37 protein-coding genes and 1 tRNA gene are annotated in these 41,689 nt (G+C 36.2%); 28 read left to right on the top strand and 10 right to left on the bottom strand.

What is annotated here, in order from left to right; genetic code table 11:
* From ACYVTD_RS01745 to ACYVTD_RS01670, 16 genes are all read left to right on the top strand, one after another.
* Positions 1 to 968 (top strand): glycosyltransferase family 2 protein (locus tag ACYVTD_RS01745; RefSeq protein ID WP_461246057.1); only part of this gene is annotated, 968 nt, incomplete at its 5' end.
* A 66-nt stretch (positions 969 to 1,034) separates the two neighbouring features.
* Positions 1,035 to 2,429: a YidC/Oxa1 family membrane protein insertase gene (locus tag ACYVTD_RS01740; protein WP_461246056.1), complete on the top strand. Its 1,395-nt coding sequence runs from the start codon at positions 1,035 to 1,037 to the stop codon at positions 2,427 to 2,429.
* Between the two features lie 77 nt (positions 2,430 to 2,506).
* Positions 2,507 to 3,709, top strand: coding sequence for a hypothetical protein (locus tag ACYVTD_RS01735; protein ID WP_461246055.1), 1,203 nt, complete (start codon positions 2,507 to 2,509; stop codon positions 3,707 to 3,709).
* Between the two features lie 4 nt (positions 3,710 to 3,713).
* Positions 3,714 to 4,697 (top strand): glycosyltransferase family 2 protein, encoded by a 984-nt coding sequence (locus tag ACYVTD_RS01730; protein WP_461246054.1) that lies wholly within the window; start codon positions 3,714 to 3,716, stop codon positions 4,695 to 4,697.
* Positions 4,690 to 7,182 carry a YidC/Oxa1 family membrane protein insertase gene (locus ACYVTD_RS01725; RefSeq protein WP_461246053.1) on the top strand — a complete coding sequence of 831 codons (2,493 nt, stop codon included), beginning with the start codon at positions 4,690 to 4,692 and terminating at the stop codon, positions 7,180 to 7,182. Before ACYVTD_RS01730 ends, ACYVTD_RS01725 begins: the two co-directional genes overlap by 8 nt.
* A gap of 1 nt (position 7,183) precedes the next feature.
* Positions 7,184 to 8,038, top strand: a complete 855-nt coding sequence (locus ACYVTD_RS01720; RefSeq protein WP_461246052.1) for a glycosyltransferase family A protein — start codon at positions 7,184 to 7,186, stop codon at positions 8,036 to 8,038.
* Positions 8,035 to 9,318: a glycosyltransferase family 4 protein gene (locus tag ACYVTD_RS01715; protein ID WP_461246051.1), complete on the top strand. Its 1,284-nt coding sequence runs from the start codon at positions 8,035 to 8,037 to the stop codon at positions 9,316 to 9,318. Before ACYVTD_RS01720 ends, ACYVTD_RS01715 begins: the two co-directional genes overlap by 4 nt.
* Positions 9,319 to 9,321: 3 nt before the next feature.
* Positions 9,322 to 10,395, top strand: coding sequence for a glycosyltransferase family 4 protein (locus ACYVTD_RS01710; protein ID WP_461246050.1), 1,074 nt, complete (start codon positions 9,322 to 9,324; stop codon positions 10,393 to 10,395).
* Positions 10,392 to 11,696 (top strand): phosphoenolpyruvate mutase, encoded by a 1,305-nt coding sequence (gene aepX / locus ACYVTD_RS01705; RefSeq protein WP_461246049.1) that lies wholly within the window; start codon positions 10,392 to 10,394, stop codon positions 11,694 to 11,696. Before ACYVTD_RS01710 ends, aepX begins: the two co-directional genes overlap by 4 nt.
* A 6-nt stretch (positions 11,697 to 11,702) precedes the next feature.
* The gene (gene aepY / locus ACYVTD_RS01700; RefSeq protein WP_461246048.1) at positions 11,703 to 12,824 is read left to right on the top strand and encodes a phosphonopyruvate decarboxylase; all 1,122 of its coding nucleotides are present in this window, start codon (positions 11,703 to 11,705) and stop codon (positions 12,822 to 12,824) included.
* A complete protein-coding gene (locus ACYVTD_RS01695) occupies positions 12,821 to 14,656 on the top strand; it encodes a 2-aminoethylphosphonate aminotransferase (RefSeq protein ID WP_461246047.1) in 1,836 nt (611 codons plus the stop codon). The genes aepY and ACYVTD_RS01695 overlap by 4 nt, the downstream gene beginning before the upstream one ends.
* 23 nt (positions 14,657 to 14,679) lie before the next feature.
* The gene (locus ACYVTD_RS01690) at positions 14,680 to 15,705 is read left to right on the top strand and encodes a GHMP family kinase ATP-binding protein (RefSeq protein ID WP_461246046.1); all 1,026 of its coding nucleotides are present in this window, start codon (positions 14,680 to 14,682) and stop codon (positions 15,703 to 15,705) included.
* A gap of 123 nt (positions 15,706 to 15,828) precedes the next feature.
* The gene (locus tag ACYVTD_RS01685) at positions 15,829 to 16,467 is read left to right on the top strand and encodes a D-sedoheptulose-7-phosphate isomerase (RefSeq protein ID WP_461246045.1); all 639 of its coding nucleotides are present in this window, start codon (positions 15,829 to 15,831) and stop codon (positions 16,465 to 16,467) included.
* Positions 16,468 to 17,754 carry an HAD-IIIA family hydrolase gene (locus ACYVTD_RS01680; RefSeq protein ID WP_461246044.1) on the top strand — a complete coding sequence of 429 codons (1,287 nt, stop codon included), beginning with the start codon at positions 16,468 to 16,470 and terminating at the stop codon, positions 17,752 to 17,754.
* Positions 17,751 to 18,977, top strand: coding sequence for a CDP-glycerol glycerophosphotransferase family protein (locus ACYVTD_RS01675; protein ID WP_461246043.1), 1,227 nt, complete (start codon positions 17,751 to 17,753; stop codon positions 18,975 to 18,977). Before ACYVTD_RS01680 ends, ACYVTD_RS01675 begins: the two co-directional genes overlap by 4 nt.
* Positions 18,970 to 19,554 (top strand): YidC/Oxa1 family membrane protein insertase, encoded by a 585-nt coding sequence (locus ACYVTD_RS01670; RefSeq protein ID WP_461246042.1) that lies wholly within the window; start codon positions 18,970 to 18,972, stop codon positions 19,552 to 19,554. Before ACYVTD_RS01675 ends, ACYVTD_RS01670 begins: the two co-directional genes overlap by 8 nt.
* 80 nt (positions 19,555 to 19,634) lie before the next feature.
* Here ACYVTD_RS01670 and ACYVTD_RS01665 read toward each other — a convergent pair whose 3' ends face one another.
* Positions 19,635 to 19,853, bottom strand: coding sequence for a hypothetical protein (locus ACYVTD_RS01665; protein WP_461246041.1), 219 nt, complete (start codon positions 19,851 to 19,853; stop codon positions 19,635 to 19,637).
* A 7-nt stretch (positions 19,854 to 19,860) separates the two neighbouring features.
* Between ACYVTD_RS01665 and ACYVTD_RS01660 the strand changes: the two genes are divergently transcribed.
* The 5 genes from ACYVTD_RS01660 to ACYVTD_RS01640 are packed head-to-tail and all read left to right on the top strand — an operon-like array spanning position 19,861 to position 27,290.
* Entirely contained in the window at positions 19,861 to 21,636 is a 1,776-nt protein-coding gene (locus ACYVTD_RS01660) for an LTA synthase family protein (protein ID WP_461246040.1), read from the top strand.
* 46 nt (positions 21,637 to 21,682) lie between these two features.
* Positions 21,683 to 24,355, top strand: coding sequence for a YidC/Oxa1 family membrane protein insertase (locus ACYVTD_RS01655; RefSeq protein ID WP_461246039.1), 2,673 nt, complete (start codon positions 21,683 to 21,685; stop codon positions 24,353 to 24,355).
* Positions 24,352 to 25,419, top strand: coding sequence for a glycosyltransferase family 4 protein (locus tag ACYVTD_RS01650; protein WP_461246038.1), 1,068 nt, complete (start codon positions 24,352 to 24,354; stop codon positions 25,417 to 25,419). Before ACYVTD_RS01655 ends, ACYVTD_RS01650 begins: the two co-directional genes overlap by 4 nt.
* Positions 25,416 to 26,513: a glycosyltransferase gene (locus tag ACYVTD_RS01645; RefSeq protein WP_461246037.1), complete on the top strand. Its 1,098-nt coding sequence runs from the start codon at positions 25,416 to 25,418 to the stop codon at positions 26,511 to 26,513. Before ACYVTD_RS01650 ends, ACYVTD_RS01645 begins: the two co-directional genes overlap by 4 nt.
* Before the next feature lie 3 nt (positions 26,514 to 26,516).
* Positions 26,517 to 27,290, top strand: coding sequence for a phosphatase PAP2 family protein (locus ACYVTD_RS01640; protein ID WP_461246036.1), 774 nt, complete (start codon positions 26,517 to 26,519; stop codon positions 27,288 to 27,290).
* Here ACYVTD_RS01640 and ACYVTD_RS01635 read toward each other — a convergent pair.
* Together ACYVTD_RS01635 and ACYVTD_RS01630 are read right to left on the bottom strand one after the other, a co-directional pair.
* Positions 27,280 to 28,782, bottom strand: coding sequence for a DUF3943 domain-containing protein (locus ACYVTD_RS01635; RefSeq protein WP_461246035.1), 1,503 nt, complete (start codon positions 28,780 to 28,782; stop codon positions 27,280 to 27,282). The genes ACYVTD_RS01640 and ACYVTD_RS01635 overlap by 11 nt on opposite strands.
* A gap of 97 nt (positions 28,783 to 28,879) precedes the next feature.
* Positions 28,880 to 30,736, bottom strand: a complete 1,857-nt coding sequence (locus ACYVTD_RS01630) for a hypothetical protein (RefSeq protein WP_461246034.1) — start codon at positions 30,734 to 30,736, stop codon at positions 28,880 to 28,882.
* 221 nt (positions 30,737 to 30,957) lie between these two features.
* On the opposite strand from ACYVTD_RS01630, the gene wbaP reads away from it, so the two are divergent.
* The 3 genes from wbaP to ACYVTD_RS01615 all read left to right on the top strand — a co-directional run bounded on the left by wbaP (position 30,958) and on the right by ACYVTD_RS01615 (position 33,334).
* The gene (gene wbaP / locus ACYVTD_RS01625; protein ID WP_461246033.1) at positions 30,958 to 32,412 is read left to right on the top strand and encodes an undecaprenyl-phosphate galactose phosphotransferase WbaP; all 1,455 of its coding nucleotides are present in this window, start codon (positions 30,958 to 30,960) and stop codon (positions 32,410 to 32,412) included.
* Positions 32,413 to 33,201, top strand: coding sequence for a DUF6675 family protein (locus ACYVTD_RS01620; protein WP_461246032.1), 789 nt, complete (start codon positions 32,413 to 32,415; stop codon positions 33,199 to 33,201). It begins immediately after the preceding gene.
* A gap of 51 nt (positions 33,202 to 33,252) precedes the next feature.
* Positions 33,253 to 33,334 (top strand) — tRNA-Tyr (locus ACYVTD_RS01615).
* 37 nt (positions 33,335 to 33,371) lie between these two features.
* Here ACYVTD_RS01615 and ACYVTD_RS01610 read toward each other — a convergent pair.
* From ACYVTD_RS01610 to nrdR, 7 genes are all read right to left on the bottom strand, one after another.
* On the bottom strand, positions 33,372 to 33,728 hold the full coding sequence (locus ACYVTD_RS01610) for a helix-turn-helix domain-containing protein (protein ID WP_461246031.1): 357 nt from the start codon (positions 33,726 to 33,728) through the stop codon (positions 33,372 to 33,374).
* Positions 33,725 to 34,507, bottom strand: coding sequence for a hypothetical protein (locus ACYVTD_RS01605; RefSeq protein WP_461246030.1), 783 nt, complete (start codon positions 34,505 to 34,507; stop codon positions 33,725 to 33,727). The genes ACYVTD_RS01610 and ACYVTD_RS01605 overlap by 4 nt, the downstream gene beginning before the upstream one ends.
* A gap of 25 nt (positions 34,508 to 34,532) precedes the next feature.
* Positions 34,533 to 34,796 carry a hypothetical protein gene (locus ACYVTD_RS01600; RefSeq protein WP_461246029.1) on the bottom strand — a complete coding sequence of 88 codons (264 nt, stop codon included), beginning with the start codon at positions 34,794 to 34,796 and terminating at the stop codon, positions 34,533 to 34,535.
* Positions 34,797 to 34,934: 138 nt separating this feature from the next.
* Positions 34,935 to 35,348, bottom strand: coding sequence for a hypothetical protein (locus tag ACYVTD_RS01595; protein ID WP_461246028.1), 414 nt, complete (start codon positions 35,346 to 35,348; stop codon positions 34,935 to 34,937).
* Between the two features lie 91 nt (positions 35,349 to 35,439).
* On the bottom strand, positions 35,440 to 35,628 hold the full coding sequence (locus tag ACYVTD_RS01590) for a hypothetical protein (RefSeq protein ID WP_461246027.1): 189 nt from the start codon (positions 35,626 to 35,628) through the stop codon (positions 35,440 to 35,442).
* A 583-nt stretch (positions 35,629 to 36,211) separates the two neighbouring features.
* On the bottom strand, positions 36,212 to 37,348 hold the full coding sequence (locus ACYVTD_RS01585) for a glycosyltransferase family 4 protein (protein WP_461246026.1): 1,137 nt from the start codon (positions 37,346 to 37,348) through the stop codon (positions 36,212 to 36,214).
* A 176-nt stretch (positions 37,349 to 37,524) separates the two neighbouring features.
* Positions 37,525 to 37,983, bottom strand: coding sequence for a transcriptional regulator NrdR (gene nrdR, locus ACYVTD_RS01580; RefSeq protein ID WP_461246025.1), 459 nt, complete (start codon positions 37,981 to 37,983; stop codon positions 37,525 to 37,527).
* 206 nt (positions 37,984 to 38,189) lie between these two features.
* On the opposite strand from nrdR, the gene ACYVTD_RS01575 reads away from it, so the two are divergent.
* The 4 genes from ACYVTD_RS01575 to ACYVTD_RS01560 form a co-directional block, all read left to right on the top strand.
* Positions 38,190 to 38,888 carry a uracil-DNA glycosylase gene (locus ACYVTD_RS01575; protein ID WP_461246024.1) on the top strand — a complete coding sequence of 233 codons (699 nt, stop codon included), beginning with the start codon at positions 38,190 to 38,192 and terminating at the stop codon, positions 38,886 to 38,888.
* A gap of 15 nt (positions 38,889 to 38,903) precedes the next feature.
* On the top strand, positions 38,904 to 40,901 hold the full coding sequence (gene priA, locus ACYVTD_RS01570) for a replication restart helicase PriA (RefSeq protein ID WP_461246023.1): 1,998 nt from the start codon (positions 38,904 to 38,906) through the stop codon (positions 40,899 to 40,901).
* Positions 40,902 to 40,911: 10 nt separating this feature from the next.
* Entirely contained in the window at positions 40,912 to 41,469 is a 558-nt protein-coding gene (locus tag ACYVTD_RS01565) for an epoxyqueuosine reductase QueH (RefSeq protein ID WP_461246022.1), read from the top strand.
* Positions 41,470 to 41,502: 33 nt separating this feature from the next.
* Positions 41,503 to 41,689: type II toxin-antitoxin system prevent-host-death family antitoxin (locus ACYVTD_RS01560; protein WP_461246021.1), on the top strand; the 187-nt coding region annotated here is incomplete at its 3' end.

The raw sequence follows: 41,689 nt of genomic DNA, 5'->3' as shown, positions 1-41,689 counted from the left end.
CATATAACGTTGAAAAATATATAGAACGGGCAATATTATCTGTTCTTAACCAATCATTTCATAATTTTGAAATAATTATTGTTAATGATGGCTCTATTGATAAAACTAAATATATAATTGATGGATACGCGCAAAAAAATGAAAAAATAAAAGTAGTGACTCATTTTAAAAATGAGTCACAACATATTGCCCGTATGGACGGCGTTGCCGCCTCAAACGGACAATATGTTGTGTTTCTTGATGCGGATGATTTTTTTTTAGATAATGCGCTTAATATCTTGTATAATGAAATACAAAATAATCCTGGAAATGATTTTTATGAATATGGATATATTGAACAGCCATTTGGTAATATTGTATTTTCTTCGTTTACAGAAAAAGACAGATTTACCGCCTACTTTTCAAATGATAAATATCCTGCACATACAATGTGGAATAAGGTTTATGATTCTAGTTTAATAAAGAAAGCATTTGCGTCCCTTGAGCGAGTATATATAAATAATGCTGAAGACGCTTATGAATCTATAGTAATTTCATATTATACGAAAAATATTCATATAATAAAAAAAATAATAATAAATTACTCAATCGGTACGGGAATATCAACAACATATAAGGATTATAAAAAAATATTAGATTTAATGCAATCTATAAAAATAATGTTTACCTTAGTTAATAATTTTATTAATAAAATAAATCAAAATGTTAATATTGATAATCTTTATTATAGGTTCTTTGATTATTTTATTAATAATTATATTACTACGCAAGAGAACGAAAGAGATAAAATTAATTTATTATTAAAATTAAACGATTATTTCAATGATAAAATTATTTTAAAATATTTATATCTCAATAGAGAGAGCTTAAATAATGAATTAATTTCTGTCCGTAATTCCATTGATTATCGTCTTGGTAGGTTATTATTATACCCATTAAGAAAAATAAAATCATTATTTAAATTATAACCTTGTTATTTTAAACTTATTTATTGATTAAATAAAAAAAGTCCAGCAAAATAGGAAGCAATAAAAATGCCTAACATTTTATACACATTAATAATATTCCCCATAGAACAGTTAATAGAGCTCTGTTACGCCCTTATTTTCCGACTGACCAAAAGTCCAGGCTTGTCCATTATAGGGTTAAGCATGGCTGTAAGCACCATTATTCTTCCCATCTACCTTATGGCTGAAGAAAAACAAAAAGCCGAAAGAGAAAGACAAAAACAAATGAAGGGGAAAATAGACAAGATAAAAGCGGTCTTTAAAGGCGACGAAAGATACATGCTCACCTCAACTCTCTACCGCCAGAATAATTACCACCCTATTTACGCACTTAGCAACAGCCTGGACTTATTCATACAGATTCCCTTCTTTATTGCCGCTTATCATTTCCTGCATAACCTTGAACTGTTAAACGGACAAAAATTTAAATTTATCGCTGACTTGGGCGCTCCCGACGGACTGCTTTGGGGCTTAAACCTTTTCCCTATTCTTATGACGCTCATTAACTGCGTTTCTGGCGCGATATACGCTAAGGGACTTCAGTTAAAAGACAAAATACAGCTTTACGGAATTGCTTTAGTGTTCCTTGTTCTGTTATACAATTCGCCCGCGGCGTTGGTTTTATATTGGACGTGCAATAATATTTATAACTTAGTTAAAAACATTGTACTAAAGAACGAAAAACTAAAAAAATTAATATATCCCGCCATTATTCTGCTAATTTATTGTTTCATTGTTTATATACTTTTATTTTCTCACGAGATCGGCAGATACAGACGTTTCATATTAGCGTTTATTACTGGATTCTTAATTTTACTTCAGTATAGGAAACAAATTATTGAACATATCGGTAAAATATTTATTACAAAAAACACCGCTCTTGACAACGCTGATAAAACATTCGCCTTGTCATTAGCGGGAATATTTTTATTAATCGGGCTTGTAATACCGTCAAGCCTTATAGCTTCCAGCGTGGAGGAATTTTCATTTATAAAGCCGTTTTCCTCTCCTCTGCCCTTTATAGGAATTACTCTATTACAGTCCGCGGGAATATTATTATGGCTTGTATGCATATACTATTTATTCAAAAAACAGGTACGCCAAGTTATTGCATTTATTTTAACCGTGGCGCTCGGCGTATTTACGGTTAATGTTTTCTGTTTCAAGATTAATTACGGTTTTATGACGCCGGATTTGAACTTCTCATTTTTCCATCCTGTTCCGGGAAAAGAAAAGATAATAAACATTCTTGTCCTGCTGTTCGCAGCTTCGGCTATAATGCTACTTTTACTTATAAGGAAAAACAAGATTCTTCTTGCCTTGCAAAGTATTCTTGTAATATCGCTTTTATGCTTTGGAATAACAAATATATATAAAATCAACAAGAATTTTGCTATAGTAAGCGCGGGGGGGGGGGGATAACTTTAACTTCAGATAACTTAGGAGACTTTAAAAAATATTATACTTTTTCTAAAAATGGAAAGAATATAATCTTAATCATGCTTGATTATGGTTTATCCAGTTATGTTCCATACCTTTTTGAAGAAAAACCAGAACTTTTTGATTCCTTTAAAGGTTTTACCTATTATCCAAATACGACGTCATTTGGCGCTCATACTATTCATGGTTTCCCCGGAATCTTTGGTGGTTACTACTATACTCCGCTTGAGATACATAAACGTAATAAAGAATCATGGTATAAGGAATATACAAAAGCTTTACAAGTATTACCAATAATTATGGCAGAATCAAACTACAATGTAGCAATATTAAATCAGTTTTGGCCTGATTATTCTTACTTTGATAAATATGATAATATTTCCGCACATGACACAAGATTTGATTTTATTAATAATTATTGTTATCAATTTAAAAATGATTTTATTTTTAAAGATTATAATAAAATATTATCCAATACATTATTGCGATTCTCCTTATTAAAAGTTTCTCCATATATTTTACATAGTATTCTTTATAATGACGGTAAGTATTTGTATTTTAATGAATTTATTGACTCTTCATATTCAAAATATACTATAGACAGTTATGCTATTCTTCATTACCTTCCAAATATCACAACAATATCCGAAAACAATGAAAATAATTTTACAGTGTTTGTAAACGATCTTGTTTGTCAAGCAGATTTTATGGAAGCACCTGATTATAAACCATCAAACAATATAACCAATAAAGGTAATGGCACTTTAGCAGAAGACAAACGTTATCATGCAATGATGTCTTCTTTTCTTCTTCTTGCAAAATGGTTTGATTATTTAAAAGAAAATGAAGTTTATGACAATACACGTATTATTATTGTCTCTGATCATGGATTAAGAGCACAAAATCCATTTCATCATAAAAATAAATTGCCAGATGAGAGAGAATTATTGGAATTCAACTGTTTATTAATGGTAAAGGATTTCAATACTAATTTTAAATTAAAAACAGATAATAAATTTATGACAAATGCCGATGTTCCTCAGATTGCGACGGAAGGTCTTGTTTATCCACTAATAGACCCATTCACCGATAAAGAAATGACTATAGAAAAGAATAATGGCGTAACTATATTTACTAATGATATTTGGGAACCTGTTATTTTCAATCAAACACATATCAAGCCTAATGAATGGCTCTCTGTTAAAGACAATGTTTTTGAACCCTCAAATTGGTCTAGAGTAATTATTAAAGATTTTAAATAATATAATGACATTTTCTATAATCATTCCGGTTTACAAAACAGAAAAATTCATTAATGATTGCGTTAAAAGCGTTTTATCACAGTCATTCTCAGATTATGAATGTATTTTAGTCGATGATGGTTCCCCAGATAATTGTCCGTTACTATGCGATGAGTTTTCAAAAAAAGATAATCGAATAAAAGTAATTCACAAGGAAAACGGCGGTTTAAGTGATGCCAGAAATATTGGAATACAACAATCTAAAGGTAATTATATTATCTTTTTAGATAGTGATGATAAATTACAGAATAATGACACTCTAAATAATTTATATGAAGTAATTCAAAAATATAAAACAGATGTAATTGTCAATGTTAATATTATAGAATTTTCCAATGATGGAAAATCGTCATTTATATATAAATTTTCTAAAGACATTGTACTTGCTTCACCAAATGAAATAATAAATGAATTTAATAAAACTGGTATGTATTTTGCTGGTTGTTTTTTTTTGTTAAAGAAAGATTATTTAGTAAAAAATAATTTGTTTTTTAAAAAAGGTATTACACATGAAGATGAACATTGGATGCCGAGAGTTCTTTTTAAAACAAGAGAAATAGCCGTGAATCATTATCCATTCTATTCATATAGAGTTGCGAGAGATGATTCTATTACATCAAATATTTCAGCAAAGAAATTATTCGATTTACTTGATATTATAAATGATTTATTAGTTTGGTCAAAAGAGGAAGATAACTATACAAAAGAAGGCTGTTTATATATGCAAGGAAAAGCAATAGCGTTATATTATGATGTTTTTAAATTTAGCGAGGCAATAAAACATAAAAACAAAAAAGCTTTTTATAATATTCATAAACAATTAAAAAGCATATCTAAAAGAATACCTAATAACTTTAAGGGGAAATACCTTTTATTTACGAAAATTATTGGATTATATAACACTGAAGTTTTGCGTAGATTTTATATAAGAATAAATAAAAATGCATAATGTTTTTTATACATTAATAATATTCCCAATAGAGCAGTTAATAGAACTCTGTTATGTCTTTGCACTTCGCATAACCAAAAGTCCCGGCTTGTCCATTATAGGGTTAAGCATGGCTGTAAGCACCCTTATTCTTCCCATCTACCTTATGGCTGAAGAAAAACAAAAAGCCGAAAGAGAAAGACAAAAACAAATGAAGGGGAAAATAGACAAGATAAAAGCGGTCTTTAAAGGCGACGAAAGATACATGCTCACCTCAACTCTCTACCGCCAGAATAATTACCACCCTATTTACGCACTTAGCAACAGCCTGGACTTATTCATACAGATTCCCTTCTTTATTGCCGCTTATCATTTCCTGCATAACCTTGAACTGTTAAACGGACAAAAATTTAAATTTATCGCTGACTTGGGCGCTCCCGACGGACTGCTTTGGGGCTTAAACCTTTTCCCTATTCTTATGACGCTCATTAACTGCGTTTCTGGCGCGATATACGCAAAGGGGCTTCAGTTAAAAGACAAAATACAGCTTTACGGAATTGCATTAATATTTCTTATTCTGTTATACAATTCACCCGCGGCGTTAGTTTTATATTGGACGTGCAATAATATTTATAACTTAGTTAAAAACATAGTTTTAAAAAAAATTAAGTTTAAAGAAAAAATTATTATAAAAGACGCTGTAGTTGGCGAAACTAACAAAATTTTCTCCTTGTCCGTTATAGGAATATTTTTATTAATAGGGCTTGTAATACCGTCAAGCCTTATAGCTTCCAGCGTGGAGGAATTTTCATTTATAAAACCGTTTTCCTCCCCTCTGCCTTTTATAGGTATTACTCTCCTACAGTCCGCTGGAATACTGTTATGGCTGGTTTGCATATACAGTCTGTTCACAAAACGCGTGCGCCGTGTCATGACATTTATTTTAACTGCCGCGCTTGGCATATTTATGGTAAATGTTTTTTGCTTTAAAACAAACTATGGTTCTATGACACCGGATTTAGTTTTTTCATATTTTAACTCTATTTCTGCAATATACAAAATAATAAATATCCTTGTTCTTTTATTTACCGCCGCTATTATAATATTACTTTTATTAAAAAAGAAAGAAAAAATACTCCTTGCATTGCAAAGCATTCTTGTAATATCGCTTTTATGCTTTGGAATAACTAATATATTTAAGATCAACAAGAATTTTACTATGGTAAGCGCGAGGGGGTTAACTTCAGACAACTTTGAAGGCTTTAAAAAATATTATACTTTCTCAAAAAACGGAAAAAACTTAGTAGTTATTATGCTTGACAAGGCAGTATCAGGCTATGTCCCATATATTTTTGAAGAAAAGCCTGAACTTCTTGATTCTTTTAAAGGTTTCACTTACTATCCCAATACAATATCGTTTGGTCAAATGACGCTACATGGTTTGTCAGGCATATTCGGCGGTTACTACTACACGCCGCTTAGCAGACAAAATAGAAAGAACGAAGATTTCTATGACAAATTGTATGAGTCATTACAAATTCTTCCAAGAATAATGGCGGAATCAGGTTTTAATGTTTCTGTATACAATCAAGATTATATTGATAATTCAGTTTATAATAGTTTTGAAAATATAACCGCGCAGGATAAACCAGGCGAATATACCGAATATTATTTAAATAATGTTAATCCTATTAAATTAATGGATTTTAACAAAATACTTTATAACAATCTTATACGATTTTCATTCTTTAAAACTTTTCCTATTATATTTAACTCTTTCCTTTACAATGACGGTAAATATCTTTCATTATTTGAAATTAATAATTATCCAAATTCTACTATGGGATATTATTCATCGCTTTATTTTCATTCTGATATAACTGAAATAAAAAATGATAATTCCAATTATGCAACTATGTTGATAAACAGTTTAACGCATTATCCTGCATTTATGCAGTATCCTGATTACATTCCTTCAGACAATATAACCAATAAAGGAAACGGTCAGTATTCACAGGAAGTTTTTTATCATATAAATATGGCATCATACATTCTTCTTGCAAAATGGTTTGATTTTCTAAAAGAAAACGGAGTCTATGATAATACACGCATTATTATTGTTTCTGATCATGGAACCAGAGAAATAGAACCTTTTCCAAAAACCGTTAATATCCCCGATATTAAATATTGGCAGCTTGAAGCTTCCATTGCCCTATTATTGGTAAAAGACTTCAACGCTGACTTTAAACTAAAAACAGATAATACTTTTATGACAAACGCCGATGTTCCTCATATCGCGGCGGAGGGTCTTGTATATCCGTTAATAAACCCATTTACCGGGAAAGAAATGTCTATAGATAAAAACGACGGCGTAACAATAACTACCTGTGATATTTGGGAACCCGATAAATTAATTCGGGAAGGAATCAAACCCGATGAGTGGCTTCATGTTAAAGACAACATATTTGAGCTTGGAAACTGGTCTAAAGTAATTATTAACGATTAAAATGTTAACAATCGGAATACCAACTTACAACAGAAAAAAATTATTGGAATTAATGGCGTCATCGCTGTATGAGTCCGATATTTCAATATCTCATAACATCAGAATATATGATGATTGCAGTACAGAATATGGTCTTGAAGAATTAAAAAAACTATTTCCAACAGCGGCGTCTATAAAAATTAACGAAGTAAATTTAAAAGCTGATAAAAACACATACCAGATGTATCATGATTTTCTATCCACATCAGATGAATTACTTTTTAACGCCGATTCTGACCTAATCTTTAGCAAGGACTGGCTGAATACAGCCCTTAGATTACTAAAAAAAACAAACGGTATTTTATCTGTCTTTAACGCAAACTCACATGAGGCATACAAAATAATTGACGACGAATTATGTCTAAAAAAAACAATAGGCGCTGCCGGGACATTGTTTCATCGGGATAGGGTTGCGGAATTTATGGCAAATATAGTTTCGCCGGACACATTAACAGAAATTGATTGGCGGTTCTCGGAATATTTTTATAGTATCGGATTACCTATTTTTTGCGTTAACAACAGCTTAGTTCAGCATATTGGCTATTTTGGACAACATGCCAAATATTACTTTGACTTTGGAAGAAATTTTAAAATTGAAACATCAAAACAAGGACAAATTATAAATGATATATTTGAGAACTTTATTGATGATATAAGAAAACTAGAAACGGAAAGAACAGAGTTTTATGATAAACGCGACAAAGATTTTATTTATCATTTTAAGCATTGTTTTGTTCTAATATTAAAAAAAATATTACCGGAAAAATCGTTTTATAAATTAAGATCTAAAATATATGGACAAGAAATAGATACATGACAAAAAAACTAAATTTACTTTACGATGCCACCATTTTTGCCAACAGTTACATAAAAGGCTCGTCTTACAGAACGGGAATTTATTTCGCGGCATATAATATACTAAAATATTTTGCTGACGATCAGCATTTTAACATTACCCTTTATGTTCATGATAGTTTACATAACGCTAAATATTTTAAAAAGGACATTTTATTATCTCGATTCCCTGTTTGCCTTAATTCAAAAGAAACGCCTGTTTTTAATATAGGCGTTCATAAAAGAAATATTAAAACGACCAATAATATTATAAAAAAAATAATTTATGGTTTAAAAATATTAAAAAATTATTTATTTATGTTTGTATATAACCGTAATAACAAAGCATTATTAAAATCAATAGATATATTTTTCTCTCCTATGTGTCCTGTTGTTACAGAATTAACTTCTTACCCGAATATAAAACATTTTATTGTTTTACATGATATGATACCCGTAATATTTTATAAAGATTCCGTTAATTTGGATAATGATCGATTCAGCATAATTATTAATTCATTAAATAAGAATACTTATTATCTATGTAATTCTAATCACACAAAAAACGATTTCCTAAAATATTACGGCGATAGATTAGATGAAAAAAAGACTATCGTTATTCATCATGCGACATCTCAAAACTTTTACCCTGATTACGATAAAACAAAACTTGCCACCGCACTTAATAAATATAAAATTAAACATAAAGATTCCAATAAATATATTTTCTCGCTTTGTAATTTAGAGCCTAGAAAAAATTTATTGTTTACAGTTAAATGTTTTATTAAGTTTATTTCAAAGCATAATATTCAAGATTTATATTTCTATCTTGGCGGTTCGCAATGGAATAAATTTATTCTTCAGTTAGAAAATGAGATAGAGCATTTTAACGAATATCGGGATAAAATTGCCGGACTTGGATATGTAAATGACAGCGATGTAAATGTTCTTTACAGTAATTCATTGTTTTTTACTTTTATTTCCAAGTATGAAGGCTTTGGCGTACCCCCATTAGAAGCAATGCAAGCCGGAACTCCCGTTATCACTTCAAACAGTTCTTCCCTGCCGGAAGTTGTAGGAGATGCGGCAATAACGATTGATCCTGACAGCGAAGATCAATGTATTAAGGCTTTTGAAGATTTATATTTTAATGAAGGTTTGCGAAAAACTTACATAGAAAAAGGTCTTGAACGGGCAAAACTTTTTTCATGGGAAAAAACCGCAAATAAAATGAAAGAAGTAATTATTGAAGCTGTAGCGTAAAATATGAGTTTACAAAAGAAGGTTTTAATCAATGGTGATTTTCTTTCCCGCAGGCTTACAGGCATAGAGCGTTATGCGTATGAAATTACCAGACGTTTGGATAATCTTTGCACAAAAGATGAGATTGCCATTGTAATTCCGTCTCATGTAGAAAATATTCCGGTATATAAAAATCTTGAAGTTATCAGACTGGAGAAAAAAAGTAATTCAAACATTCGTTGGCAAATGCTTACATTGCAGTGGTTTTTACTCACGCATAGAAAATATACCATTCTTGAATTCGGCAACACTGCCCTTCCCTTCGCTCCCGGAATTGTTTTTTTGCATGACATTTACTGTGAATTTTTTCCTGAAGACTTTGTAAGCAAAAGAGATAAATTCACAAGACTTTACAGCAGAATTCAATACCGTTTTATCGCATACTTGGCAAAAAAAATAGCGACTGTTTCTGAATACAGTAAAAAAGAAATAAGCGAGACGTTTAATATTGCTCCTTCAAGAATAGATGTAATTTACAGTAGTGCGGATCATATTCGTGATATTGAACCCGATTTTTCTATATTTGAGCAATTTCCAGAGCTTAAAGAAAAACAATTCTTTTTTTCATTGGGAAGTTTATCAAAACGTAAAAATATTAAATGGATTATTGAGTACGCAAAAAGACATCCCGAATCGACTTTCGCTATTTCAGGAACCAGTCTTTCAACAGTAAAAGTAAATGAATTGGACGATGAGATTCCAAAAAATATAATCCTGTTGGGTTATCTTGACGATTCCAAAGTAAAAGCCCTAATGACAAAATGCAATGCTTTTATTTTGCCTTCCTACTACGAAGGTTTTGGACTTACTCCGCTTGAAGCCTTATCCTGCGGCGCGCAAATAATTATCGCAAAAGCGGCAAGTCTACCTGAAATCTACGGAAATACGGCGCATTATATCGATCCATACAGCATCGACATTGATCTTGACATTCTGCTTAACGAACCTGTTGAAAAACCTGACACTATTATTGCCAAATATTCCTATGACATTTCCGCAAAAAAAGTATATAATATTATAAAGGATTTTACGCTATGACCAAGAATTCAAAGACAGTATACCTCGGAATGCGCGGCGATATTATTCACCCCGGCATAATCAACATTATTCGCCAAGGCGCGATACTCGGCGAATTAACAGTAGGACTTTTAACCGATGCCGCTATCGCGTCGCATAAACGCCTGCCATATTTAACCTATGAACAAAGAAAAGACGTTATTGAAAACGTAAAAGGCGTCGCGCGTGTAATCCCTCAGGAAGAATGGAGTTATGCGCCTAACTTACGAAAGTTAAAACCCGATTATATAATTCATGGGGACGATTGGAAAAGCGGTCCTTTGCGGAAAGAACGCGACGAAGTTTTTGCCGTTATGAAAGAACTTGGCGGAGAGGTTATTGAGATTCCCTATACTGCGGGAATTAATTCATCTTCAATTAATGAGGCGATACGTTCCATTGGAACAACGCCGGACATTCGCCTTAAAACGCTTCGCAGACTTCTTGAGACAAAGCAGATTGTAAGAATTATGGAAGCTCATTCCGGTTTGTCCGGTTTAATAATAGAAAATCTTGAAATTGAAAAAGAAGACGGCTTGCACAGTTATGACGGAATGTGGTCTTCAAGTTTAACCGACTCGACAAGCAAAGGTAAGCCCGACATTGAAGCGGTTGATCTTACTACACGCTTACATGATTTAACCAATATTCTTGAATGTACAACAAAGCCGATAATTTTTGACGGCGACACAGGCGGACAACATCTTTCCTTTACGGTAAAAACACTTGAAAGAAACGGAATATCGGCGGTCATCATCGAAGACAAAACAGGGCTTAAAAGAAATTCGCTGTTTGGCACTGACGTTAATCAGGAATTATGCCCCATTCCCGAATTCTGCGATAAGATAAAAGCCGGCAAACAGGCGCAAGTAACAAAAGAATTTATGATTATAGCCCGTCTTGAAAGTTTAATCGCAGGTTTTCCAGTCTCACACGCAATGGAAAGAGCGAGAGCTTTTGTCGAGGCTGGAGCTGACGGCGTTATGATACACAGCAAAGAAAAATCAGGTGATGATATAAAAGAATTTTGCACTCTTTTCCGCGCCGAATATCCCCATGTGCCTATTGTTCTTGTTCCTACAACGTATAACAAATTTACAGAGAAAGAGCTTGCGTCTTGGGGCGCGAATATTATTATCTACGCAAACCATATGCTGCGCTCGGCATATCCTGCAATGGTAAACACTGCGAAAATGATTTTGGAAAACGAACGCTCTCTTGAAGCAGATTCTGTTTGTATGCCAATAAAAGAAATACTTGAATTAATTCCTGGCGGCAAGTAGGAAAAAATGATTTCAGCGGAATATTTTTACAATAAACTCACAGAAAAGGGAGTCGGCTTTTTTTCAGGCGTTCCCGATTCCCTCCTTAAAGATTTTTGCGCATACATTACCGATAATGCGGAAAAGCAAAACCACATTATCGCCGTAAACGAAGGGGCGGCGGTCGGTCTTGCCTGCGGGTATCATCTTGCCACAAATCGCATACCACTTGTATATATGCAAAATTCAGGTATCGGCAACGCTGTTAATCCCCTGCTCTCTCTTGCGGACAACGACGTATACCGCATACCGTTGGTTCTTGTTATCGGTTGGCGCGGAGAACCAGGCGTACATGACGAGCCGCAACATGTCAAACAGGGTAAGGTTACTTGCTCACTTCTTGAAAGCATGGGTATCCCTTACGCTGTGCTTGAAAATACTGTTGACGGCGTAAACGTTCAGATTGAAACTTGTTTTAAGACAATTGCCGAAACAGGTTCCCCTTATGCTCTTGTTATACGAAAAGAAACATTCGCGCCTTATACTCTTCAAAAAAAAGAAGAACATGAAGCGGTAATGACGCGCGAAGAAGCTATCGAAGAAATTGCCGCTAATCGTAGTGGAATTATTGTTTCCACTACGGGAATGATCTCGCGCGAATTGTACGAGTTACGTGATAAGGCAGGAGCAGGACATGAGCGTGATTTTCTTACAGTAGGTTCTATGGGACACGCATCTTCTATTGCGCTGTCCATTGCCCTTCAAAAACCTGGGCTGCAAGTTACATGCCTTGACGGAGACGGAGCGGCTCTTATGCACATGGGTTCTTTTGCCGCTATCGGAACGCAAAAACCTCGTAACTATTGCCATATTGTTCTTAACAATTGCGCTCATGATTCTGTCGGAGGACAGCCTACAATAGCCCCATTTATTGACATTCCGGCTGTGGCGCGCGCCTGCGGTTATACAAAAGTTTATCAGGCGAAAACAAAAAAAGAACTTAAAAAGATTTTAACTAAAAAAAACGAGGGGCTTACATTTATCGAGGTAAAAGTAAAGAAAGGCGCGCGTAAAGACTTAGGGCGTCCAAAATCATCGCCGCAAGAAAATAAAGCGGCTTTTATGAAATTTATTGAGGGTTATAAATGATTAAACAGGCAGTTATTGTAGCGGCGGGTCTTGGTTCCCGTCTTAAAGAAAAAACAGTTTCAAAGCCCAAAGGATTTCTTGAATTGGGCGGCATCGCCATTGTTGAATGGTCGGTTCAAAAACTGCTTGCCTGCGGCGTTGAAAAAATAATAATTGGTACAGGTTATCACGCCGAAGCCTATGATGAGCTTGCGAAAAAATATCCTGCCATACAAACCGCTTTTAGCGCCGATTACGAGACAACAAGTAGTATGGCTACTTTAAACGTTTGTGCTCCATTTGTTACTGATGATTTTTTGCTTTTGGAATCTGACCTTATCTATGACAGCATAGGGCTTAACGTCCTTTGCAACGATATTCATGAAAATGTTATTCTAGCTTCCGGTGCTACCAATTCAGGCGACGAAGTGTACCTTGAATCGGCTAACGGTTCATTTTTAAAGGCGCTCTCTAAAAACAAAGCTGAGTTATCTTCTACCTACGGCGAGCTTGTCGGAATTACAAAAATTTCCCGCTCTCTCTTATCCGCTATGTACGCATATTACGAAAAAAAACGTAGCGAACTTCCAAAACTTGACTATGAACATGCAATCATGGCGTGTGCGGACAAACACTCCGTATTTATCCGTAAAATTGAATATTACGCATGGCGTGAAATTGACGACGAAAGCCATCTTGAAATGGCGCAGAAAAAAATACTGCCTCTTATTCAAGAAAATGAATCGTTACGCCAAATACGCCGTGAAGTTCTGTTAAACCCTGGTCCCGCGACTACAAGCGACAGCGTAAAATACGCCCAAGTTTGCGCCGACATCTGCCCGCGCGAAAAAGAATTCGGCGACGTGATGAAATGGGTATGCAAAGAACTTACCACAGTTGTCGCCGACCTGTCCGAATATGAAACTGTATTTTTTGGCGGTTCAGGCACTGCCGCCGACGAAGCGATGATTTCTTCATGTGTTACCCAAGACGGACATATTCTTATTGTCGATAACGGCTCTTACGGAGAGCGGCTCGCTAAAATAGCCTCCGTATATAAAATTAACCACACTGTTTATAAAAGCTCCACTTACGAAAAGATCGATATATCCGCTCTTGAGAACGAATTTAAAACAGGTAAATACACTCATCTTGGCATTGTATATCACGAAACTACAACAGGCTTGCTAAATCCGCTCGATATTATTTGTCCGCTTGCAAAAAAATACAACATTGTTACTATAGTTGACGCTGTAAGCATATACGCCGGAATGCCTATGAATCTTTCAAAACTTGGTATTGATTTTATGGCTTCCACTTCCAATAAAAATATTCAGGGAATGGCGGGCGTTGGTTTTGTTATCTGCAAAAAAGACGAGCTTGAAAAAACTAAAAATATTCCCATGCGAAACTATTATCTTAACATTTATGACCAATACGCGCACTTTACCAAAACAGGACAGACCCGCTTTACTCCTCCTGTTCAAACAATTTACGCCCTCAGGCAGGCGATTCTTGAGACAAAACAGGAGACAGTGGAAAAACGCTGGGAACGTTACACTGAATGTTGGCGTATTCTTGTTGACGCTGTTAAAAAATTCAATTTAAAAATGCTGGTAAAAGAAGAAGATCAGTCTCATTTAATTACCGCCATTTTTGATCCTGAAACTCCCAAATACAGTTTTGAGGGCTTGCACGATCTTGCGCGTAAACATGAATTTACAATTTACCCTGGTAAACTTGGCAACATAAATACTTTCAGAATTGCGAACATTGGCGATATAAAGCCGCATGAAATGAAAAGATTTACCGAAGTTCTTAAAAGTTATCTTGATTCTATCGGGTGGAAATAAAATGGTAAAATCGGAGAATTTTTATGATTATAAGATCTAAAGCTCCGCTTAGACTTGGTCTTGCAGGCGGCGGAACCGACATAGCCGATTACTACAACCGCTACGGCGGTTATGTGTTAAACGCCACAGTAGATATGTACGCCTATTGTACAATTGAGCCGAATGATTCAGGCAAAATTGAATTTATCGCCGCCGATTTAGGCAAACAAGAGGAATACAAAGCGGAAGAAAAACTTCCCATTTCCTCTACTCTGCAACTTCATTGCGGTATTTACAACAGAATTATTTCCGATTTTGTAAAAAAACCACTTTCCTTTAAAATGACAACTTACTCAGACGCGCCGGCAGGCTCCGGTCTTGGCTCGTCTTCCACAATGGTCGTGGCAATAATAAAGGCTTTTGAGGAATGGCTTAATCTGCCGTTAGGCGAATATGATATTGCCGCCCTTGCCTGTAAAATTGAACGCGAGGACATAGGGCTTGCGGGTGGCAAGCAAGACCAGTACGCCGCGACATTCGGCGGCTTTAATTTTATGGAGTTTTATGAGAATGAGCGAGTAATTGTTAACCCGCTCCGCCTTAAACGCTGGATTAGAAACGAAATTGAAGCGTCGCTTATTTTATACTACACCGGAGTTTCAAGAGAAAGCGCGAATATTATAAATGAGCAGATTAAGCACACGCAAAAAGGTGATGCTAAAAATATTGAAAGCATGCATGAAATGAAAAGGCAGTCGGTGATTATGAAAGAAGCCCTGTTAAAAGGGGATTTTAAAGGTTTTTCTGACTGTCTTTTGAACGGCTGGCTTGCGAAGAAAAACGCCGCAGCATCAATTTCCAATTCATTTTTAGATGACTTATACCAATACGCGCTTGACAACGGCGCGGAATCGGCAAAAATATCAGGCGCTGGCGGCGGCGGTTTTATGATGATATATTGCAACCCATGCAAAAGAATCGCGCTTATCCGCGCGCTCAAAGAAAGACAGGGGATTGTATTAACGCCTTCCTTTACTGAAATAGGTACTCAGGCATGGCGACTGAATTAAATATGTTAATAAAAAAATTCTACCACGAACCACACGAACATCACGAACTTTTAGTACATATCTTGTCGTTGTTCGAATTGGTTCGTGTGGTTCGTGGTAAAATATTATTAGAGGATAAATAATATGAATAAGGAAATAAATTATATAGATACGCTAATAAGCCGTTACCCGTCACTGGAATCCGTCAAAAACGACATAAGCGCGGCGTTTGACATTATTGCCGATTCATACTCAAAAGGCGGTAAATTATTGATAGCAGGTAACGGAGGAAGCGCTTCCGACGCTGAGCATATTGCAGGCGAATTAATGAAAACATTCTCTAAAAAAAGAAACTTGCCCGATTCATTCATTACTGACATAAAAAAAGTTGATACAGAAATAGCCGATTATCTTATTCCGCGTATGCAGCCCGGTCTTCCTACAATCGCTCTTTCAGGTCATGCGTCGCTTAACACAGCTTGTATAAACGATATTGACGGAAATATCACCTTTGCCCAACAGGTTTACGGATACGGAAAAGAAACAGATGTGTTACTCGCTATTTCTACTTCCGGTAATTCAAAAAATGTGCTGTATGCGGCGGCAGTGGCAAAAGCCAAAAAGTTGAAAATTATCGCTCTTTCAGGTGGAACCGGCGGAGCGCTTAAAAAAGTCGCAGATGTAAGTATAATAGTGCCGGAAACGGAAACCTACAAAGTACAGGAATTGCATCTGCCTGTTTATCATTGTCTGTGTCAAATGTTGGAGAACCATTTCTTTTAAATGAAAGTCGTAATAATGGCAGGCGGCAAAGGGACACGAGTTTCTTCAATCGCCAGCGACATACCAAAACCGATGATACCAATTTGTGGTAAGCCGATACTTGAACATCAGATTGAGTGTCTTAAAAAAAACGGCTTTACGGATATTATTCTTGTTATTGGACATCTGGGACAGCACATCAAAGAGCATTTTGGAGACGGCAAACGCTTTGGCTGTGATATTTCTTACTATAACGAAACAGAACCGCTTGGAACTGCTGGCGCGTTATACAAATTAAAACATCTTTCAAAAGATTTTATTTTACTAAACGGCGACATTATTTTTGACATTGATTTTTCGCGGATGATAAATTTTCACCGAGAAAAAATGGCAAATGTTACGCTTGCGGTTCACCCAAACAGCCACCCCTACGACAGCGCGGTAATTTTCAGCAATAACGATAATCAGGTAACACGTTGGCTGAATAAAGAAGACGAGCGCACATATTACAAGAATCAAGTGAATGCGGGAATTCATATCATTTCTACGGAGTTTTTAAAAAACTGTCCTCAGTCAAAGGAAAAAGTTGATCTTGACCGTGATATGCTTAAACCTTCTATCTCTGGCAGTAAAATTTTCGCCTACTCTACTCCCGAATACATAAAAGACATGGGCACTCCTGATCGTTATGCGCAAGTTACATCAGATATTGAGAACGGCATTGTCAGGCAAAAAAATCTGTCGGTTAAACAAAAATGCATTTTTCTTGACAGGGACGGCACTATCAATAAATTCAATGACTTTATTACCAAGCCGCAGGATTTTGAGCTAATTGACGGAGTAGCGGAAGCAATAAAAAGAATTAACAGTCTTGGATACCTTGCCATTGTTATAACAAACCAGCCTGTAATTGCCCGTGGCGAAGTTGATTTTGAAACCCTCGATTTAATTCACATGAAAATGGAGACCGATTTAGGCAAACAAGGCGCGTACATTGACGATCTTTTTTATTGTCCTCATCACCCTGACAAAGGGTTTCCAGGAGAGCGTCCCGAATTCAAAATAAACTGCGATTGCCGCAAACCTAAGCCGGGATTAATTTTTAAAGCGGCGGAAAAATACAACATCGATCTTTTACAGTCATATATGGTTGGCGATGATATGCGTGATGTTAACGCCGGAAAAAATGCCGGTTGTATTCCTATATTTTTGACAAATGACATACAAGTTGAAGGTATGAATAATATAAAAACATTTTCCAATTTGCTGGATTTCACCGAGAAATTTTTATATCAGGAGGATTTATGATTAATTTCTACCCGCTTTACATTGACCCAGGAACGGGAAGCGCGCTGTTTTCAATTTTAATAGGAGCTGCGGCAACAGTTTATTTTCTTGGTCGCGCACTGATAATTAAATTGAAAGTATTCTTTTCGGGCGGAAAAGCCGTCAGCGGCTCTTCTGCGGATCATTCATTTGTAATTTATAATGAAGGAAAACAGTACTGGAATGTTTTTAAGCCAGTTCTTGATGAATTTGAAAGTCAAAAAAAACCGCTTTTGTACCTTACTTCCGCGCAAGACGATCCTGTCTTTGATACTTCATGGAGTTTTGTCAAATCGGAATTTATAGGCGAAGGAAACCGCGCTTTCGCTCGTCTTAATATGCTCCGCGCCGGAATCTGTCTTATGACTACTCCCGGTCTTGACGTATACCAACTAAAGCGTTCAAAAATGGTCAAACATTATTCGCATCTTCTTCATGCTCCTGTTGACGCTACGTTATACCGTCTTTTTAGTTTCGATTATTTTGATTCCGTACTGCTAACAGGCGATTATCAGGCAGAAGATATAAGAACCCTTGAGCGTCAGCGAAATATTCCTGAAAAGAAACTTGTTACTGTAGGATGCAGTTATCTTGACGTATACGCGGAAAAATTTAAAAATCTTCCTAATGAAGAAAACCATCAATTTACAGTGCTTGTTTCCCCTTCATGGGGCGCTTCCGCTATTTTAACCCGTTACGGCGAAAAACTACTTGACCCTCTGTCAGCGTCAGGTTGGCGCGTTATTATACGTCCGCATCCGCAATCAAAAAAATCTGAAGCCGCAATGCAGGAACGTCTGCACGAGCGTTATAAAGATAAAAGCAATATTGAATGGGATTATGAGAGGGAAAATATTTATTCTCTTAATAAAGCGGATATAATGATCTCGGATTTTTCTGGTATCATTTTTGATTATATGTTTTTGCGCGACAAACCGGTATTGTATGTCAGCCAAAACTTTGACTTGCGCCCTTATGACGCGGACGATATTGAGCATGAGTTGTGGCAGTTCAAAACCGTAAAAGAAGCCGGAATTGAACTAAAGGAAGAAGAATTTCCGCGTATTACGGAAATAATTAAGAATGCAGGAGACAACGAAACGCTTAAAGCCGCCAGAAAAAAAGCACGCGAAACGGCTTGGCAGTATCCCGGCGAAGCGGGAAAACGTGTTTATGATTTTATGGTAAAAATTGTAAATGACTAATATTCTCTATACGATTATCATTTATCCGATAGCTCAAATATTTGAATTTGTTTTTGTATTTGCGCAAAAACTTTTTAAGGAAACCGGACTATCAATTATCTGTATATCAGGAGCAATTAGCATACTATGTCTGCCTTTGTATGATGTTGCGGAAAAATGGCAACAACTTCAAAGGGATATCGAAAAAAAATTAAAACCAAAAGTCGATAAAATCAAAGAAGCTTTCAAGGGCGACGAACAATATATGATTTTATCAACATATTACCGTCAGAATCATTATCACCCAATTTACGCGTTACGAAGTAGTTTTGGCTTGTTAATCCAAATTCCGTTTTTTATCGCGGCATATTCTTATCTTTCAAATCTTGATGTAATAAAAACCATATCCTTTTTATTTATCAAAGATTTAGGCGCGCCAGACGCTCTTTTTTCAATCGGCGGTTTTAAAGTTAACCTGTTACCTATTGCTATGACTCTGATTAATTGTTTTGCCGGAGCAATCTATGTTAAAGGACTTCCGACAAGAGACAAAATTCAGTTATACGGAATGGCGGGCATATTTTTGATTTTTTTATAAAACTCGCCGTCCGCGCTTGTCTTGTACTGGACAATGAATAATGTTTTTTCAGCTGTAAAAAACATATATTATCGGATACATTATAAATATAAACACCATATATTGCTTGGACTTTTTTCTTTATGTTGTATCCTTCTTGCCGTTTTTTGCATATTAAAATTAAAAGATAATTTAAAAGCGCAAAAGCTTGTTTGGGTTTGTTTTTTTGCCGCTATAATTCCTTGGGTATTTATTATTTTTAAAAAACAATTTAAAAAAATAATCGGCATAGAATATGATGCTTCCAAATCATTTATCATTTTTATCTTGTCTGTTTTTTTAATATGGTCTATTCTTGGATTGTTTATCCCGTCCCAACTAATAGTTTCTTCTCCGCAAGAATTTTCTTTTATTGATGACTATACAAACCCGTTATTCTTTATATTTAATACTGCCTTTCAAGTTCTTGGATTATTTGTTTTTTGGCCTATCTGCCTTTATTTTCTTTTCCAAAATAATGTAAAAAAATATTTCTCTGTTGTTTTTCTTGCCGTTTCTATAATTATACTTGTCAATGTATTTTTGTTTTCCGGTAATTACGGCGTTTTGTCAGTAAACTTTGTTTATGCAAAAAGTATGATTCACCCAAAAGGCGAAATATTATTAAACCTGTGTATACTACCGGTTTTATTTGCCGCCGCATTCATACTGTATATGCGAAAAAACAAAAATATCATACTTGTTCCTGTTTCTATTTGTATTTTCTCTCTTTTATGTATTTCGGCTGTTAATATTCAAAAAATAAATGTTTCTTTTAATGAGTTAAAAAAATACTATGTAAAAGAGCAAAAAGAAACTCAGGGAGTTTCTCCTATTTTCTCACTTTCCAGAACGGGAAAGAATGTCGTAGTGATAATGCTGGACAGAGCCATAAGTGTTCTTATGCCGTTTATATTTGAAGAATCTCCTGAATTAAAGAATGTATATTCAGGTTTTACATATTACCCAAACACAGTTTCGTTTAATGGCTATACGTCTTTAGGCGCGCCGCCTATCTATGGCGGATACGAATACACGCCGGAAGAAACAAATAAACGAACAAATCTCCCTCTTGTAGAAAAACATAACCAATCTCTTATTATGCTCCCTAGAATTTTTAATGAACACGGGTTTTCTGTATCCGTTACCGATCCGCCTTATGCCAATTACAATTGGAAAAGCGATCTAAGTATTTTTGATACTTTACCTGATATAAAAGCATATATTACCGACTCGCATTATACCGATATATGGCTCAGCGAAAATGATATAAAACTGCCAAAAGCAGGAGACATTATTAAACGAAATATGTTTTGGTACAGTCTCCTAAAAGGACTGCCAATCTTTTTACGCCAACCTCTATACATGGACGGAAACTGGTGTTCTTTAATATCGAATCACAGTTTGCGGTTAACATTAAACGGATATGCCGTACTTGATTATCTTCCCAGATTAACAGAAATTACTGATAACAATATAAATACCGCGCTTATTATGACAAACAATACAACACATGAAGGTTCCTCTATGCAGGCTCCTGAATATAGACCTGTTAATATAATTACTAATTACGGTAACAGCCGTTTCTCTAGAGAGGTCGCATATCATATTAATGCCGCGGCAATAAAACGTGTGGCTGACTGGATTAATTTTTTAAAGAAAGAAAATGTATACGATAATACAAGAATCATTTTAGTTTCAGATCACGGACCTGAATCAAATATTGTTACCAAGCTTAACCTTCCATTTAATGTTGATCAATTTAACCCATTGTTAATGATTAAGGATTTTAACGCAGAAGGTGAAATGAAAACCGATATGACATTTATGTCCAATGCCGATGTGCCATATTTTTCTTTGTTAAATTTAATTAAAAATCCCATAAATCCTTTTACCGGTAATGAAATTTCTATAGAGTTAAAAAAGAAACCTTTGTATATTGCTATATCAGGTTCAATACATCTTTCAAGCGGCAATAAATATCATCTTAATCCCAGTGAAGATTATTATGTCCATGACAATATTTTTGTCGCTGAAAATTGGACTCCAGTTTTAAAAAAATAACAAACTGCTGATTCTTAATCTAATTATCTTATTATAATAATTTTAAATGGCTAATATCCTTTACACAATTATAATTTACCCTATAACTCAAATTTTTGAATTTATTTTTGTTTTTACGCAAAAACTTTTTAAAGAAACAGGACTATCAATTATCTGCATATCGGGAGCGGTAAGCGTACTATGTTTACCTCTTTACATGGTAGCGGAAAAATGGCAAGTAGTTGAAAGAAATATTCAAAAACGTCTCGCTCCAAAAGTAGCAAAAATAAAGGCTGTTTTTATCGGCGACGAGCGTTATATGATCTTATCCGCTTATTACCGTCAGAATCATTATCACCCAATATACGCATTACGAAGCAGTTTTGGACTGCTAATACAAATTCCATTTTTTATGGCGGCTTATTCGTATCTTTCGCAATTACAAGCGTTACGAGGAATACCATTTTTACTTATTAAAGATTTGGGAAAACCTGACGCTTTGATTCCTTTTGCCGGAGGAATAAACCTTTTACCCATACTGATGACTCTTATAAATTGTGCGGCTGGAGCAATATATACGCGCGGTCTTAAAATTAAAGATAAAGTACAAATATATGGTATGGCTCTTGTCTTTCTTGTATTGCTGTATAATACTTCATCGGGATTGGTGCTGTATTGGACGCTCAATAATGTATTTTCGCTGGTAAAGGAAGGATATTTAAAGTGTAATTTAAGAAAAAAACGCTTTTTCCTGTTTGGAATTATTTCAATTTCTGCGTTTCTTTTAGCATTTTATATTTTATTTGTACATCATGGTAACATAAAAATAAGAATACTTATTGCCGTACTTTCCGCCATCATCGGAATAATACCTTGGATAATTCCATTTTTGGCGCGTATTATAAAAGAAATAAAACATATTTCATGGACGCCAAAAGAAAATATAACAATTTTTATATTTTCACTCCTTATTATGTGGATTGCAACCGGTATTTTTCTTCCCTCTATGCTTATCGGCTCTTCACCGCAAGAATTTTCATTTATTGATGACATTAAATCACCTGTCTTTTTTATTTTAAACGCGTCTGTTCAATCATTAGGGGTATTTGTATTTTGGCCCCTAATGATATATTTTCTTTTTTCTGAAAAAATAAAAAAAGCAATTTCTATATTGATGGTAATAATTTCATTTTCCGCACTTTGTAATATGTTCATTTTTCCCGGAGATTACGGACTTATTTCAAGTGATCTTGTATTTACAGGAATTATAACGCATGATCTACAGGAAATATCCGTTAATATATTAGCTCTTTCAGTAATATTTGCGCTTCTGTCTTTTATTTATATACGAGGAGGCAAGAAAATACTTTCATTTCTTGTTATAACTTTTTTTATAGCTCTTGTTCCATTTTCTATAAAAAACTTATTCTTTATAAACGCTGAATTTAAAAAACTTTCACAATACTACTCGCCTGAACAAAAAACCGAAGAATCAATTTCCCCTATTATTCATCTTTCAAAAACAGGTAAAAATGTAATAGTTATCATGCTTGATATGGCTGAAAGTGTTTTTGTTCCTTTTATATTTGAAGAAAGTCCCGAACTGTATCAAAAATATGACGGGTTTGTTTATTATCCCAATACCGTTACATTTAACGGCTGGACAAGCGGCGGCGCTCCGCCGATTTTTGGCGGTTACGAATACACACCGGAAGGATTAAATAGTCGTCCTGATATTACCCTACAAAAAAAAAGAAACGAAGCTCTTCTTATGATGCCTACTCTCTTTTCTGAATCCGATTTTTCTGTCACCATAACAGATCCGCCTTATGCTGATAACAACTGGATTCCCGATTTGCGTATTTTTGACGATAAAAAAAATGTTTCGGGTTATATCACAGATGGAGTTTATACAAACCTTTGGCTAAAACGTAATAATATTAAATTACCTCCGCACAGCGAAGTTCTTAAACGTAATATTTTATGGTATTCGATATTCAGGGAAGTTCCTCTTGCTTTCAGACAAGCAGTATACTACTCAGGCTCATGGTGCGCGCCTTTTTCAGAATATAGAATGAGGCTTTTCCTAAACGGTTATTCTGTGCTTGATTTTATGAAAGAATTAACCGGTTTTGAGCCTGAAAAAGAAAATTCCGCGCTCTTAATGGTAAATAACACCGCCCATGAAAACTGGTATCTACAGGCTCCTTCTTACAAACCACAGCTTACCGTAACTGATTATGGTAAAAGTCCTTTTAACAAGGAAGTATGGTATCATGTTAACGCTGCGGCAATAAAGCGTTTGTCTGAATACTTTGATTTTCTAAAAAAAAATGAAGTATACGATAATACCCGCATAATTCTTGTTTCCGACCATGGACTTTTGGAAGCTACCTATGTAACAAAAACCAACTTACCATTTAATGTTGATCATTTTAATCCGGTATTATTGGTAAAAGATTTTAATGCAAAGGGTGAGATGAAAACCGATAATACTTTTATGACAAATGCTGATGTTCCGTCTCTTGCGATGAAAGATTTAGTAGAAAATCCTGTAAATCCTTTTACAGGTAATGTTATTACTACAACAAATCAAAAAGATAATCCGCAATTAATATTGATAGAAAGAGTCCATAACAGGAATGAAAATATAATTTATCTTAACCCGAAAAACACATATTATGTTCACGATAATATCTTTGATGAAAAAAACTGGACAAAGCCGGAAAAAGCTCCATGACAATATGTATCGACTGCCGAATGATAGATGCAAGCGGAATAGGGGTATACCTGCGGGAGAGTCTGCCTTGTCTTCTGCAATCAAGCAATGATTTTTTGTTGCTTGGAAATACTCAGCGGTTACAATGTTATTCTTCAAACGCAAACGTAAAAATAATTGAATGTGATATAAAACCTTTTTCGCTAAAAGAACTTTTTTTCTTCCCCCTCAAAACAGCACTGCAAATTAACAGCGCTACCCTTTATTTCTCGCCTTATTTCAATATCCCGTGTTCTATAACAATTCCCATTTTTACAACAATTCACGACATTATTTTCCCCGATATGCCGGAGTTAACATCTAAGATAGGTCTTGCCGCTCGTATGTGGTTTTACCGCAGAGCATATAAAAAGTCAAAAAAAATATTTACCGTCTCTGAATTTTCAAAATCAAGAATACAACACCACCTTGGAACGAAAAAGCCTGTTATTGTTACCCATTCTGCTATTCAGCCTATGTTCCTTGCATACCGCTCTACTTTAAAAAATATACAAAAAACGCAAACTATTGTTTTTGTAGGCAACATAAAAAAACACAAGGGGCTTGACCTTTTGCTTGACGCTTTCAGCGTTGCGAAAAAAGAGGGACTTTCCCACCGCTTAGTCGTCATTGGCGCGAAAGAAAATTTTCGCACTTCCGACAATACGTTATTACAAAAAATAGAATCACTTGGAAGTGAAGCTGTTACATTTACAGGATTTATTACAGATAAACAAGTTATGGAGTATCTTTCAATGTCCGCTCTCCTTGTACAGCCTTCATTGTACGAAGGTTTTTGCCTTCCGCCGCTTGAGGCTATGGTCTTGGGCACTCATGCGCTTATTTCCGATATTCCCGTGCTAAAAGAGATTTATTCAGGCTATCCTGTAACATTCTTTAAAAGTGGAGACTCATTTGACTTAAAAGAAAAATTAAAAGAACTGCTAATTAACAAAAAACCATCTTCCCCTATTTTGTCAGATGATTTATTATTAAAATATACTTTTAAAAAGACCGCTGAAATTATTTTAAAGGAATTAAAATGAAAGTTGCCATTGTACATTTCTGGCTTATCAATATGCGCGGCGGGGAAAAAATGCTCGAAGCTCTGCTTGAGATATTCCCTGATGCCGATATTTATACCCATGTGTACAACCCAAAAGCGGTTTCCGATTTAATAAAAAACAGGCGCGTAATCACTTCGCGCATAAACCGCCTTCCCTTCGCTAAAAAACTCTACCAACTTTATATGCCCCTAATGCCCAACGCTCTCATGGACTTTAACTTGCAGGAGTACGACCTTGTAATTTCCAGCGAAGCAGGTCCCGCTAAAGGCGTGGTTGCAAATCCCGACGCCTACCACCTTTGTTACTGCCACAGCCCCATGCGCTACCTTTGGGACATGTACCACGAGTATTTTAGAGGGACAAACCCGCTAGTGCGCTTTTTTATGAAACGGCTTATCCCCTCTCTAAGAGTATGGGATGTAACTTCCGCCAATTTAGTGGATCGTTTTGTTACCAACTCAAATTATGTGGCAAAGCGGATACGCAGAATTTACAACCGCGAAGCGGAAGTTGTGTATGGTCCCGCGTCTATCGAGCAATTTTTTTCTGTAGAGCGTAGACCCGCCGATTATTATTTATTTTTCGGTCAGCTAACCGGTTACAAACGAGCCGATATAGCAATAGAGGCATGTATTAAATCGGGAAGAAAACTTGTCATTGCGGGATCCGGCGCGAAAAGAAAAGATAAAAACAGGTATAAAAAAACCGGTCTTATTACATTTAAGGGCAGAGTTTCCGATGAAGAACAAAAAAAACTTTTCGCGGAAGCGAAGGCGTTGCTCTTCCCCGGTATTGAAGATTTGGGTTTAGTCCCGATAGAAGCCAATGCCGCAGGCTGTCCTGTAATCGCTTACCGCTGCGGCGGCGCTCTTGATACTGTAAAAGATGGCGTAACAGGTATTTTCTTTGACGAACAAACTCCCGATTCACTTATTAAAGCAATGGATCATTTTGAGGCTAATTCGGAGCAATTTAACAACCGCGAAGCCTTTAACGCGCAGGTACAACAATTTTCACGTGAGGCGTTTAAAGAGCGAATACGGCGCGTTATCGCGGAGAAAAAAAGAGTATAGAAGATGCCCAAAAAAACATTATTTGTCCTTTTAGTGTTTTTTTTTACAAAATTAAACGTGTTTTCCCAAACTGCTTATGATCTTAACTTAAAAAGGGAATTAATAATAGGAGCATTATCGCTTGGAATAGGCATAACGCCTTTTTTTGTGAATAATGAGCCTGAAAATATTCCCGTTAACCTAAAAAAAGACAAGGTAAACAGCTTTGACAGGTCTCTAATGTTCTCATACAAAAAAACGCTCGATTTAATTACAGACAACGGCGCGTACGCGTTAGCGTTACTGCCTGTTATTTCTATTATACCGAATATAAAAGAAGAAAACACACTTTTAACTTACGGAATTATGTACGGCGAAGCTCTGTTACTCACATTTGGCACGACATTTACATTAAAAAATGCCGTAATTCGTTTCCGTCCATATATGTATACTGATAATATCCCTGCAGGAAAAGAAAAAGATTATTATAACAGTTTTCCTTCGGGAGCTACGTCTTTTTCATTTTTGGGGGCTTCATTTTTAAGCGCTACTTTTTCTAAAGAATTTCCCGACTCAAAAATGAAACTTCCTATAATAATAGGCGGTTATTCATTGGCAGCTACAATAGCCTCGCTTCGTATTGTATCAGGAGCGCATTTTATTACAGACGTATTAACATCGGCATTAATAAGTTCAGCATACGGGTGGTTAATACCCGATCTTCATTTTAAAAACAATAATGATAAGCTAACTATAATTCCCACGGGAAACGGCGTTATTGTTTCATTTAAAATTTAAACAAAACATAAAAACTAGTTGAAAAAAGTCTGCGATTTACATTGCCCGCCAAATCATAAATTCCAAACAATCCCCAAAAATTTTCTTTTACGCCTATCCCTACTCTATCATTAAACGGAAAATCATAATTCGCCGAGCTGTACAAGAAAAACACATTTCCTTTTGAACGTTCTCCTTCCGAAGAATTAAAAGGCACAGGAATGGCAAAAATATGGTATCCATATACATTAAAAGCCAGTTTTCCGGCTTTTTTATGAACAAAAGAAAAAGATAATTTAATGTTTTCGCCCACTCCAAATGTACAGCGTGTATCCCCTATATCAACCCAATAGTCAACTTCAGAAGAAGCAGTATCATACATATTGTACATACTGGCTCCCCACAAAACAGCGTTAACATGAGTTTTTATCTCCAGATGTGAGTTTTCCGAAAAAAGATATTTATGTTTTAACGTCCAGCCGATTGCGCTGCTGGAAAAAGGAATATTACCGTACCCGACATTGTCTTTAAAATCATTTGAAGCGTCGTAAAAGTCAAAGTGCATACTCAAACCGGTACTTGTAATTTTTTTATCCGTTTCTACAGGATTTATAGAATAGAGGTAACCGTCGGAAACTATCGCGGCATGATACGAAGTAGTATTCATGGTAAACCCCGCAAATAATTCAAAATGATCATAGGGTCTTTTACTTTGCTGTAAAAAAGGATTGCCGTATACTACATCAACATCAATATGTCCGCCGGGATTCTTCCATGATTGCCCATGCTTTTCATGTCCCGGAAAAGAAGCGAATGATTTTTCAGCGCCTAATCTTAACGATAAATCATAAATATTGCCCCCGCCTTTTTGCCTAACCGTACGATTATAAATCTTACTTTGACTGCTCGAAGGGCTAAGTAAAAACCCGCCTACCCTTGCCCCAAAAGAAGGGGAAGTATCTACCTCAAGAAAAAGTCTGTACAGCATCTCTCCAAAAGCCATACCGCTCATTGTTGTAGATATAACATCATTATACGCCGGTTCCGGTTCAAAAATCATTTCCCACATAGCGGCTCCCAAGAAAACAGCCGGTATTGATTGATAAAAATTAAAACCGTTAACGCGCGCGCTCGCGAAATAAACCGCGCCCAAATAGGCATGTCCAACTTGATTTACATGGAATCTGTCGCCATCTTCCCACATCCAGTCAGGATCGGCGTAAATATTATCCCATATATCTTTAAATGTCATATTGGCAAAAGAAGCGTTTGCCAATCTATTTGCATAATTCAAAAAGACATTGCTGGAAGTAACGCCCATAATCGTATATACGCTATCATTAAAATGGTTTACTTTTGCCTGAGAAACAGCCTCCGCCTTTCCATTTTCCTGCGAAACTATAGGCTGTGGCTCAACTGTTGTTTCTGTCTCCTGCGCAAAGCCGTTAATTGGCAATAGAAAAAAACAAAACAAAATTAAAAACGCGAAAAATTCCCTAACAATAATTTTCATAGTTACACTCATTAAATTGGAGTATCGTGCCTGTACCCGCCGTTTTAATAACGGATACTAACTTAAATATTATCGTATTTTTCTTGTTTTTGTAATACTAAAATTTAGGAAAAAGTTGAATTCCTACAAATCCTATAAAAGTCAAAGTATGCGGATATTGCGGCGTATTTATGATACGGATATCGCCGTTTGATCCCAATTCCGAATCAGAATCCGTAAAGAAAGAATACACCCCGCCAATTTCGCCAATCAATTTTACAGGCAATTTCTTTCCGGTAAATGAGTATTCCCCGCCTAATTTGAATATATGCATCCATTGATACGCGCCATCATGCAAGAAATATTTCTTCATCGAACTTCTGTCCATTTCCTTTAATTCCGACCAAAGAGAACTTCCGTCCACCGCCCTGTCTCCGTAATTAGCGCCGTGGCGAATCATTTGGTATTGCAGACTTACAAGACTTCGCGGAACAGGAACAGACTGAATGCGGATCAGAATTTCATCGGAGTTGGGCGGTAGATAATGACCTAATGACTTTCCAAAATTGACATAATTGATTTCCATTAAATTGTTTTCGTACCAAGGAGTTTCCAAACGTCCATGAGTATAATTATAAGGTTCAATCTTTGTATAACTCAATGTTAATGATGCAAATGGCAACCACGGTATATAAAATAAACCGCCAAGTTGAACAGCATACATTGTTCTGTCCATTTCTCTAAGACCGCTCTCTATACTTATTTCGTCGACAAACGCGGAAAGCCAGGCTTTTCCAAGTCCCGCAGGATACTGCCCTTCCATATTTAAAAATAATCCCAAGTTGTCATAATCGCCTATGTTATTCTGGTACAAATAATTTTCGGCAAACGGATAAAGATACCCTAACTCAAAACGCTTGGGCCAAACAGCGCTACTTCCAAAACTTACTTTAAAATATTTTTTATAGCTAATCTCCAGCATAACTATAGAAAAAGCGTTTTGAAATGTTGCCGAAGCATCTTTTAATAACGCTCTATTATCGGAACCAATAGCGTTATTGTATTCCAGTACGCCTGTCAACGAAGAAAACGAAATCCATTCAAAAGGTACAATTACCGTCTCAAAAGCCAAAAAAGGCTGCGCTGATTGATTCAGAACAAGACTGCCGTTAGATATAGGTCCCGCCCATTCCCTGTCCAAACGTGAAAAACGATACATAAAATGCCCGTTTAAAAATTCCCCCGATAATTCTGACAGCATAGAATAACCTACTGAAAGCTCATCGGGCCATGATAACATTGACCTATTGCTAATGTTTTTGATGGAATAGACAAAACTATCCCACTTCTTTTTATATGTATATGGAAAATGCGCCAAAGGTTCGCTACGGACGGGAAATTTTAAATAATGAGTTTCATCGTCAGCCGGATCATATGGGGTGGTTTCATATTGTCCAAGTATGGCTCTTGGAGACTTTCCTATAAATCCATTTATTGTAAGCCCATAAGACGTATTTTTTCCAAGATCTCCTAAAAATGAAATACTCGGAATTATACTAAAATCTTTGTATAAATCACCCGATGCGGGATGCGCCGCATCTTTAAAAAGAGGATCATCTGTAGGCGTATAATTATAACCTGACGCGAAAGAATAATAACTCGCGCCAAAGTTAAAATCCATGCCAACGCCAAATTCACTTGAAAAATAAATATCGTGCCATATATGTTCCGAGGAAATTGTTCCACGCGTTAAATTAAGCCCTTTTCTTTCGGGAGTAAAATCTTTACGAAATTGTTCCAGTATATTGCGTTCTTTTTCTTTAAGACGGGCAAATTCATGAATGGAGTCGCTTGTAAGGATTTCTTCTATAACACGAAGAATCATCGCCTTTGAATAAGGTTTTGTTGACGGAAGATAACCGCACAATCCTCGTATTTGCGCCTGTTCAATTACTGTATATATAGGATTTTCCAAGGGGACGGCTATATGGGATTGAGCCGTAAGGGAAAAATTTGTTATAAAAATTAAGCAACAGACAAATACGCATCTTCTGAACACAATCAACCTCATTAATTATCTATATTATATCGAAGAAATAAATAATATCAATAAGGTAATAAAATATTCATGATTTTTTAATAATATGTGGTAGTTTATATTGAAATACTCGCTATTTTACGCTATATTGTATGTAAATGACCCTTACTGACTTTGATGAATGGTATAAAACAAGATACCGTCGCACCAGTTCCGCGCTCACCGCAACAGCTTTTATTTTTTCCGATCTTATAGCTGTTATGCTGTCATTCGCATGGGGTTTTTTTTGGGTAAGAATATACGGATTTATCATAGGGTACGGCGTTATAAACGCAAAATCATTTATTACTTATTGGCCCTATCTTCCCGCCTTTATTGTAATTTTTCAGCTTCACAGATTGTATCCAGGCGTCTCCCTTGCCCCTTCCGAAGAAATGAGGAGATTCTTTATCGGCTCTCTTATAGCTTACGGCGGCATAACTATGTCCCGTTTTATAGAAAATGACCATTGGGACGCGGTTAATTCAGCGTTCCTGATAAGCGGAGTATTTTCTACAATAATTCTTTTAACAGTCAGAAGTATAACACACTGGTTTTTGCATAAAACAAAACTTGGAGGTATACCGGCGGTAATTTATGGTTCAGGAGAAACAGGAAAACTTGTCGCCGATTGTCTTTTAGGTAGTATAAGAACAGGCTATGTGCCTGTGCTTATCTTGGACGATAACCCGCTTGGAGACGATGACTATAAGGGCATACCGATAATTCATGAAATTTCCGCTGGTCCTGAAATTGTAAAAAGGTACAATATAAAAATGGCAATTGTCGCTATGCCTTCTCTTGACCCCGTAAAATTAAAACATCTTCAAAACACATCGGTTAGATACTTCCGTTATAATGTACTTATTCCCAATTTTTATAACTTATCAAGCATTTGGATGTCTGTACGCGATTTCAGCGGTGTTCTTGGCATAGATACAAGCAATAAACTTAACATGACATTTAATTTACTTGTTAAGAGATTCATGGATCTTGCCATAGTTATCTTTGGAGGCTTTTTAGTCTTACCGCTTCTTCTTTTTATCGCGTTATTAATCAAAATAGACTCGCCCGGTAAAGTTCTTTATAAACAAAAAAGACTTGGCGTAAACGGGAAACATTTTTATACATATAAATTTCGCACGATGGTGGCAGATGCCGAGCAAAAATTAAAAAAACTTTTAGAAACTGACCCTGAATTTAAAAAAGAATGGCAGGAAAATTATAAATTGCAAAAAGACCCAAGAATAACAAAAATAGGTAAATTTTTACGCCGTACAAGTATTGATGAATTTCCCCAGCTTATAAATATTTTAAAAGGTGAAATGTCCCTTGTAGGTCCTCGTCCTATTATAGACGATGAAATTGAAAAATACGGCGAAGATTATACAAGAGTTTTTTCTGTTAAACCGGGGCTAACAGGTTTATGGCAGGTTTCAGGAAGATCCGATTCCAACTATCTTGACAGAGTCGCTTATGACATATATTATCAACAAAGCTGGTCTGTATGGCTTGACTTATGGATTATTTTTAAAACATTTGGTGTAGTTATTATTGGTAAGGGCGCATATTAAATGAAAAAACTATTAAGTTTGTGTATGTTTTTTGTTCTTGCAAATAGTATTTTTGCGCAAATTCGTAATTTTAATGATGTTTTTCCAAACCTTAATCAGGATATAAAAAAATCCGCATTCAGCGACTCCGGTTATGTGAAATCAAGCCATAAAGAAAACGGTTTTATCATAATGGGTAATGAAAGAAACTCAAAGTTAGATTCTCAAATTGTCAATAATGTGTTAAAAAAGAATCCCGGTTATCTTGTTGAGTCAATTTTAGTTATACGCGTAAATCCCGACTCTGTAAACCTTCTTGACGTATACAACGCATTAGGGAATATACGCGACCTCAGCGGAAGGCTATACAATTCTTATACCAGAAACAAATCTGTTCCTCTTTTTGAGGAAGCGACCAGAATAACAAGCGATAAGCAAACCTCCGCAATTCCCGATCCCGCGCCTTCAAAAACGCTGCCCAAAACAGAGACTGTTTATATTAAGCTTAAAGACGCTAATTTTGGCAACACTTATTACCGCGCGGATATAGCGCTTGTTCAAAACGGCTTACGCTATACCCTGACCAATTTTCGCAATATAAGCTATTTATTTGTGCCTGTAATGAAGGAAGATAAATTCATAGCCCAACTTTATTTTGAACCGATACAGGAAGGCATACTAATATACAGCATTGCCGGCGCTGAAATATCCGATTTTGTAGCCTCAAAGATAGATATAGATTCCGCTATTACCAAACGGCTTAACGTAATTATTTCATGGGCTGCGGACGGAATCAGAAAAAAGAAATAACCCTCTTGCCAAGATTCTTTTTTTTTTGTATAAGTATATAAGAGTATTACTGGGGAGTTTCCAGAGTGGTCAAATGGGGCAGACTGTAAATCTGTTGGCTAAGCCTTCGAAGGTTCAAATCCTCCACTCCCCAAAAAAACAAATATTGTAACACTTAATGGGCTGTAAATTCATATATTATCTTTTGTCAGAGCTTCAATATTGGCAAAAATACCAGATAAATCTCTGTCATCTAATTGCATCAGCCCTTTAACAATTGGGGAAATTTTATCAGGTACTTGTATTGCCAAGGGGTCATTTTTTATAATTTTCTGCACATATTTTATACCTTCTTCTCCTGCTACAACCCATTCAACAGTAACACCTAGTATTTGACAAACTTTATATAGATCATTTACCTTAGGTTCTGTCGCATCAGCCCCTACCCATTTATCTATTGTTCTTTTCTTAACTCCGGATTTTGCGGCGATTTCTTTTACGATCAGTCCTGAGTTATTAATGGCTGTTTTAAGATTATTCCTAATCATATATATTTATCTGAATAATATTTTATAATTAAGTCAATTGTTTGATTAGCCACAAATGTAATTGGTAGAAATTCTTCTTTAGCCGTTTTATTTATTATTTCATTTAATAAATCCTGCGCTTCTTCATTCTTATGTTCTTTAAATAAATTGAAAAATATATTTCTTTTTTCATGGGAAAAATACTTATCTAACATTTGCCGCGATAAGAGAAAATTCCTAAATAATTCAGCATAATCAAGAGGCATTTTTTCTATTCCTATTCTAAAATGCGCATCATTTACTTGTTCATAACTGTAAGAATCATCTATCAGGTTTCCTTCAGTTAAAAATTTATGTAATTTAAAAATATTTTCATTTGGAGTTGCATTTGATGTCTGTGAAAGCCGTTCTATCAATATTTGATGAAAGTTATTTTCTGAAGAACTGATACTGGCATAAAAAAGAGCAAGGAAATGAATAAATTCATGAACTATTATAATATTTTTCAATTCTTTCGTTTCCCTTGCATCTTCAAACAAGCCTTCATCAAGAATTATGTAAAATTGTAAAATCCCATGTTTTTCATTGTATTTTAACACTTGAGTTACTTTACCATTATATAAATTAGCTTTTAATAATGTTATTACCCAATTGCTAACATTATTTAAATTCTTTAAATTAGAAAAAGACGATAAAAAAATAGGGGAACTTTGATTCTTTTGTAATTCATTTAATACAGGGCTAAAATTGTCAATGATATATTCAAGATCATTAGTAATCTTAGTCAATTCATCAATCATGTAAATGTTCTCCTATTATAATCACTTATAATAAATTATAAGCATAATATTCATTTAAAATATTACCTGCTTGTTGTATAGCAAAATTTTCAAGTATCCATTCTTCTTGCGCTATACTTTTTGTAATATCTATATATAATTTGTAAGCCTCGCCGTATTCTTCTTTCTTCCAAAAGTCACAAAAATCTTTTTTTGCCTGGTCTGAAAAATACTCATCAAATAACTGATGTGAAAGCATTAAATTTCTGTAAATGTCTGTATAATTAAGAGGTGTATCATCTTTTCCCAATCTAAAATGTTCATCTCTTGTATGTTTTGAGTTATTAAAATCATCTGTAGGTCTTAACTTATCTAGAAATTTATATAATTCCAGAGTTTCCTTTTCATTCCAAAAATCAATTTTTGCTGAAAGCTTATTTTCTAATTTTTATAAAAATTCTTTAGGAGTATTTTTGATTCTCGCATAGATGTAAGAAATAAAATGTATAAATTCATGAATGACTATCATCATTCTGGTTTCATGGATAACTTTGGCTGCTTCATTTCTAATATAATAGATTTCATCAATAACTATATAACATCTCATTTTTGAATCATTATATTTGTCACCATATGATTTAAGCATAAATAATGCCGTATTATCTTTATCAAGTAGATTAGCTTTTAGAAGCACTATATCCCATTGTTTAATACTATCTATTCCTCTAAGTTCTGGTGAAAATGATAAACAAACAGGTATTTTTGTATTATCATTTTCTTTTATTTGTAATTGTTTCAAAATAGGAAGAAAGCAGTCAATAGCAGAATCAAGATCATCGACAAATTTATGATTTATTCCCATACTATAACAACATCCTTTTAAAAATGTAAAACTTGTGAAACAACTAATCTGGTTTTTTCACAAATTATTATAGCAATAAACAAAATATATTTTACTGGTTTGTATCACGATTATTAAGCCCTCTTTCTTCCTGTTCTTCTTTTTTAATATTTTGTTCCTCGTATTGACGTATTGCGTCCAATGCGGCAAAAGTAGATTCTAGGCTTCCTACGCCATAATCTTCGATAGCTATAATTCCCAAATTTTCTATTTCTTTCTTAAGATCTCTTCCTTCAAACATCGTTTTCTCCCTTCCTTCATATTAATTATTATAATGTAGGGTAAACTACCCTATAAATCATACCTATATTAAACTTTAACTTATTACTACATAAAACGGCAAAATTAATTACTATCATTAACAATATTCCCTTATTATAATTATGAACTTCGACAGAAGTTACAAATGAGACACCTACAATAGTTAAGGAAATATAATTTGGGCAGGAAATTTTTCTCTTTAAGAAACTATTATTATACATTACTTACACCCATCCAATCATAGATTTCCCAAATCTATTTATAGACATTAAGTGTAAGTCTATAATTTCCCATATAAATTCTTTAAGATGTAAAAAACCATAAAAATGTGACGACACACTCTCCCCCTTCATATATAAGGGGGAGAAAAATGACATCACATCTGCTGATTTATTATATATCCATATGCCAGAGAAAATAAACATTATTGACACAATTTAATAAAAATTTAAATTTTCTATAAGAAATACTTTTTTACCCTTTTTTGGGTATTATTTACAATAAAATACCCTTTTTTTAGCATAATATGCCATAGCCAATATTGTAAATGGCGTAAGCCTTGTTTACTGCCCCGCCGTTTCATAAATTATTTGCAAAGTTCTGTCTACGCATTTGTCCCAAGAGAAGAACTGCGCCCGTTCCAAACCAAGTCGGCGGCATTCATTGTAAATGTTGCGGTCTGTGCTGACTGTAACCATTCTGTCCGCCATGTCCTCGATACTCAAGGGGTCAAAATAAAGAGCGGCGTGTTCCGTTGTTTCAGGAAGGGAAGCAGCGCGGGCGCATATTACTGGTACGCCGCAAGCCATCGCCTCTACAGCGCCCATGCCAAAACCTTCGTACATTGACGGAACAACGACAAAATCGGCTCCGGCGTAGAGTTCCGGCAGACTTTTTGCGGGGAAATGACCTGTAAAGAAAATATCACTGCGCCAAGGCGACGCAGCGGCGGCTTCCTTCACAACTGATGCATTGTTGCTGTCTCCTCCGGCTAAAACAAGCCGGTGCGGATATTTTGTTTTTTCTTTAAAAATATTAAAAGCGTTTATAAGGCGGACATGATTTTTAATAGGGTGATCTATTCTTGACACGCAAAGAACGTAGGGGCGTTTAAAGCTGAACGGCTGAATTAACAGTACACTTTCTTCGTTTCTCTGACGCGGGTAAAAGGCTTCATGATCAATTCCGTTTGGGACTACTTCTATTCTGTTTTCTTTTACATTTGCGCGTTCTACCAGTTCCTGTTTTACAAATTCGCTTACAGCGATAATTCTGTCTAATCTGCGCAAAGAATTGGGCAGTATCATTCTTAAAAACGCGCCAAGGTGAACCCTGATTTTTCTATTGCCGTAATAAGCCGCCATATCATGAACAACGCCTATTGTCGGACACGGCGATTTATACGGCAGATAACGATGGGCCGCGGCAAAAAAACAGGCGTCAAATTTACGATGTAAAGCAAATTCGGGGTATCTGTAAACATGCCAAAGGGAATTAGCCGTTTTTCCGTGAACAGAGCATTGTGGAATAAACTCAAAATTAGGGGCTACTTCAGTGTATGTATAGCGGTCATATTCCCAACCGAAAAGCTCAAAAAGGGCTTGTGAAGAAGGTTTTATGCGTTTTAAGAATTGAGTTAAATACATACCCACTCCGGACTTACCGCCGTCACAGGCAAATGTATCCAGCCCTATTTTCATTCAATCCCTCCCATAGCCATACATTCAAAAAACTTTGTATATCATAACATAAATAATAAAAGGTGTCATAAAAAAAGACCGCGTAAAAGCTGCCTTCACGCGGTCTTAAGCGCATTCCCCTCCCGAAAAAGGGTCTGCCTGTCTTTCATTGCCCCCCTAAAGACAGGCAGTAAACCTCAAGGTTCACCAACTTGCTTTATTTCTTCTAAAAACTCTTCCAAATTATTAAACGACTTATAAACCGACGCAAAACGTATATAGGCTACTTTGTCCAATTCGCCAAGCCTTTTTAAAACCAATTCCCCAATAACGGAACTGGAAATTTCACGGCTTCCCTTGCTTAAAATCGCCGATTCGTCCTCTATTTCATTTACAAGATTCTCAATCTGCATCTGGGAAAACGGTCTTTTTTCAAGCGCCCGCACTACTCCCTTTTCCAGTTTTTCACGATCAAAAGGCTCTCTTCTTTGGTCTTTTTTGACCACCATAAATTGCCTTTCGTCGATCTTTTCGTAACTTGTAAACCTGTAACCGCAACTGTTACATTCCCTGCGTCTGCGCACAGCGTCCCCATTTGCCAATGTCCGCGATTCAATTACCTTGTCTTCAATAGTCCCGCAATGGGGGCAACGCATATAGTGTCTCCTACTACAACTATTACGCTATATATAGTACCGCATATATAGCGTACTTGTCAATAGAATGGTACTACATTTTGTGTATTTTTTTGGAAAAAATAAATATTTGAGTATAATTATAATATTTTGTAGTTAGTTACTATTGCGTTTTTTTAAAGCTCTTGTTTTTATAGTTATGAATTATTAATATTGATAATCAAACTATGACCAAAATTGACAAGCAAAAAATAGCCAATTTCCTTGATATTGCCTCAGATCATCTGGCTTCAGGATACCAAACCGAAGCCAAAGAGTACCAATTTGACGATGATGAGCCAAAAGGACAGATTGACGGCGGCGGCACTTTTGAGAATATCGAGGAAATAGCGGAAAAAATTCTAGTTTGCAGAAATTGCCAGCTTTGGGAAAAAAGAACCAACGCTGTCCCAGGGGAGGGTGTTTTACAGCCGCTTGTAATGGTAATCGGCGAGGCTCCCGGCGAAGATGAAGATCGGCACGGTCGCCCTTTTGTCGGCAGAGCAGGTCAACTTTTGGACAAGATGTTGGACTCTATCGGTCTTTCGCGCAAGACAAATTGTTTTATCGCCAATGTAGTAAAATGCCGACCGCCTTTTAACCGAGACCCCTACCCCGAAGAAACATCAGCATGCGCGAATTTTCTTGAACATCAAATAACTTTATTAAAACCCAAATTCATTCTTGTCGTGGGAAGAATCGCCGCGCAGTCGCTATTAAAAACAACCGAATCAATAGGAAAAATACGTGGAAAGTTTACGGAATTGGAAGTTGGGGAGATGAAGATTCCACTCATCGCCACATACCACCCAGCCGCGCTTTTGCGTAACGAAGAATATAAACGTCCTGCGTGGGAAGACTTAAAACTCCTTCATTCAAAATTTTAATTGACGGAGTAAAGATTGGTTATCTATTTCGATTTAGTTTTTGACATTCCTTCCGAGCTAAGTTTCACCTATCTTATTGACGATAAAAACGAGGCGGCTATCGGAAAACGGGCGATGGTTCCATTCGGGAAAAGAGACGTTCTAGGCTACATCATAGGACAGCGTGATATGTTGCCGGAAGGGATAAAATACGAAGCCGTAAAAAAAATCCGCCGTGTGGTGGATAGCGACCCTTTATTTGGCGAGAGAGAAATAGAAATCGCCAAATGGATGGCTGGCTTTTACATTTGCGGAACAGGGCAGGCGATTTCTTCGATGATTCCGTCTGGCATAAGGGAAAAAGTCCCTACCCTGCCCTCCGGCGATGAGGAAATAATTCCTACGCTTTCAATATCCGATGAACAGGCGGCGGCTTTAAGCGCCATAACTTCTCCCATAGAAAACACAAATACCAATTCCAATTTGCCGCCGATGTTCTACCTTTACGGTGTTACAGGTTCAGGCAAAACGGAAGTCTTTCTTAGAGCGGCACAATTTATGTTAAACGAAGGAAAATCGGTTATCTATCTTGTGCCTGAAATATCGCTAACCCACCAAACAGCCCAGATGATTGGAAACCGTTTCGGCTCGCTGTCCGCCACCTTACATTCGGGAATGACTCCCTCCGCTCGTCTTTCAGAATGGATCAGAATAAAAAACGGAAAAGCGCCGATTGTTGTAGGACCCAGAAGCGCAGTCTTCGCTCCAGTGCCTAATCTTGGGCTTATCATCATTGATGAAGAACATGACGGCTCATATAAATCGGGTAACACGCCAAGATACCACGCAAGGCAAATCGCACTCCACCGCTGTTCAAAAGAAGGCGCTCGTCTTGTTATGGGGTCGGCTACTCCTTCGGCGGAAGCGTGGAAACTTATGCAAGAAGGCGGCATTAAAAGGCTTGACCTGTCACGCCGTCTTTCAGGCGGAGGAATGCCTGAGATAAAAGCCGTAAGCCTTGCCAAAACCGAAGGCTGTCTTACAAAGGAATTAAAAAATGAAATTTTATTAACCGTTCAAATGGGAAGGCAGACTATCCTTTTCTTAAACCGCAGAGGCTTCGCTCATTTTTACAAATGCCCTGAATGCGGTTGGGACCTTGTCTGTAAGCGTTGTTCAGTATCGCTTACATGGCATAAAAAACGTAACCGCTGTATTTGCCACTACTGCGGTTACAGCGAACCGCCGCCAACAGTCTGCCCCAACTGCGGCTGTGTGGAAGCAGGCTACAGAGGTTTCGGCACTGAAATGATCGAGGAAGAAGTACGCCGCACTTTCCCCAACTTACGCCTTCGCCGTGTTGACGCTGACACAGCCTCAAAAAAAAGCGGCGGCGGCGGTCTTGAAGAAACGCTTAAATTATTCAAAAAAGGAGAAATCGACATTTTGCTTGGTACGCAAATGGTCGCTAAAGGATTGAATTTTCCCGGAGTGCGGCTTGTCGGCGTAGTCTTTGCCGACACAGGACTGCACATGCCAGACTTTCGAGCGGCGGAGAGAACCTTTTCTCTTATTGTTCAGGTAGCCGGACGAGCCGGCAGATATTTCCCCGACAGCAAAGTAATTGTGCAGACGCTTCGCACTGACGACCCTGTAATTACAAAATCGTGCATATTGGACGTGACGGGCTTTTTTAACGCCGAATTAAAACACCGCCGTTCACTCGGCTTTCCGCCCTACTCAAGACTTATTCGTTTTACTGTCCGCTCCAAAGAAGAAATAAAAGCAAACTCGGCTATTAACAGGCTTGCAAGTATCGCCGAAAAATTACTTCCAAAAGACGCCGATATGCTGGGTCCTGCCGAATGTCCCATCGGCATTATAAACAACAATTACAGACGGCAATTAATTCTTCGCAGTCCTTCCATTGGAGCGATTCACTCCATGGCACGTGAGCTTGTTTCCCTTTATGAAAAAGTAAAGGAAAGCAAAGTCTACTTAGAAATTGATGTTGATCCTTTGAGTATGTTATAATTATTTAGATATGAAACTTCTTCTCCACTGCTGTTGCGCTCCCTGTTCAGTCTCCTTTGTCGCCAGTCTTAGAGCCGAAAAAACAGAGCCGCACTTGTTCTGGTACAACCCGAATATCCACCCCTATACGGAATATAGCTCCCGAAGCGACTGCCTTAAAGATTTCGCCAAAAGCGAAAATTTGGCTCTTACCTCAATTGATGAATACGGATTAAGGGAATTTCTAAAAGTAGTTTATTCACAGGCGGATAGTAATTCAATTTCCAAGCCTGATCGGTGCAAAAAATGTTACCGTATGCGTCTTGAAAAAACTGCGTCCTTCGCAAAACAGGAAGGATTTTCCGCCTTTAGCTCAACTCTGTTAATAAGCCCGTATCAGGATCATGAGGAGATAAAGCAAGTCTGCGAAGAAACGGCGGAAAAATACGGAGTAGATTTTTTATACAGGGATTTCCGTCCGCTTTTCCGTGAAGGGCAAACAAAAGCCCGAACCTCAGGATTTTATATGCAGAAGTACTGCGGGTGTTTGTTTAGCGAGGAGGAGAGGTATTTGGAAAAGAGGGCTTGAAATAATATCAAAATATTGATATTATTTAGTTATATGCCGGTAATAAGAAAAAGTGCTGATTTAAGAAACTCATATTCTGAAATTTCTGAATTTTGCCATAAATTCAGAGAACCTGTATTTATTACCAAAAATGGAGAAGGTGATCTTGCCGTAATGAGTATTGAGACTTATGAATCAATTACAGGAAAACAACGGCTATACAATTTATTAGAAAAAGCGG

It is taken from the genome of Treponema sp. R6D11, from assembly GCF_054786075.1.
This window is presented reverse-complemented; position numbering and strand designations above follow the sequence as displayed.

Excerpts from the sequence above, each read along its gene's own strand:
- aepY (WP_461246048.1), top strand. The coding sequence starts at position 11,703 with ATGATTTCAGCGGAATATTTTTACAATAAACTCACAGAAAAGGGAGTC.
- ACYVTD_RS01675 (WP_461246043.1), top strand. The coding sequence starts at position 17,751 with ATGATTAATTTCTACCCGCTTTACATTGACCCAGGAACGGGAAGCGCG.
- ACYVTD_RS01685 (WP_461246045.1), top strand. The coding sequence starts at position 15,829 with ATGAATAAGGAAATAAATTATATAGATACGCTAATAAGCCGTTACCCG.
- wbaP (WP_461246033.1), top strand. The coding sequence starts at position 30,958 with ATGACCCTTACTGACTTTGATGAATGGTATAAAACAAGATACCGTCGC.
- ACYVTD_RS01695 (WP_461246047.1), top strand. The coding sequence starts at position 12,821 with ATGATTAAACAGGCAGTTATTGTAGCGGCGGGTCTTGGTTCCCGTCTT.
- ACYVTD_RS01640 (WP_461246036.1), top strand. The coding sequence starts at position 26,517 with ATGCCCAAAAAAACATTATTTGTCCTTTTAGTGTTTTTTTTTACAAAA.
- aepX (WP_461246049.1), top strand. The coding sequence starts at position 10,392 with ATGACCAAGAATTCAAAGACAGTATACCTCGGAATGCGCGGCGATATT.
- ACYVTD_RS01670 (WP_461246042.1), top strand. The coding sequence starts at position 18,970 with ATGACTAATATTCTCTATACGATTATCATTTATCCGATAGCTCAAATA.
- ACYVTD_RS01740 (WP_461246056.1), top strand. The coding sequence starts at position 1,035 with ATGCCTAACATTTTATACACATTAATAATATTCCCCATAGAACAGTTA.
- ACYVTD_RS01605 (WP_461246030.1), bottom strand. The coding sequence starts at position 34,507 with ATGATTGATGAATTGACTAAGATTACTAATGATCTTGAATATATCATT.
- ACYVTD_RS01665 (WP_461246041.1), bottom strand. The coding sequence starts at position 19,853 with ATGATAAATGATTTGGAAGCATCATATTCTATGCCGATTATTTTTTTA.
- nrdR (WP_461246025.1), bottom strand. The coding sequence starts at position 37,983 with ATGCGTTGCCCCCATTGCGGGACTATTGAAGACAAGGTAATTGAATCG.
- ACYVTD_RS01725 (WP_461246053.1), top strand. The coding sequence starts at position 4,690 with ATGCATAATGTTTTTTATACATTAATAATATTCCCAATAGAGCAGTTA.
- ACYVTD_RS01680 (WP_461246044.1), top strand. The coding sequence starts at position 16,468 with ATGAAAGTCGTAATAATGGCAGGCGGCAAAGGGACACGAGTTTCTTCA.
- ACYVTD_RS01735 (WP_461246055.1), top strand. The coding sequence starts at position 2,507 with ATGCTTGATTATGGTTTATCCAGTTATGTTCCATACCTTTTTGAAGAA.
- ACYVTD_RS01655 (WP_461246039.1), top strand. The coding sequence starts at position 21,683 with ATGGCTAATATCCTTTACACAATTATAATTTACCCTATAACTCAAATT.
- ACYVTD_RS01590 (WP_461246027.1), bottom strand. The coding sequence starts at position 35,628 with ATGTTTGAAGGAAGAGATCTTAAGAAAGAAATAGAAAATTTGGGAATT.
- ACYVTD_RS01720 (WP_461246052.1), top strand. The coding sequence starts at position 7,184 with ATGTTAACAATCGGAATACCAACTTACAACAGAAAAAAATTATTGGAA.
- ACYVTD_RS01730 (WP_461246054.1), top strand. The coding sequence starts at position 3,714 with ATGACATTTTCTATAATCATTCCGGTTTACAAAACAGAAAAATTCATT.
- ACYVTD_RS01635 (WP_461246035.1), bottom strand. The coding sequence starts at position 28,782 with ATGAAAATTATTGTTAGGGAATTTTTCGCGTTTTTAATTTTGTTTTGT.
- ACYVTD_RS01610 (WP_461246031.1), bottom strand. The coding sequence starts at position 33,728 with ATGATTAGGAATAATCTTAAAACAGCCATTAATAACTCAGGACTGATC.
- ACYVTD_RS01690 (WP_461246046.1), top strand. The coding sequence starts at position 14,680 with ATGATTATAAGATCTAAAGCTCCGCTTAGACTTGGTCTTGCAGGCGGC.
- ACYVTD_RS01620 (WP_461246032.1), top strand. The coding sequence starts at position 32,413 with ATGAAAAAACTATTAAGTTTGTGTATGTTTTTTGTTCTTGCAAATAGT.
- ACYVTD_RS01595 (WP_461246028.1), bottom strand. The coding sequence starts at position 35,348 with ATGGGAATAAATCATAAATTTGTCGATGATCTTGATTCTGCTATTGAC.
- ACYVTD_RS01645 (WP_461246037.1), top strand. The coding sequence starts at position 25,416 with ATGAAAGTTGCCATTGTACATTTCTGGCTTATCAATATGCGCGGCGGG.
- ACYVTD_RS01585 (WP_461246026.1), bottom strand. The coding sequence starts at position 37,348 with ATGAAAATAGGGCTGGATACATTTGCCTGTGACGGCGGTAAGTCCGGA.
- ACYVTD_RS01565 (WP_461246022.1), top strand. The coding sequence starts at position 40,912 with ATGAAACTTCTTCTCCACTGCTGTTGCGCTCCCTGTTCAGTCTCCTTT.
- ACYVTD_RS01715 (WP_461246051.1), top strand. The coding sequence starts at position 8,035 with ATGACAAAAAAACTAAATTTACTTTACGATGCCACCATTTTTGCCAAC.
- ACYVTD_RS01650 (WP_461246038.1), top strand. The coding sequence starts at position 24,352 with ATGACAATATGTATCGACTGCCGAATGATAGATGCAAGCGGAATAGGG.
- ACYVTD_RS01710 (WP_461246050.1), top strand. The coding sequence starts at position 9,322 with ATGAGTTTACAAAAGAAGGTTTTAATCAATGGTGATTTTCTTTCCCGC.
- ACYVTD_RS01575 (WP_461246024.1), top strand. The coding sequence starts at position 38,190 with ATGACCAAAATTGACAAGCAAAAAATAGCCAATTTCCTTGATATTGCC.